Source organism: Streptomyces sp. NPDC057253 (genome assembly GCF_042669125.1).
GTDB lineage: Bacteria > Actinomycetota > Actinomycetes > Streptomycetales > Streptomycetaceae > Streptomyces.
Map to the genome: position 1 here is coordinate 1 of NZ_JBHUXV010000042.1, position 53,343 is coordinate 53,343.

Annotated in this window: 55 protein-coding genes; 18 read left to right on the forward strand and 37 right to left on the reverse strand. The window is 70.8% G+C overall.

Annotated elements, in window-relative coordinates; translation table 11 throughout:
- A partial coding sequence (locus ACFULQ_RS22950; RefSeq protein ID WP_383546704.1) for a serine/threonine-protein kinase occupies positions 1–1,117 on the reverse strand: 1,117 nt, incomplete at its 3' end.
- 31 nt (positions 1,118–1,148) lie between these two features.
- Positions 1,149–1,997, reverse strand: a complete 849-nt coding sequence (locus ACFULQ_RS22955) for a menaquinone biosynthetic enzyme MqnA/MqnD family protein (protein WP_383546706.1) — start codon at positions 1,995–1,997, stop codon at positions 1,149–1,151.
- Positions 1,998–2,283: 286 nt separating this feature from the next.
- Between ACFULQ_RS22955 and ACFULQ_RS22960 the strand changes: the two genes are divergently transcribed.
- Positions 2,284–2,487 carry a cold-shock protein gene (locus ACFULQ_RS22960; RefSeq protein ID WP_003992177.1) on the forward strand — a complete coding sequence of 68 codons (204 nt, stop codon included), beginning with the start codon at positions 2,284–2,286 and terminating at the stop codon, positions 2,485–2,487.
- A 135-nt stretch (positions 2,488–2,622) separates the two neighbouring features.
- Here ACFULQ_RS22960 and ACFULQ_RS22965 read toward each other — a convergent pair whose 3' ends face one another.
- Positions 2,623–3,189, reverse strand: coding sequence for a helix-turn-helix domain-containing protein (locus ACFULQ_RS22965; protein WP_383546708.1), 567 nt, complete (start codon positions 3,187–3,189; stop codon positions 2,623–2,625).
- 68 nt (positions 3,190–3,257) lie between these two features.
- Between ACFULQ_RS22965 and ACFULQ_RS22970 the strand changes: the two genes are divergently transcribed.
- From ACFULQ_RS22970 to ACFULQ_RS22980, 3 genes are read left to right on the forward strand one after another with little or no spacing between them, the layout of a single operon-like run.
- Positions 3,258–3,926, forward strand: a complete 669-nt coding sequence (locus ACFULQ_RS22970; protein ID WP_383546709.1) for an AzlC family ABC transporter permease — start codon at positions 3,258–3,260, stop codon at positions 3,924–3,926.
- Positions 3,923–4,237, forward strand: coding sequence for an AzlD domain-containing protein (locus ACFULQ_RS22975; protein ID WP_383546711.1), 315 nt, complete (start codon positions 3,923–3,925; stop codon positions 4,235–4,237). Before ACFULQ_RS22970 ends, ACFULQ_RS22975 begins: the two co-directional genes overlap by 4 nt.
- A 31-nt stretch (positions 4,238–4,268) precedes the next feature.
- Positions 4,269–4,907, forward strand: coding sequence for a class I SAM-dependent methyltransferase (locus ACFULQ_RS22980; RefSeq protein WP_383546713.1), 639 nt, complete (start codon positions 4,269–4,271; stop codon positions 4,905–4,907).
- Here ACFULQ_RS22980 and kstD read toward each other — a convergent pair.
- Complete coding sequence (kstD, locus tag ACFULQ_RS22985) at positions 4,904–6,631, reverse strand: 3-oxosteroid 1-dehydrogenase (RefSeq protein ID WP_383546714.1); 1,728 nt, start codon at positions 6,629–6,631, stop codon at positions 4,904–4,906. The genes ACFULQ_RS22980 and kstD overlap by 4 nt on opposite strands.
- Positions 6,632–6,778: 147 nt before the next feature.
- Here kstD and ACFULQ_RS22990 point away from each other — a divergent pair, with 147 nt between their 5' ends.
- Positions 6,779–7,402, forward strand: coding sequence for a LysE family translocator (locus ACFULQ_RS22990; protein WP_383546715.1), 624 nt, complete (start codon positions 6,779–6,781; stop codon positions 7,400–7,402).
- Positions 7,403–7,491: 89 nt separating this feature from the next.
- Here the strand turns inward: ACFULQ_RS22990 and ACFULQ_RS22995 are convergent, their stop codons facing one another.
- The 3 genes from ACFULQ_RS22995 to ACFULQ_RS23005 all read right to left on the reverse strand — a co-directional run bounded on the left by ACFULQ_RS22995 (position 7,492) and on the right by ACFULQ_RS23005 (position 13,347).
- A complete protein-coding gene (locus tag ACFULQ_RS22995) occupies positions 7,492–9,810 on the reverse strand; it encodes an MFS transporter (protein WP_383546716.1) in 2,319 nt (772 codons plus the stop codon).
- Positions 9,811–9,943: 133 nt separating this feature from the next.
- A complete protein-coding gene (locus ACFULQ_RS23000) occupies positions 9,944–11,860 on the reverse strand; it encodes an AMP-dependent synthetase/ligase (RefSeq protein ID WP_383546717.1) in 1,917 nt (638 codons plus the stop codon).
- A gap of 218 nt (positions 11,861–12,078) precedes the next feature.
- Positions 12,079–13,347: an acetyl-CoA C-acetyltransferase gene (locus ACFULQ_RS23005; RefSeq protein WP_383546719.1), complete on the reverse strand. Its 1,269-nt coding sequence runs from the start codon at positions 13,345–13,347 to the stop codon at positions 12,079–12,081.
- Positions 13,348–13,435: 88 nt separating this feature from the next.
- On the opposite strand from ACFULQ_RS23005, the gene ACFULQ_RS23010 reads away from it, so the two are divergent.
- Positions 13,436–14,734, forward strand: a complete 1,299-nt coding sequence (locus tag ACFULQ_RS23010; protein WP_383546720.1) for a 3-oxoacyl-ACP reductase — start codon at positions 13,436–13,438, stop codon at positions 14,732–14,734.
- Positions 14,734–15,642 carry a MaoC family dehydratase gene (locus ACFULQ_RS23015; RefSeq protein WP_383546722.1) on the forward strand — a complete coding sequence of 303 codons (909 nt, stop codon included), beginning with the start codon at positions 14,734–14,736 and terminating at the stop codon, positions 15,640–15,642. Before ACFULQ_RS23010 ends, ACFULQ_RS23015 begins: the two co-directional genes overlap by 1 nt.
- Here ACFULQ_RS23015 and ACFULQ_RS23020 read toward each other — a convergent pair.
- From ACFULQ_RS23020 to ACFULQ_RS23050, 7 genes are all read right to left on the reverse strand, one after another.
- Positions 15,627–16,304, reverse strand: a complete 678-nt coding sequence (locus tag ACFULQ_RS23020) for a TetR/AcrR family transcriptional regulator (protein WP_383546724.1) — start codon at positions 16,302–16,304, stop codon at positions 15,627–15,629. The two genes, ACFULQ_RS23015 and ACFULQ_RS23020, sit on opposite strands and share 16 nt — an antisense overlap.
- A gap of 46 nt (positions 16,305–16,350) precedes the next feature.
- Entirely contained in the window at positions 16,351–16,662 is a 312-nt protein-coding gene (locus tag ACFULQ_RS23025; protein WP_383546726.1) for a DUF4229 domain-containing protein, read from the reverse strand.
- Positions 16,663–16,737: 75 nt separating this feature from the next.
- On the reverse strand, positions 16,738–17,262 hold the full coding sequence (locus tag ACFULQ_RS23030; protein ID WP_383546728.1) for a GNAT family N-acetyltransferase: 525 nt from the start codon (positions 17,260–17,262) through the stop codon (positions 16,738–16,740).
- Positions 17,263–17,278: 16 nt separating this feature from the next.
- Positions 17,279–17,926 carry a UdgX family uracil-DNA binding protein gene (locus ACFULQ_RS23035; protein WP_383546730.1) on the reverse strand — a complete coding sequence of 216 codons (648 nt, stop codon included), beginning with the start codon at positions 17,924–17,926 and terminating at the stop codon, positions 17,279–17,281.
- Positions 17,927–18,020: 94 nt separating this feature from the next.
- The gene (mqnE, locus tag ACFULQ_RS23040) at positions 18,021–19,184 is read right to left on the reverse strand and encodes an aminofutalosine synthase MqnE (RefSeq protein ID WP_383546732.1); all 1,164 of its coding nucleotides are present in this window, start codon (positions 19,182–19,184) and stop codon (positions 18,021–18,023) included.
- Positions 19,185–19,222: 38 nt separating this feature from the next.
- Positions 19,223–19,678 carry an Lrp/AsnC family transcriptional regulator gene (locus ACFULQ_RS23045; protein WP_330265127.1) on the reverse strand — a complete coding sequence of 152 codons (456 nt, stop codon included), beginning with the start codon at positions 19,676–19,678 and terminating at the stop codon, positions 19,223–19,225.
- A gap of 79 nt (positions 19,679–19,757) precedes the next feature.
- On the reverse strand, positions 19,758–20,438 hold the full coding sequence (locus tag ACFULQ_RS23050; protein ID WP_383546734.1) for a UbiX family flavin prenyltransferase: 681 nt from the start codon (positions 20,436–20,438) through the stop codon (positions 19,758–19,760).
- Positions 20,439–20,517: 79 nt separating this feature from the next.
- On the opposite strand from ACFULQ_RS23050, the gene ACFULQ_RS23055 reads away from it, so the two are divergent.
- On the forward strand, positions 20,518–21,120 hold the full coding sequence (locus ACFULQ_RS23055; protein WP_383546736.1) for a rhomboid family intramembrane serine protease: 603 nt from the start codon (positions 20,518–20,520) through the stop codon (positions 21,118–21,120).
- Here ACFULQ_RS23055 and ACFULQ_RS23060 read toward each other — a convergent pair.
- The 3 genes from ACFULQ_RS23060 to ACFULQ_RS23070 all read right to left on the reverse strand — a co-directional run bounded on the left by ACFULQ_RS23060 (position 21,111) and on the right by ACFULQ_RS23070 (position 22,875).
- Positions 21,111–21,683: a Uma2 family endonuclease gene (locus tag ACFULQ_RS23060; protein ID WP_383546737.1), complete on the reverse strand. Its 573-nt coding sequence runs from the start codon at positions 21,681–21,683 to the stop codon at positions 21,111–21,113. The two genes, ACFULQ_RS23055 and ACFULQ_RS23060, sit on opposite strands and share 10 nt — an antisense overlap.
- Before the next feature lie 46 nt (positions 21,684–21,729).
- The gene (mqnP, locus tag ACFULQ_RS23065) at positions 21,730–22,632 is read right to left on the reverse strand and encodes a menaquinone biosynthesis prenyltransferase MqnP (protein ID WP_383546738.1); all 903 of its coding nucleotides are present in this window, start codon (positions 22,630–22,632) and stop codon (positions 21,730–21,732) included.
- An 84-nt stretch (positions 22,633–22,716) separates the two neighbouring features.
- Positions 22,717–22,875 carry a toxin-antitoxin system HicB family antitoxin gene (locus ACFULQ_RS23070; RefSeq protein ID WP_383546740.1) on the reverse strand — a complete coding sequence of 53 codons (159 nt, stop codon included), beginning with the start codon at positions 22,873–22,875 and terminating at the stop codon, positions 22,717–22,719.
- 29 nt (positions 22,876–22,904) lie between these two features.
- Here ACFULQ_RS23070 and ACFULQ_RS23075 point away from each other — a divergent pair, with 29 nt between their 5' ends.
- Positions 22,905–24,107 carry an RNA-guided endonuclease InsQ/TnpB family protein gene (locus tag ACFULQ_RS23075; protein WP_383546741.1) on the forward strand — a complete coding sequence of 401 codons (1,203 nt, stop codon included), beginning with the start codon at positions 22,905–22,907 and terminating at the stop codon, positions 24,105–24,107.
- A 35-nt stretch (positions 24,108–24,142) separates the two neighbouring features.
- On the opposite strand, the gene ACFULQ_RS23080 is transcribed toward ACFULQ_RS23075, so the two are convergent.
- A complete protein-coding gene (locus ACFULQ_RS23080; protein WP_383546743.1) occupies positions 24,143–25,594 on the reverse strand; it encodes a menaquinone biosynthesis decarboxylase in 1,452 nt (483 codons plus the stop codon).
- Positions 25,595–25,682: 88 nt separating this feature from the next.
- Between ACFULQ_RS23080 and ACFULQ_RS23085 the strand changes: the two genes are divergently transcribed.
- Positions 25,683–26,072 carry a PLD nuclease N-terminal domain-containing protein gene (locus tag ACFULQ_RS23085; protein ID WP_383546745.1) on the forward strand — a complete coding sequence of 130 codons (390 nt, stop codon included), beginning with the start codon at positions 25,683–25,685 and terminating at the stop codon, positions 26,070–26,072.
- Between the two features lie 102 nt (positions 26,073–26,174).
- Complete coding sequence (locus ACFULQ_RS23090; RefSeq protein WP_383546747.1) at positions 26,175–27,578, forward strand: purine-cytosine permease family protein; 1,404 nt, start codon at positions 26,175–26,177, stop codon at positions 27,576–27,578.
- Between the two features lie 294 nt (positions 27,579–27,872).
- On the opposite strand, the gene ACFULQ_RS23095 is transcribed toward ACFULQ_RS23090, so the two are convergent.
- Positions 27,873–28,850 carry an isopenicillin N synthase family dioxygenase gene (locus ACFULQ_RS23095; protein WP_383546749.1) on the reverse strand — a complete coding sequence of 326 codons (978 nt, stop codon included), beginning with the start codon at positions 28,848–28,850 and terminating at the stop codon, positions 27,873–27,875.
- Positions 28,831–29,280 (reverse strand): nucleoside deaminase, encoded by a 450-nt coding sequence (locus ACFULQ_RS23100; RefSeq protein WP_383546751.1) that lies wholly within the window; start codon positions 29,278–29,280, stop codon positions 28,831–28,833. Before ACFULQ_RS23100 ends, ACFULQ_RS23095 begins: the two co-directional genes overlap by 20 nt.
- A gap of 92 nt (positions 29,281–29,372) precedes the next feature.
- On the opposite strand from ACFULQ_RS23100, the gene ACFULQ_RS23105 reads away from it, so the two are divergent.
- A complete protein-coding gene (locus ACFULQ_RS23105; RefSeq protein ID WP_383546753.1) occupies positions 29,373–30,662 on the forward strand; it encodes a PucR family transcriptional regulator in 1,290 nt (429 codons plus the stop codon).
- On the opposite strand, the gene ACFULQ_RS23110 is transcribed toward ACFULQ_RS23105, so the two are convergent.
- The 9 genes from ACFULQ_RS23110 to hemL form a co-directional block, all read right to left on the reverse strand.
- On the reverse strand, positions 30,644–31,582 hold the full coding sequence (locus ACFULQ_RS23110) for a transglutaminase-like domain-containing protein (protein ID WP_383546755.1): 939 nt from the start codon (positions 31,580–31,582) through the stop codon (positions 30,644–30,646). The genes ACFULQ_RS23105 and ACFULQ_RS23110 overlap by 19 nt on opposite strands.
- Before the next feature lie 79 nt (positions 31,583–31,661).
- Entirely contained in the window at positions 31,662–32,060 is a 399-nt protein-coding gene (locus ACFULQ_RS23115; protein ID WP_383546757.1) for a hypothetical protein, read from the reverse strand.
- A gap of 25 nt (positions 32,061–32,085) precedes the next feature.
- Entirely contained in the window at positions 32,086–33,192 is a 1,107-nt protein-coding gene (gene ccsB, locus ACFULQ_RS23120; RefSeq protein WP_383546758.1) for a c-type cytochrome biogenesis protein CcsB, read from the reverse strand.
- Positions 33,189–34,943: a cytochrome c biogenesis protein ResB gene (locus ACFULQ_RS23125; protein WP_383546760.1), complete on the reverse strand. Its 1,755-nt coding sequence runs from the start codon at positions 34,941–34,943 to the stop codon at positions 33,189–33,191. The genes ccsB and ACFULQ_RS23125 overlap by 4 nt, the downstream gene beginning before the upstream one ends.
- Positions 34,944–34,946: 3 nt before the next feature.
- On the reverse strand, positions 34,947–35,720 hold the full coding sequence (locus tag ACFULQ_RS23130) for a cytochrome c biogenesis CcdA family protein (RefSeq protein WP_383546761.1): 774 nt from the start codon (positions 35,718–35,720) through the stop codon (positions 34,947–34,949).
- A 1-nt stretch (position 35,721) separates the two neighbouring features.
- On the reverse strand, positions 35,722–36,330 hold the full coding sequence (locus ACFULQ_RS23135) for a TlpA family protein disulfide reductase (RefSeq protein ID WP_383546763.1): 609 nt from the start codon (positions 36,328–36,330) through the stop codon (positions 35,722–35,724).
- Positions 36,331–36,396: 66 nt separating this feature from the next.
- A complete protein-coding gene (locus ACFULQ_RS23140) occupies positions 36,397–37,680 on the reverse strand; it encodes a hypothetical protein (protein ID WP_383546765.1) in 1,284 nt (427 codons plus the stop codon).
- Between the two features lie 189 nt (positions 37,681–37,869).
- Positions 37,870–38,559: a histidine phosphatase family protein gene (locus ACFULQ_RS23145; protein ID WP_383546767.1), complete on the reverse strand. Its 690-nt coding sequence runs from the start codon at positions 38,557–38,559 to the stop codon at positions 37,870–37,872.
- Positions 38,556–39,875: a glutamate-1-semialdehyde 2,1-aminomutase gene (gene hemL / locus ACFULQ_RS23150; RefSeq protein ID WP_383546769.1), complete on the reverse strand. Its 1,320-nt coding sequence runs from the start codon at positions 39,873–39,875 to the stop codon at positions 38,556–38,558. The genes ACFULQ_RS23145 and hemL overlap by 4 nt, the downstream gene beginning before the upstream one ends.
- Before the next feature lie 303 nt (positions 39,876–40,178).
- Here hemL and ACFULQ_RS23155 point away from each other — a divergent pair, with 303 nt between their 5' ends.
- Together ACFULQ_RS23155 and ACFULQ_RS23160 are read left to right on the forward strand one after the other, a co-directional pair.
- Positions 40,179–40,823, forward strand: coding sequence for a hypothetical protein (locus tag ACFULQ_RS23155; RefSeq protein WP_383546771.1), 645 nt, complete (start codon positions 40,179–40,181; stop codon positions 40,821–40,823).
- A gap of 129 nt (positions 40,824–40,952) precedes the next feature.
- Positions 40,953–41,309 carry a DUF6221 family protein gene (locus ACFULQ_RS23160; protein ID WP_383546773.1) on the forward strand — a complete coding sequence of 119 codons (357 nt, stop codon included), beginning with the start codon at positions 40,953–40,955 and terminating at the stop codon, positions 41,307–41,309.
- 40 nt (positions 41,310–41,349) lie between these two features.
- Here the strand turns inward: ACFULQ_RS23160 and ACFULQ_RS23165 are convergent, their stop codons facing one another.
- From ACFULQ_RS23165 to ACFULQ_RS23175, 3 genes are all read right to left on the reverse strand, one after another.
- Positions 41,350–41,847: a hypothetical protein gene (locus tag ACFULQ_RS23165; RefSeq protein ID WP_383546775.1), complete on the reverse strand. Its 498-nt coding sequence runs from the start codon at positions 41,845–41,847 to the stop codon at positions 41,350–41,352.
- A 125-nt stretch (positions 41,848–41,972) separates the two neighbouring features.
- Positions 41,973–43,028: a CU044_5270 family protein gene (locus ACFULQ_RS23170; RefSeq protein ID WP_383546776.1), complete on the reverse strand. Its 1,056-nt coding sequence runs from the start codon at positions 43,026–43,028 to the stop codon at positions 41,973–41,975.
- Positions 43,025–43,660, reverse strand: a complete 636-nt coding sequence (locus ACFULQ_RS23175; protein ID WP_383546778.1) for an RNA polymerase sigma factor — start codon at positions 43,658–43,660, stop codon at positions 43,025–43,027. Before ACFULQ_RS23175 ends, ACFULQ_RS23170 begins: the two co-directional genes overlap by 4 nt.
- Positions 43,661–43,823: 163 nt before the next feature.
- Here ACFULQ_RS23175 and ACFULQ_RS23180 point away from each other — a divergent pair, with 163 nt between their 5' ends.
- Genes ACFULQ_RS23180 through ACFULQ_RS23190 form a run of 3 tightly spaced genes read left to right on the forward strand, consistent with a single transcriptional unit; the run spans position 43,824 to position 47,507 of the window.
- Positions 43,824–45,164: an MFS transporter gene (locus tag ACFULQ_RS23180; RefSeq protein WP_383546779.1), complete on the forward strand. Its 1,341-nt coding sequence runs from the start codon at positions 43,824–43,826 to the stop codon at positions 45,162–45,164.
- Positions 45,161–46,603 carry an alpha/beta fold hydrolase gene (locus ACFULQ_RS23185; protein WP_383546781.1) on the forward strand — a complete coding sequence of 481 codons (1,443 nt, stop codon included), beginning with the start codon at positions 45,161–45,163 and terminating at the stop codon, positions 46,601–46,603. The genes ACFULQ_RS23180 and ACFULQ_RS23185 overlap by 4 nt, the downstream gene beginning before the upstream one ends.
- A 52-nt stretch (positions 46,604–46,655) precedes the next feature.
- Positions 46,656–47,507 (forward strand): PaaX family transcriptional regulator C-terminal domain-containing protein, encoded by an 852-nt coding sequence (locus ACFULQ_RS23190; protein WP_383546783.1) that lies wholly within the window; start codon positions 46,656–46,658, stop codon positions 47,505–47,507.
- A 168-nt stretch (positions 47,508–47,675) separates the two neighbouring features.
- Here ACFULQ_RS23190 and ACFULQ_RS23195 read toward each other — a convergent pair whose 3' ends face one another.
- The 5 genes from ACFULQ_RS23195 to ACFULQ_RS23215 all read right to left on the reverse strand — a co-directional run bounded on the left by ACFULQ_RS23195 (position 47,676) and on the right by ACFULQ_RS23215 (position 52,704).
- Positions 47,676–49,100 carry an ATP-binding protein gene (locus tag ACFULQ_RS23195; protein WP_383546785.1) on the reverse strand — a complete coding sequence of 475 codons (1,425 nt, stop codon included), beginning with the start codon at positions 49,098–49,100 and terminating at the stop codon, positions 47,676–47,678.
- Positions 49,101–49,829 carry a response regulator transcription factor gene (locus tag ACFULQ_RS23200; RefSeq protein ID WP_383546787.1) on the reverse strand — a complete coding sequence of 243 codons (729 nt, stop codon included), beginning with the start codon at positions 49,827–49,829 and terminating at the stop codon, positions 49,101–49,103.
- 74 nt (positions 49,830–49,903) lie between these two features.
- Positions 49,904–50,515 (reverse strand): FMN reductase, encoded by a 612-nt coding sequence (locus ACFULQ_RS23205; RefSeq protein WP_383546789.1) that lies wholly within the window; start codon positions 50,513–50,515, stop codon positions 49,904–49,906.
- Complete coding sequence (locus ACFULQ_RS23210) at positions 50,512–51,627, reverse strand: LLM class flavin-dependent oxidoreductase (protein WP_383546791.1); 1,116 nt, start codon at positions 51,625–51,627, stop codon at positions 50,512–50,514. Before ACFULQ_RS23210 ends, ACFULQ_RS23205 begins: the two co-directional genes overlap by 4 nt.
- A 189-nt stretch (positions 51,628–51,816) precedes the next feature.
- Entirely contained in the window at positions 51,817–52,704 is an 888-nt protein-coding gene (locus ACFULQ_RS23215; RefSeq protein WP_383546793.1) for an NADP-dependent oxidoreductase, read from the reverse strand.
- 126 nt (positions 52,705–52,830) lie between these two features.
- On the opposite strand from ACFULQ_RS23215, the gene ACFULQ_RS23220 reads away from it, so the two are divergent.
- On the forward strand, positions 52,831–53,232 hold the full coding sequence (locus tag ACFULQ_RS23220; protein ID WP_383546795.1) for a winged helix-turn-helix transcriptional regulator: 402 nt from the start codon (positions 52,831–52,833) through the stop codon (positions 53,230–53,232).
- Positions 53,233–53,343: the final 111 nt, after the last annotated feature.

The window sequence follows — 53,343 nt, forward strand, 5'->3', positions numbered from 1 at the left end:
CCACCGTCTCGTCCGGCGTCGCGTCCCGGGGCTCCGGAACAACCGGCCCGGTGGGCGTGGAGAGAGGGGGCGGCGGCGTGATGGGGAACGCCGGGGGCCCGGCCGCGGCGGCCGGAGGCGCCCCCGCGGACACGACCGGCGTCACCGGCATCACCGGCGGCGGCCCGAACGCGCCGACCGACGGAGTGCTGAACCCCACAAGGCCGGACGGCTGCTCCCCCGCCCCCTCCAGATTCAGCAGCTGTACGGCACTTCGCCCCACCTGCTCGACCAGCGCCCCCGGCAGCCACCCCGCCGTCACCAGCCGGGCCGCCCCCTCGGGAGCCAGCCGCCGGGCCAGCTCGCCCGGAGCCGGCCGTTCCTGCGGCGACTTGGCGAGGCAGGTCTCCACGACGTCCCGCAACTCACCGCTCAGCGAGCCGAGTTCGGGCTGCTCGTGGACGACCTTGTAGAGGAGCGAGGCCGAGGAGTCCCCGGGGAAGGGCGGCGCCCCCGTGGCCGCGTACGCGAGCACCGCGCCCAGGGAGAAGACGTCCGCCGCGCCCGAGATGCCCTTGCTGAGGATCTGCTCGGGCGCCATGTAGCCGGGGGACCCGATCGAGACCCCCGTGGAGGTCAGGGACGCGGTGCCGTCCGTGGCCCGGGCGATGCCGAAGTCGATGAGGAGCGGGCCGTCGACGGTGAGCAGGACGTTGGAGGGCTTCACGTCCCGGTGGACGAGCCCCAGGTCGTGCACGGCCGCCAGCGCCTCGGCGAGGCCGGCCCCCAGCACCCGTACGGAGTGCTCGGGCAGCGGGCCGCCGTCGGTGACCGCCGAGGCCAGCGACGGACCCGCCGCGTACCCCGTGGCCACCCATGGCACCGCGGCCTCCGGGTCGGCGTCCAGGACCGGCGCGGTCCACGCCCCGCCGACCCTGCGCGCCGCGTCCACCTCGCGCCGGAAGCGGGCCCGGAACTCCTCGTCGAGCGCGAAGTGCGGGTGCACGATCTTCACCGCGACGGTGCGGCCCCCGGCGCTGCGGCCGAGGTAGACCCGGCCCATGCCGCCGGACCCGAGCCGGCCGAGCAGCCGGTAGGGACCCACGGCGGTGGGCTCGTCGACTCCCAGCGGCTGCATACCGGCCTCCCCCATAAGGTTCAGATGCAGGTTAGGGCTGAAGCAGTTCCACCTTCACGTCCCCGGGGAAACCCGTCGTGGGCCCCACCCGGCGGGCGAACTCCGTGACGGCCGCGAGCTGGGGGCCGCCGAAGCGGAAGTCCAGGGTCGTGAAGTACTTCTCCAGGACCTCCTCGTCGAAGGCCTCCCAGCGGGCCGCCTGTTCGGCGACCTTGCCGACCTCCTCCAGGGAGAGGTTGCGGGAGGCGAGGAACGCCTCGTGGACCTTGCGGGTGATGACAGGCTCGCGCTCCAGGTAGTCCCGGCGGGCGGCCCAGACGGCGAAGACGAACGGCAGCCCGGTCCACTCCTTCCAGAGCGCGCCGAGGTCGTGCACCTGGAGGCCGAACTTCGGCCCGTCGAGGAGGTTCGCCCGCAGCGCCGCGTCTCCGATGAGTACGGCCGCCTCCGCCTCCTGCATCATCAGACTGAGGTCGGGCGGGCAGGTGTAGTAGTCGGGCCGGACGCCGTAGCGCTCGGCGAGGAGGAGCTGGGCGAGGCGGACCGAGGTGCGCGAGGTCGACCCGAGGGCCACCCTGGCGCCGTCCAGCTCGTCCAGCGGGACCTGCGAGACGATGACGCAGGACATGACCGGGCCGTCGCAGCCGACGGCGATGTCGGGGAAGGCGACCAGGTCGTCCGCGTTCTTGAGGAACTCGACGAGGGTGATGGGGCCGATGTCGAGGTCTCCCTGCACCAGCTTCTCGCTGAGCTTCTCCGGGGTGTCCTTCGTGAGCTCGAAGTCGAGGAGCGTGCCCGTCCTCGCGAGCCCCCAGTACAGGGGCAGGCAGTTCAGGAACTGGATGTGGCCGACGCGCGGCCGGGTGCGAGAATTGTCCACATCGCGACAGTAGACCCCTTGGGGTACGCTTCGAACTTCGGCCCCCGAGGTCAACCTCTCCGCGATCTTCAAACATCCGGGTGACGTGATCTTGGCCTCTATTGCTTTCGGCTGCCCGCGTGCTAGGCTCGCCGCAAGTTGCAGTTTGGTTTCCCTTGCAGTACAGAGCCTGCGGAGCATGTAACCGCGGGCTCTAGTCGTTTTCAGACGTATGCAGTTGTGCGGCACTGTTTTCACACTTGCAGGTTCTGGAGCAGGGCAACCCTTTTGGGCCCAAGGAGGGCTTATGGCTACCGGAACCGTGAAGTGGTTCAACGCCGAAAAGGGCTTTGGCTTCATCGCCCAGGAGGGCGGCGGCCCCGACGTCTTCGTCCACTACTCCGCGATCAACGCGAGCGGCTTCCGTTCGCTGGAGGAGAACCAGCAGGTCTCCTTCGACGTGACGCAGGGCCCGAAGGGCCCGCAGGCGGAGAACGTCACCCCCGTCTGAGCGATCCCGTCTCCGAGGCTCTCCAGCCTCTGATCCGGACCTGAAAGCAGTACCCAAGGAGCCCCGCGCCGCACGGCAGCGGGGCTCCTGCCTTTGGGCTCCTGCCTTTGGGCTCCTGCCTTTGCGCGCACGGATTCACACGTGCTGCATGACGAGCACGAAGGTCGTCCCGGGGGCGAGCGCCTCGTACGAGTGGGCCACGTCCCCGCGGTAGGTCATGTAGTCGCCGGGATCCAGCTCGGCCTCCTCCCCCGCCGGTCCCGCCTTCACCCGCCCACTGCTCACGATCAGGTGCTCCACGGTCCCCGGAATGTGCGGCTCCGACTCCCGTACGGCCCCCGGCTCGGCCCGCAGGTGGTAGATGTCCCGGCGCGCCCCGGGCGGGCTCGCGGAGAGCAGCGTGGCCGCGTACTCGGCCTTCTCGGAGGCCACGGTCGGCCCCTGCCCCGCCCTGATCACCCGGACGGACGCCGTCGGCGGCTCCACCAGCGCACTGAAGGGCACCCCGAGTGCCACGCCCAGCGCCCACAGGGTCTCCACGCTCGGGTTCCCGCTCGCCGCCTCCAGCTGGGACAGCGTGGACTTGGCGATCCCGGCGCGCTTGGCCAGCTCGGAGAGGGAGAGCCCGGCGCGGGCGCGTTCCCGCTTGAGCGAGGCGGCGATCCAGTCCAGGGGGAGCCGGGGCGGGGCGCTGTCGGACATGTCGTTCGCTCCATCGGTACGATCGTTCGCCTTGACGAACAGAATGCCTACCGTCCACTGTAGTGAACATGCGTACGGCAGAGCGAACGGCCTTGGTCCGTGACAGTGCGCTCGTGTGGCTCGCGAGCGGGGTCGTGGGCGTGTCCTTCGGCGCGATCGCCGTGACCGGGGGCCTTCCGGTGTGGGTGCCGGTGGTGATGTCCCTGGTGGTGTACGCGGGCTCGGCCCAGTTCAGCGCGGTGGGCGTGCTGCTGGCCGGGGGCGGCCCGTTCGCCGCGGCGGTCACCGGGCTGCTCCTGAACACCCGTACGGCGGCCTACGGCCTGGCCGTCGCCGGCGTCCTGGGCCCGGGCCGGGTGTCCCGCCTCCTCGGCGCCCACCTCGTCACCGACGAGACGGTGGCCTTCGCCCTCGCCCAGCCCGACCCGGCCCGCCGCCGCGCCGCCTTCTGGATCTCGGGGCTCGGCCTGTTCGCCGTCTGGAACACCGGTGTGCTGCTGGGCGCGCTGGCGGGCGGCGCCCTGGGCGACACCGGCACATACGGCCTGGACGCCGCGTTCCCGGCCGTCCTCGTCGCCCTGGTCCTGCCGACCTTGCGCACGGATGCGGCCGTACGACGGTCCGCGCTGCTCGGCGCCGCCCTGGCCCTGGCGGTCACCCCGGCGGTCCCGGCCGGGGTGCCGGTGCTGGTGGCACTGGCCGGGCTGGTCCTGCACGGCGGCAGGAGGCCGGCATGAGCCCCACGGTCGCCATGATCCTGACGCTTGCGGTGGGCACGTACGCCTTCCGGCTGGTCGGCCCGGTACTGCACGGGCGGGTCGCCGTCCCGCCGCGGGTCCAGGAACTGCTGTCGGCGGGCGCGATCGTCCTGCTAGTGGCCCTGCTGGCGACCGGTTCCCTGACGGAGGGGGACGGGTTCGCGGGGTGGGCGCGACCGGCGGGGGTGCTGGTGGGGGCGGTGCTGGCGTGGCGCCGGGCTCCGTTCGTGGTGGTGGTGCTGGGGGCGGCGGCCGCGGCCGCGGTGCTGCGGGCTGCCGGGGTCGGGTGAGTGTCAGTGGGGGCCGCTAGGGTCCCCGGCCATGACCGACACCGACTTCGTGACCGCGACCCGGACGTTCTACGACTCCGTCGCCGAGGACTACGCCGAGCAGTTCAAGGGGGTGCTCACCGTCAGTCCCCTGGACCGGGTCCTGCTGGCCGGGTTCGCCGAGCTGGTGGGGGACGGCGGACAGGTCGCCGACCTGGGGTGCGGGCCCGGGCGGATCACCGCGCATCTCGCCTCGCTCGGGCTGTCCGTCTTCGGGCTCGACCTGTCGGAGTCGATGCTCGCCATCGCTCGCAGGGAGAACCCGGGGCTGCGGTTCGAGCAGGGGTCGATGCTGGCACTGGACCTGCCGGACGGGGCGCTCACCGGTGCCGTCTCCTGGTACTCGTCCATCCACACCCCTGTGGACGAACTCCCGCGCCTGTTCGCCGAGTTCCACCGGGTGCTCGCACCGGGCGGACATCTCCTCGTCGCCTTCCAGGCCGGCGACAAGGACCGGCACCACGACCGCCCCTGGGGACGCCCCGTCTCCCTGACCTTCCTGAGGCGGCAGCCGGAGCGAATCGCCGCACTGCTCCGGGCGGCCGGCTTCGCGCTCGTCTCGCAGACGGTGCGCGAACCCGGCCCCGAGGAGGTGTCCCAGCAGGCGTTCCTGATCGCCCGCCGCCCCTAGAGCCCCGCGATGTCCCGGGCCGCGATGTACCCGAACGTCATCGCCGGGCCGATCGTCGAGCCCGCGCCCGCGTAGCTGTGGCCCATGACCGCCGCGCTCGCGTTTCCGGCCGCGTACAGGCCCGGGATCGCCGAGCCGTCCGGGCGCAGGACGCGGGCGCGGGCGTCGGTGCGCAGACCGCCCTTGGTGCCGAGGTCGCCCGGGACGATCCGGAAGGCGTAGTACGGGGGCAGCCACAGGGGCGCGAGGCAGGAGTTGGGGAGGACCGCGGGGTCCGTGTAGTAGTGGTCGTAGGCGCTGTCGCCGCGTCCGAAGTCCGTGTCGTCGCCCTTGAGCGCCAGGGAGTTGAAGCGGTCCACGGTGGCGCGCAGGGCGGCCCCGGGGACGCCGATGGAGCCGGCCAGGGCGTCGACCGTCCACGCCTTGTGCGCGGCGCCCGAGCTGTACCAGTCGGCGGGCAGGACGAAGGTCGGCGCGATGTCCCTGAAGAGGTACCGGTTGCGGTAGTTCTGGTCGACGATCAGCCAGGACGGGATGTCCGGGTCGGTCGGATTGCGCTCGTACATGGTGTGGACGACATCGCTGTAGGGGGCGGCCTCGTTGACGTACCGCCGCCCGGCCGCGTTGACGATGAGGCCGCCGGGGAGGGTGCGTTCGGCGAGGCAGAAGTACGGCTCGTCGGGGAGCGGGATCGCCGGTCCCCACCAGGCGTCGTCCATGAGGGCGACATCGGCGCCGAGCCGCTGTCCGGCCCGGATGCCGTCCCCGGTGTTCTCCTTCGCGCCGACCGTCCATGACGTGCCGATGGGCTGCTGTTGGTACTGGTTCCGCATGGCCGCGTTGTGCTCGAAGCCGCCGGAGCCGACGATCACGCCCCGCCGGGCCCGGTAGAGGCCGCCCGGGGTGACCGCTCCGGTGACCGTGCCGTTCTCGACGTACAGCTCGGTGAGGGGCGTGTTGAGGCGGACGGGCACGCCCGCGTCCAGGAGGCCCTTCCTGAGGCCGGCCGCCAGGGACTGGCCCATGGTGAGCGGGGTCTGCCCGAGCAGGGCCGCCTTCGTGCCGCGCGCCAGGCACTCGGCGGCCACGGCGGCGCCCTTGACGCTGACGGCGGACAGGGCGAGCCACTTGTAGTCGGCGCTGAACACCACCAGCCCGGCGGGGACGTCGAGGTACGGCGGGTTCAGGCGGGCGAGCTCGGCGCCGAGGATCTTGCCGTCGAGCTGGTCCGGCTCGATGGAGCGGCCGTTCGGGAGACCGCCCGGGAGCTCGGGGTAGTAGTCGCTGTACCCCTCCATCCAGCGGAAGCGCAGCGGGCTGTTGGCCATGACGAAGGAGATCATGGCGGGGCCGTTGGCGAGGAAGGCCTGCTGCCGGGCGGCGGGGACGTCCGGGCCCACGACGGCGGCGAGGTAGGTGGCCGCCTTGGCCGGGGTGTCGGGGACACCGGCGGCCAGGATGACGGGGTTGTTGGGGATCCAGATCCCGGCACCGGAACGGGCGGCGGACCCGCCGAAGGTGGGCGCCTTCTCCAGCACCACGGTGCTCAGTCCCTGCTTGGCTGCGGTGAGCGCGGCCGTCATCCCGGCGGCCCCGGACCCGATGACGACGACGTCGTAGGTCCCGGCCGTCGGCAGGTCGGCGGCGCTGGCGCCCTGCTGCACCCCGGCGGCGACGGCCAGACCCGCACCGGAGGCCAGCAGATGTCTTCGGGTCACGCTCATGGTCGGGTCCCCCTGCGGTCGGTATGGACGAAGAGGTCCGGAACGTCGCGCGAGGGTCTTGAGAAGTCAAGGGGTGTGCGGTCCCGGCTCGTGGGAACCGTGGGAAGGGCCTGCCTGCCCGCATCATCCGCCCGGAGGTCGCTGACGATGGTGGATCCGACGGTGCTGCCGGGCTACATGGCCGTGATCCTGCTCTTCCTCGGCCCTCCTGGTCCGGACATGGCCTACATGCTCGCGGTGGGCCTCGAAGGCGGTCGCCGGTCCGCGGTGAAGGCCATCCTCGGCATCGGGACCGGCATGAGCGTCTACGCCGCCGCCGTCGTCGCGGGCATGGGGGAGATCGCCCGGTCGCACCCGTCGGTCCTGGACACGGTCCGGATTCTGGGCGCGGTGTATCTGCTGTGGCTGGCCTTCGTGACGCTGCGTCATGCGCGGCGGGCGATCAGCGGGCACGGCGAGGTGCGGGCGGGTCGCTGGTATCTGCGCGGCGTTCTGGTCAGCATCACCAACCCGAAGATCATTCTCTTCTACCTCGCGGTGCTCCCGCAGTTCATCGGAAGGGCGGAGAACCCGGCCTTGCAGATGGCGGTCCTGGGAGCGATCAACATCCTGATGGAGATGCTGCTCTACGGCTGCGTCGGAGTCATGGCCGGGTTCTTCCAGGCCCGCCTGGCCGGCTCGACCGGAGCCACGGCGGTGCTGAACTACATCGCGTGCGGCGTCTACGTGGTGCTGGCCGGGGTCATCACCGGCGAGATGCTGCTGGCTTGACACCGCACCGCCCGGCAGGAAGAAGACGCTTCAGGGCGGGCAAGGGTCGTAAGGGGCTGCTGAGGTAGATCCCGGCAGCCCCGTACGCCCTACGCCTCCTTGTGCCCCAGCAGTACGTCGACCCCCTCTGCGCTGCCGTTCACCGTCACCGGCGTGGCCACCGGCGGGTAGCCGCTGGCGATCACCGTGTACTGGTCGCTCGCGAGGTCGGTGAAGGCGTAGCCGCCGTCCACGCTGGTCGTGCGGGTGCCGACGACATTGCCGGCCGCGTCGATCAGGGTGACCCGCGCGTCGTCCAGGGCACGGCCGTCCGGGGCGCGGACGGTACCGCGCAGGGTCGCCGCGACGGTGAGCGCGATGTCGCAGCGGGCGGTGTCGGCGGTGACGGTGGCGGGCAGCGCCGTGGGGCGGTGGCCGGGGGCGCTGACGCTGAGCGTGTACTCGCCGGGCGGCAGGTCGGCGATGAGGTATCCGCCGTCCGTCCCCGAGGTGATGGAGGCCGTCACGTCACCGTGCTGGTCGGTGGCCACCACCAGCGCGCCGGGCAGGGCCTCGCCGTCGCCGCCGCGCACGGTCCCGGCCAGGCCGCCGGGGCTCGGCAGGATCACCAGGTCGTGGGAGACGGGTGCGCCGTGCACGCTCAGTGTGACGACCTGCGGCTGTTGGCCGGGCGCCGAGCCGATGAGGACCAGGCTGCCGCGCTCGGCGGTGTCCAGCGCGTAGCTGCCGTCCTCGCGCGAGGTGGCGCGGGCCAGTTGGCGGCCCGAGGTGTCCAGCAGGGTGAGCGCGGTGCGGGGCACGGGGGCGCCGGTGCCGTCGCGCACCTGGCCGCGGATGAGGGCCGCGGTGGTGTCCACGGCGGGCTGGGCGACCGTGGGGGCGGCGGGCGCCCCAGCCGCCACCTCGGGCGTGGCCTCCGTCTCCGGTGCGGTCGCCGTCTTCGGTACGGCCTTCTTCTTCGCCCGGAACAGCAGCACCGTGATGAGCACGCCGACCGCGAAGAAGGCCGCCGACCACCAGTAGGCGACCTCGTAGCTGTGCAGCGCCGCGTTCGCCTTGACCAGCGGGTCGGACAGATGGTCCTCGGCGTAGTGCGTGGCGGCGGTGGCGGCCAGGGTGTTCAGCAGCGCGGTGCTGATCGAACCGCCCACCTGCTGCGTGGTGTTGAGGGCGGCCGAGGCCACGCCCTGGTCGTGCGCCTCCACCCCGAGGGTGGCGTAGCTCATCGCCGCGGGCATCGACATGCCGAGCCCCGCGCCCAGCAGCAGGAGCGGCGGCAGGACATGGGCCGCGTAGCCGCTGTCGAGGCCGAGGCGGGTCAGCCAGACCATGCCGCCCGCGGCCACCAGCATGCCGACGGGTACGACGATCTTGGGGCCGATCCTCGGCACCAGCACGTTGGTGGACAGCTGCGCCATCACCATCAGCGCGCCCACCATCGGCAGGAAGGCCACGCCGTTCTTGACCGGCGAGTAGCCCAGCGTCGACTGGAGGTAGTAGGTCAGGAAGAGGAAGACGCCGAACATCCCGGCGGAGGAGATGAGGATGGTCGACAGGGCGGCGGCGCGGTCCCGGCCGGCGAGCACCCGCAGCGGCAGCACCGGGTGCTTCGCGCGGGCCTGCCAGAGGAAGAACGCCACCAGCAGGACCCCGCCCGCGGCAAGGAAGCCCCAGGTCATCCAGTTGTCCCAGTCGTGCGTCTCCGCGTTGGCGAAGCCGTAGACGACACCGAACAGGCCGCCGGAGACCAGGATCACGCCCGGGATGTCGAGCCGGGGCCGCTCGGCCGGCACCGAGCGGCCGATGAAGGCGACCGCGCCGACCAGTGCGAGGACGGCGATGACGTCGTTGACGTACAGCGTCCAGCGCCAGTCCAGGTACTCGGTGAGCAGCCCGCCGAGGACCAGGCCGACGGCGGCACCGGAGCCCGCGATGGCACCGAAGATGCCGAACGCCCTGGCGCGTTCCCTGGGTTCGGTGAAGGTCGTCGTCAGCAGGGACAGGGCCGCCGGGGCGAGCAGGGCGCCGAACAGGCCCTGGACCGCGCGGGCGACGACCAGCATGGTGAAGCCGTTCGCGGCACCGCCGACCGCGGAGGCCGCGGCGAAGCCCACGATGCCGATGATGAAGGTGGTCTTGCGGCCGAAGAGGTCGGCGAGCCGCCCGCCGAGCAGCAGCAGGCTGCCGAAGGCCAGGGAGTAGGCGGTGACGATCCACTGCCTGCCGTTGTTGTCGAAGCCCAGGTCCTGCTGGGCGGACGGCAGCGCGATGTTCACGATCGTCGCGTCGAGCACGACCATGAGCTGGGCGAGGCCGATCACGGCCAGCGCCCACCACCGGTGTTTCGACGGGGCGGAGGTGGCGCCGGAGGGCACGGCCTGGGCGGTGGCTGCCGGAATGGCTTCCACGATGGTGCTCCCCTCATGGGGCTCGGATTGCTCGGACCACCCGATACCGGTCCGAAACCGTTTCGTACACCAAACCTAGGTCACCGTCGCGGCGCGCCGCAAACGTCTCCATGAGGTCTACACCTACCGGCGCTCAGCGCTCGTACAGCCCTTCGATCTCCGCCGCGAAGTCCCGCATGACCGCCTCCCGGCGCAGCTTCATCGACGGCGTCAGATGGCCCGCCGCCTCCGTGAAGTCCGTGGCCAGGACGGTGAAGCGGCGGATCGACTCCGGGCGCGAGACGAGCTTGTTCGCCTCGTCCACGGCTCGTTGCAGGACGACACGCAACTCCTCGTCGTCGACGAGGAGTTCGGCCGGGACGGGGTGCTTGCCGTTCATCTGGCGCCAGTGGTTGACGCCGTCCATGTCGAGGCTGATCAACGCCGAGATGTAGGGGCGGCGGTCGCCGAGGACCATGCACTGGGAGATCAGCGGATGGGAGCGCAGCCAGTTCTCCAGCGGGGCCGGAGCGACGTTCTTGCCGCCCGCCGTGATCAGGATCTCCTTCTTGCGGCCGGTGATCGTCAGATAGCCCTCGTCGTCCAGCTGTCCGATGTCGCCGGTCGGGAACCAGCCGTCGGCGGAGGCGGGGGCCACCCCCTCGCCGTAGGGGTCCCAGTAGCCGCGGAACACCTGGCCGCCGTACAGCAGGATCTCGCCGTCGGCCGCGATCCGGATCCGGGTGCCCGGGATGGGCCAGCCGACCGTGCCGAGGCGGGGCTTGAGGGGCGGGGTGCAGGTCGCGGCCCCGGTCGACTCGGTCAGGCCGTAGCCCTCGTAGATCTCCATGCCCGCGCCCGCGTAGAACGCGGCGAGGCGGCGGCCGAGCGGGGAGCCGCCGGAGATGATGTGCCGGATCCGGCCGCCCATGGCGTTGCGGATACGGCGGTACACCAGCGGGTCGTAGAAGGTGCGGGCCGCCTTCAGGGCCGCGCCGGGTCCTGAGCCGGTGCCCGCGTGGCGGGACTCCATCGCCTCGCCGTAGCGGACGGCGACATTGGTCGCGCGGTCGAAGACGGTGACCCGGCCGCCGCTCTCCGCCTTGGCGCGGGCGTTGTTGAAGACCTTCTCCAGCATGTAGGGGATCACGAGGAGGAAGGTCGGCTTGAAGCTGCCCAGGTCGGCCAGCAGGTCCTCGGCCTGGAGGCTGGGCGCGTGGCCGAGGCGGACGCGGGCGCGGACGCAGGCGACGGCGACCATCCGGCCGAAGACGTGCGAGATGGGCAGGAAGAGCAGGGTCGCGAGATCCGCCTCGTCCGACTTCGACTTGAAGACCGGGTAGAGGAGTTCGATCGCGTTGTCGACCTCGGCGAGGAAGTTGCCGTGGCTGAGCACACAGCCCTTGGGGCGGCCGGTGGTGCCCGAGGTGTAGACGACGGTGGCGACGGTGGCCGGGCCCAGCATGCCGCGCCGTACGCCGATCTCCTGGTCCGGGACGGCCTGGCCCAGCTCGGCGAGGCGCTCCACATGCCCCTTCTCGATGATCCACATGTGCCGCAGGTCCGGGAGCCGGCTGAGCTCCGGACCGAGGGCGGCGGCCTGCGCGGCGGTCTCGGTCACCAGGGCGACCGCGCCGGAGTCCTGGAGGATGAACCGGGTCTGGAAGACCGAGGAGGTCGGATAGACGGGGACCGTCACCAGGCCCGCGGCCCAGGCGGCGAAGTCGAGGAGCGTCCACTCGTAGGTCGTACGGGCCATGATGGCGACCCGGTCACCCGGCATCAGGCCCTCGGAGATCAGGCCCTTGGCCAGGGCCAGCACCTGCTGGGCGAACTCCGCCGCCGTCAGGTCGACCCAGCTGCCGTCGTCGGTACGGCGGCTCATCACCCGCTGCTCCGGTGCCGTCTCGGCGTTGTCGAAGGGCAGGTCGGCCAGCGAGCCGTGGGTCAGCGGCGGGACCAGCGGCGGCACCGACACCTCGCGGACCTCACCGTCCAGCCGCACGATCTCGGGTTCCACGAGCACGGGGGCGCCGTCGTAGTCGTGTCCGGACACGTACGAGAGGGACATGGTCAGCTCCTGGGACGTGCAGCTCGGTACCGCTCCTGCATGAGGTACGCAGGGGACGTACCGGGGCGTTCACCCGCGAGTGCGCCGGGAAGGGTTACCGGGGGTAGAACGGTGATCCTAAGTGTCTCAAGTGGCGAGTCTGTGCGGGTTCGTTGATGGTCCGGAGCCGGGACTGTGCAACCTCGACCGCAAAGTGAGGCTTTGTCAGCTGTCGGCCCCTACGGCCGCTCCAGAATCGCCGTCACTCCCTGACCGCCCGCCGCGCAGACCGAGATCAGCCCGCGGCCCGGCCCCTCCCGCTCGGCCAGCAGCCTGGCGAGCGTGGCCACGATCCGGGCGCCGGTCGCGGCGAAGGGGTGACCGGTGGCCAGGGAGGATCCGGCGACGTTGAGACGGGCGCGGTCCACGGGGCCCAGCCCCTCCTTCTCCCAGGCCGCGAGGGTCGCGAGGACCTGGGAGGCGAAGGCCTCGTGGATCTCGATCAGGTCGAAGTCGTCGAGGCCGAGACCCGCCCGCTCCAGCATCCGCGGGACGGCGTGAGCGGGGGCCATCAGCAGCCCGTCCTCGCCGTCGACGAAGTCCACGGCCGCCGTCTCGTACGCCGTGAGGTAGGCCTGCACCTGAAGGCCGCGTGCCTGCGCCCACTCCTCCGACGCCAGCAGGACGACCGCGGCACCGTCCGTGAGCGGGGTCGAATTCCCGGCGGTCATGGTGGGGTTGGGGTCCTTGAGGCCGAACACGGGCTTGAGCGCGGCGAGTTTCTCGGGCGTGGAGTCGGGGCGCAGATTCTGGTCGCGGGCCAGGCCGCGGAAGGGGACCACCAACTCCCGGAAGAAGTCCCGCTCGTAGGCCGCGGCCAGCCGCTGGTGACTCGTCGCCGCCAGCTCGTCCTGCGCCTCCCGGGGCACTCCCCAGGCGGCGGCGGTGACGGCGGCGTGCTCCCCCATCGACAGTCCGGTGCGGGGCTCGGCGTTGCGCGGGATGTCGGGGACGAGATGGCCGGGCCGGATGCGCGCGAGCGCCTTCAGCCGGGCACCGGCCGACTTCGCCCGCCGGGCCTCCAGCAGGATGCGGCGCAGCTCGTCGTTGACGCCGAGCGGTGCGTCGCTCGCGGTGTCGGCGCCGCCCGCGATCGCGGACTCGGTCTGCCCCAGCGCGATCTTGTTGGCGGCGGCGATGACGGCCTGGAGCCCGGTGCCGCAGGCCTGCTGGATGTCGTACGCCGGGGTGCGCGGGTCCAGCTGTGAGCCGAGGACGGTCTCGCGGGCGAGGTTGAAGTCCCGGCTGTGCTTGAGGACGGCGCCGGCGACGAACTCGCCCACGGCCCCCGGCTCCTGGAGCCCGTGCCGCTCGACGAGGGCGTCGAGGGCGGCGGTGAGCATCTCCTGGTTGGAGGCGGTGGCGTACGGGCCGTCGGAGCGGGCGAAGGGGACACGTGTCCCGGCGACGACCGCCACCCGGCGGACCTCCGGATTCAGGAGGCTCATCTCCACCAGCTCCTCACCTCTCACGACGGCTTACCTACGGTAACCTTACTCCAGAGTAAGGAATCTGCGACCGACCCGGGAGATGGACATGGCCGACCGCTATCTGAGCTTCACCGGTACCGCGCCGGGCCGGTTCCTCACCCGCAGACTCGGCCTTCCGCAACCGGTGGAGCTGCGGCGGTGGGCGAAGGGTGCCGAGGGGTTCGAGGGCGGGGTGCTGGTCCTCACGGCGGGGAAGTCACAGCTGTCGGGACTGGAGTTGGGCTCACTGGACTTCGGCTCTCCCGAGGGCGCGCCCGCCGGAGTCCTCCTGGACGCCACCGGGGTGCGGGACGTCGAGGACCTGGCGGAGGTCCACGCGGCCCTGCACCCGGTCGTGCGGTCGGTCGCCGCGAGCGGGCGGGTCGTCGTCCTGGGGGCACCGCTCTCGTCGGCCGACCATCACCAGGCCGCGGCCCAGCAGGCGTTGGAGGGCTTCACACGCTCGCTCGGCAAGGAGATCGGGCGGGGCAGAACGGTCAACCTGGTCCGGCTGACGGACGTGTCCGCGGCCGAGTCGACGCTGCGGTTCCTGCTCTCCCCCAAGTCCGCCTACGTCAGCGGTCAGGTGATCGAGGTCGGCGAGGCGGCCGAGGACACCGAGGTCGACTGGTCGTTGCCGCTCGGTGGGCGGACGGCCCTGGTGACCGGCGGTGCGCGCGGCATCGGCGCGGCGGTCGCCGAGACGCTGGCGAGGGACGGGGCGCGGGTGGTCGTACTCGATGTGCCGGGGGCTTCGGCGGACGCGGAGCGGTTGGCCGCGCGGCTCGGGGGTCGGGCGCTCACGCTGGACATCACGGCCGCCGACGCGGGCGAGCGGATCGCCGAGGCGGTGCCCGAGGGGCTGGACGTGCTGGTCCACAACGCGGGGATCACCCGGGACCGGCGGCTGGTCAACATGCCCGCCGAGCGCTGGAGTTCGGTGCTCGACGTCAACCTGGCGAGTGTGCTGCGCACGACGGACGCGCTGCTGGCGGCGGGTGCGCTGCGGCGGGGCGGGCGGATCGTCGCCACCGCCTCCATCGCGGGGCTCGCCGGGAACGCCGGGCAGACGAACTACGGCGCGAGCAAGGCGGGCGTGGTCGGGCTGGTGCGCTCCCTGGCACCCCGGGCGCTGGCGGAGCACGGCGTCACGGTGAACGCGGTGGCCCCCGGATTCATCGAGACCAGGATGACGGCGGCGGTCCCACTGTTCATCCGGGAGGCGGGCCGCCGGATGAACTCCCTGGCCCAGGGCGGGCTCCCGATCGACGTGGCCGAGACGACGGCCTGGCTGGCCCACCCCGCCTCCGGCGCGGTGAACGGCCAGGTCGTACGCGTGTGCGGCCAGAGCCTGCTGGGGGCGTGATGGAGACACGACCGGAGGACGGACGGGCCGACGGCTCGGGTGGGGGTTCGTCCCGCGAGGGTCCGCGGGTCGTTCTCGATCGGGCTCCCTCGCTCGCCCCGCTCCTCCTCATGGGTGCCCTGCGGTCTCCCTTCAAGCGGCCCTCCGCCTCCGCGGAGTTCCCCCGGGAGCGGCTCGTGTTGGGTGGGGTGCGGGTTGATCTCGGGCGGCTGGTCGCGTACGAGCGGGTGTGCGGGTTTCCGACCGGGGAGGACTCGCTGCCGGTGACGTATCCGCATGTGCTGGGGTTTCCGCCGGCGATGAGCCTGATGAGCCGGCCGGACTTCCCGCTGCCGCTGCTCGGGCTGGTGCACACGTCGATCGAGATCACCCGGTACCGCGAGCTGCCGGCGACCGGGACGTACGAACTCTCCGTGCGCGTCGACGGGTTGGCGCCGCACCGACGCGGTACGCAGGCCGCCGTGGTCACCGAGCTGCGGGTGGGCGAGGACGTCGTATGGGAGTCGGTGAGCACGTATCTCGCGCGGCACCGCGGCCCGGAGGCCGCCGGCCGGGAACGGGCGCCCGAGCGGGAGACGCACGAGCCGCTGCCCGGCGTCGACGAGTGGCGGCTGGCCGGGGACATCGGACGGCGTTACGCCGCCGCGTCCGGCGACCGCAACCCGATCCACCTGTACCCGCTCACGGCCCGCCTCTTCGGCTTCAAGAGGGCCATCGCGCACGGCATGTGGACCGCGGCCCGCTGCCTCGCGGCCCACGGCACCCCCCAGGCGGTGCGGGTCCGGGCGGAGTTCAGGGCCCCGGTGCTGCTGCCGGGCACGGTGACGTACGCGGCGAACGGCGAGCGGTTCGAGCTGTGCGGCGACGACCGCGTCCATGTGAGCGGAGGCGTCTACCCGCTGACCTGAAGCGGCGGGCCCTCGGCGGGGACGGCCGCGGGGACCCAGGGCCGGCCCTCCATGAGGTTTCCGAGACCGGCCCAGGCGAAGTTCATCAGCGTGGCCGCCGACTGCCGTGCCGTGACCCCCGGCGTCGCGTTGGCCCACGCGGCGAGGGACTCGGCGGCGCCCACGAGGGCCTCGGCCAGCCCGGCGACCTCCCGCTCGGGCAGATCGGGGTCGCGGTGCGCCTCCCGGGCCGCGACCACGATCAGCTGGGTCACGAACGCGACGATCTCCTCGCGCATCGCGGTGACCTCGGCGACGAACGCCTCACCGTGGATCCGGGCCTGGAGATGCAGCACGGACCAGCCGTGCGGGTGCTGCGAGGTGTGCGTGAAGAAGGCCAGCAGGCCGTCCCACAGCTGCCGGTCGACGGGCAGCTCGGTCCGCACCCCCGTCCGCACGGCCTCGGTGAGCGCGGCCGCCTCCCGGCGGATGCACGCGGTGAAGAGGTCTTCCTTGGAGTTCAGGTACAGATAGACCAACGGCTTGGACACCCCGGCGAGTTCGGCGATCTCGTCCATCGAGGCGGCCATGTACCCACGCTGCCCGAAGATCTCCACAGCGGCGTCCAGCATCTGCTGCTCCCGCACCGCGCGCGGCATCCGCTTGCTCTTCACGACACCCATGCCCAAAGCGTACGGTCATGTGGGCGCGGCAGCGCGGGCGTTGAGCTCAGGAGGTCTGCGGGGTCTGGCCCTGGGTGCGACCGGCCTCGTCGACCGTCTCGTCCTCCTGGCTGCGGTTGGCGTCCAGGTTGGCCTTCATGCGGTCGACCCGCTGGGCGACCTGGACGGAGGCGCGGTCGCGCTCCTTGCGCAGGACGACGAAGCTGATGGGGGCCGAGATCAGCAGGGAGAGCAGGACGACCCACATGCCGTTGGAGGCGCCGAGGCCGCGCGGGGCGAGGCCGGCGTAGACGAGGCCCCAGACGACCACGAGGCAGCCCACGAAGATCCCGAGGCGCATCAGCGTGTAGCGGAGCATGTCATTCCAGTCTTCCGGTTCAAAAACGGGCCACCGTCCAGTGAAGCACGCCGGGCACCCGATCTTCGACGGGGGTCAGCCCAGCGGCAGCAGCATGATCACGTCGTCGCGGTCGTCCCCGGGGGCGACGCGGATCGCGCCGGGTATGCGGCCGACCTCCTTGTAGCCGCAGGAGCCGTAGAAACGCTCCAGGCCGAGGCCACCGCGACAGGTGAGCCGTATCGCCTCGATGCCGTCGATCCCGCGGGCCGCCTCCGCGGCGGCGCCGAGCAGGTCCCGGCCGTAGCCCCTGCCCTGGTGGCGCGGGTGCACCATCACGGTGTAGAGCCACAGCCAGTGGGTCATCAGCCGGTGGGTGTTGAAGGAGAGGAACACGGCAGCGGCCACCCGGCCCTCCGCGTCCACTCCGACGAGCAGCCGCGTCCGCCCCTCCGCCATCGCCACGAAGTGCTTCACCAGCTCGGGCCGTATCGCCTCCCGCTCCACGGGCGCGACGAACCCGACGGCACCGCCCGCGTTGCTGACGTCCGTCCACAGGTCGAGGATGCCGTCGCGGAGGGCGGGAGTGACGGCCGGGTCGAGAGTAAACGTAAGGGACACGGCAGCATCGTAAGCCTTACGACAATGCGCGCGCCGCCACCTCCAGATCCGCGACCAGCCCCCGGTACGCGCCCTCCCTGTCCTCGGCGCGCAGCACGGCCGACGGATGCACGGTCGGCACCAGCCGCTCCCGCCGACCGTGGATCTCCTCCTCCAGCACGGTCCCCCGCACCTGCGTGACCCGGAACGACGACCCGAGCAGCGCCTTCCCGGCGGTGGCCCCGAGCACGACGATCAGCTCCGGCTCGACAAGCTCCAGCTCCCTGGCGAGCCAGGGCCCGCAGGCCGCCATCTCCCGCAGACTCGGCGCCTTGTGGATCCGCCGTTTACGGGGCTCGGCCTGCGTGAACTTGAAGTGCTTCACGGCATTGGTGACATAGGCGTCCGCCGGTTCGATCCCGGCTTCCGCGAGCGCCCGGTCCAGCAGCTTCCCGGCGGGCCCCACGAACGGCTTCCCCTGCCGGTCCTCCTGATCCCCGGGCTGCTCCCCCACGAGCATCACGCGCGCGTGGGGGTCTCCGACCCCGAAGACGGTCTGAGTGGCGTCGCGATGGAGGGGACACCCGCGACAGCCGGCTGCGGCCTGGCGAAGAGCGGAAAGACCACCGCGCTCCGGGAGAAACGGTTCAGCGGTATAGGCATACTCGGGTGCCTGCGCAATCATGCGCCCCGAGTACCCACCTGAGGGGCGCGGGACCCTGACATTTGCGGCTCCGCCGCGTGGGCGCGACCAGCCCCCACGCACCCGCAGCCGAAAATCAGACCCGCATCGGCTGAGGAGCCTCCCGACGCCCCGCGTCAGGCCCGTCGTACTCGCGAATGATCTCGTACCGAGTGTTCCGCTCCACCGGCCGGAACCCCGCGTCCCGGATCAGGTCCAGCAGATCCTCACGCGTCAGCTTGTTCGGCGTGCCGTAGTTGTCCGCGTCGTGGGTGATCTTGTACTCGACCACCGACCCGTCCATGTCGTCCGCGCCGTGCTGCAACGCCAGCTGCGCGGTCTGGACGCCGTGCATGACCCAGAAGACCTTGACGTGCGGGACGTTGTCGAACAGCAGCCGGGAGACCGCGAAGGTCTTCAGCGCCTCCGCGCCGGTCGCCATCTGGGTACGGGCCTGCAACCTGTTGCGGACCTTGCCGTCCTTCACGTCCACGAAGTCGTGCTGGTAGCGCAGCGGGATGAAGACCTGGAAGCCGCCGGTCTCGTCCTGGAGCTCACGCAGACGCAGGACGTGGTCCACCCGGTGCCGCGGCTCCTCGATGTGGCCGTACAGCATGGTGCTCGGGGTCTTCAGCCCCTTCTCGTGCGCCAGGCGGTGGATCCGGGACCAGTCCTCCCAGTGGGTGCGGTGGTCCACGATGTGCTGGCGGACCTCCCAGTCGAAGATCTCCGCGCCACCGCCGGTCAGCGACTCCAGACCGGCGTCGATCAGCTCGTCGAGGATCTCGGAGGCGGACAGCCCGGAGATCGTCTCGAAGTGGTGGATCTCCGTCGCCGTGAAGGCCTTCAGGGAGACGTCCGGGAGAGCGGCCTTGAGCTCGCGCAGCGACCGCGGGTAGTAGCGCCACGGCAGGTTCGGGTGCAGGCCGTTGACGATGTGCAGCTCGGTGAGGTTCTCGCCCTCCATCGCCTTGGCGAGCTTCACCGCCTCCTCGATGCGCATCGTGTACGCGTCCTTCTCCCCCGGCTTGCGCTGGAAGGAGCAGTAGGCGCAGGACGCCGTGCACACGTTGGTCATGTTGAGGTGGCGGTTGACGTTGAAGTGGACGACGTCGCCGTTCTTCCGCGTCCGCACCTCGTGCGCGAGTCCGCCCAGCCACGCCAGGTCGTCCGACTCGTACAGCGCGATGCCGTCCTCACGGGTCAGGCGCTCACCGGCCCTGACCTTCTCCTCCAGCTCGCGCTTGAGCCCGACGTCCATGCGACACCCTTTCTACGACGACCTGTCCCACCGTACGTCTACGCCTCTTCGGGCAGCTCTCCGACCCGGTTCTCCCACTTCGTGGAGAGCACGATCGTGGTACGCGTCCGGGAGACGCCCTTGGTCCCGGACAGCCGCCGGATGGTCTTCTCCAGGCCGTCCACGTCGGATGCCCGCACCTTCAGCATGTACGAGTCGTCGCCCGCGATGAACCAGCAGTCCTCGATCTCGGTGAGGTCCCGCAGCCGCCGCGCCACGTCCTCGTGGTCGGCCGCGTCGGACAGCGAGATGCCGATCAGGGCGATCACGCCGAGGCCGAGCGAGGCGGCGTCGACCGTGGCGCGGTAACCGGTGATGACCCCGGCCGCCTCCAGCCGGTTGATGCGGTCGGTGACGCTGGGTCCCGACAGACCGACGAGGCGCCCCAGCTCCGCGTACGAGGCCCGGCCGTTCTCCCTCAGGGCCTGGATGAGCTGCCTGTCCACCGCGTCCATGCGATCGATGCCTTCCGCTGAAAAAGTTCCTGAAAGTGCTGAGAGGTACTGCGACTTGCCCTGTGGCCCGGTGCCCCCGTCAGTCGGCGCTGCCGCCGCCCAGCTCGCCCCGCCAGCGCCGGTACAGCCCATGCTCGACGCCCGCCGCGTCCAGCACCCGCCCGGCGACGAAGTCCACCAGGTCCTGGATGTGGGTGGCGCCCGCGTAGAACCCCGGCGAGGCCGGGACCACGCTCGCGCCGGCGTCGTCCAGCGAGACGAGGTGGCGGAGGGTCTGCCCGTTCAGGGGTGTCTCCCGTACCGCCACGACCAGCGGTCGACGCTCCTTCAGTGTGACGCTCGCCGCGCGCTGGAGCAGATCCTTCGACAGGCCGAGGGCGACGCCCGCGACGCAGGCCGTGGAGGCCGGCACGATGAGCATCCCCTTCGAGGGGTACGACCCCGAGGACGGCCCGGCGGCCAGGTCCCCGGCGTTCCAGTACCGGACCGCGTCGAGGTCGACGTCGAAGGCGGCCGGCTTGCCGTCGGCGCCGGCGGCCAGCCATTCCCGCAGGTCCTCGCGCCAGTGGGCGTCCCGGAAGGAGATGCCGGTCTCGTCGAGCAGCGTGAGCCGCGAGGCCCGGGAGACCACGAGGTCGACGCTCTCCCCGGCGGCGAGGAGCGCGCGCAGCACGGACGCGGCATACGGGGTGCCGGAGGCGCCGGACACCCCTACGATCCAAGGCGTACGCCGTGTCTCTCCTGGCTTGACTGGGTTCACACCCCCGAGCCTATCCGGCGGCGCAGGGTGGGAACCGGTCAAGGGGGCCGGGCGTTCTTCTCAGGGGGAAGGGGTGGCCATGACGGGCAGGGAACTGGAGTGGTCGCGCGGCGATCGGGCGAAGGCCGCGGCCAAGCTCATGCTGGGCTGGGTCGCGCTGCTGTGGCTGCTGGAAGTGGTGGACGTGGCGAGCGGCCACGCGCTGGACAGCCTCGGCATCACCCCGCGCACCCCGTCGGAGCTGATCGACGTCGTGCCGGCCGCGTTCATCCACTTCGGCTTCGCTCATGTGGCCGCGAACAGCGTCCCGCTGCTGGTGATGGGGTTCCTGGCGGCCCTCGGCGGCATCCGGCGCTTCGCGATGGTCTGCGCGGCGATCATCGTGGCCGACGGCCTCGGCGTCTGGCTCATAGCCCCGGCCCACACCAACACGGCGGGCGCGTCCGGCCTGATCTTCGGCCTCTTCGGCTACCTGGTGGTGACGGGCTTCGTGGAGCGCCGCCCGCTGGGCGTCCTGGCCGGCCTGCTGGTGGCGGCGGTCTGGGGCACCTCGATCCTGATGGGCCTGGCCCCCACCCAGTCGGGCGTCAGCTGGCAGGCCCACCTGCTGGGCCTCGCGGCGGGCGTGGGAGCGGCGTTCGTGTTCCGACGCCGGGCGGGCCGAGAGGTGGCTCAGGCCTGAGGCCGGGCTTTCGGGTCGACGGGGAGCCGAGAGGTGGGGACCGTCAGCTTGCCGAGGGGGGAGTCGAGGGTCAGATCGGGACCGTAGGGGATGGTGTCGCGGCCTCGGTATCCCTCGGGTCCGGGATTCCACATGGCGACGGCGTGGCCCCGCAGCGGGTCGAGGATCACATAGTTGGCGATGCCTTGGGAGGCATACCGGCGTGGCTTGATCTCGTAGTCACGACGCACGCTCTCCGGCGACACCACTTCAGCTACGAACTCGATCAGATCAGCGGGGTAGAAGCTTCGGTTCTCGGCTTCCGCCTCGGCGGGGATGACGGCGATGTCCGGGCAGAACTCGTTCGCGTCGTCAAAGGGGAACGCCACGTCACTCACCAGCGCCCACTCCGCTGACAGCTGGCTCTCAAGACTGGCTGACACCCTGAGGATCGTCTTCCCGTGGAACGGCCTGACCGGGTTCATCACGATGCTGCCCTCGACAATCTCCGTCAGATAGCCGGGGAACATGTCCTCCAGCTTGCTGAGCTGCGAGTGCAGGCGGTCGATGCCCGAGACGGTCACGCTGGCCTCCCTGGGGTCCTGCACTCGATGGTAGGCGGCACCGTGGTCACACGGTCAGGCCCCGAACCAAGAGATCAAGCAGCGCGCACCCGAACAGGGCGATTCCGATGAATCCGTTGACGCTGAAGAACGCCCTGTTCAGCCGGGACAGGTCATGCGGGCGCACGATCGAGTGCTCGTACACGAACGCGCCCGCGACGATCATCAGCCCCACCCAGAAGAACCCACCCGCGTCCGTGGCGACGGCGTACCAGACGAGCAGGGACATCGTGAGGACGTGACAGACCCGCGCCCCCCAGATCGCCGCCGGGATGCCGAACCGCGCCGGCACCGACATGACACCGATCTCCCGGTCCGTCTCCACGTCCTGGCAGGCGTAGATCAGATCGAACCCACCGATCCAGATGCCGACGGCGAGACCGAGGATCACCGCGTCCCAGGACCAGGACCCGGTGACGGCGAGCCAGCCGCCGACCGGCCCCATCGCCTGGGCGAGCCCGAGGATGGCCTGCGGGAAGTTCGTGAACCGCTTGCCGTACGGATAGACCACCATCGGGATCACCGCGACGGGAGCGAGCGCCAGGCACAGCGGGTTGAGCAGGGCCGCCGAGCCGAGGAACACCACCACCGCGACCAGCGCCCCGGTCCAGGCGTGCTTGACCGACATCGCCCCGGTGACCAGCTCCCGCTGCGCCGTGCGCGGATTGCGGGCGTCGATCTCCCGGTCGATGATCCGGTTGACGGCCATCGCGAAGGTCCGCAGACCGACCATGCAGATCGTCACCAGAAGCAGCCGCCCCCAGTGGATGTTCTTGTCCCACTCGAACATCGCGGTCAGCGCGGCGATGTACGCGAAGGGCAGCGCGAAGACCGAGTGCTCGATCATCACGAGCCGGAGGAAGGCTTTCGTGCGTCCCGGTTGCGGGATCGCGGCGGATGCGGAACTCACTGAGAACCTCCGAAGCTGCCCCGGCCTTCAGACCGGGGAGGGAACAAACTCCTGCGACGCAGGCCGGGGAAAGGCGAATCTCCGTCATGGTGACCCGCCCTCCGGCGCGGTGGCTGAGCGCTCGCCGTCCAAGCGGTACACGATCTCGGAATTGAGGGACCGGCGGGCGGATTTGGCCTGGGCAACCAGCCAGGCGTGTAGGTCGGCAGGGAGCCTGAGCGTGATTCGCACTTCATCAGTCACGCTCCGTATGCTAGTGGTAGCGTGGTGTCATGACGACACCACGCGCGAGGGACGGTGCAGGGCACGCCCGGTACGCCTACCGGCTGCGCGTGTCGTCGACCGCCCACTCGGCACTGCTGACCGAATGGGACCGCTGCCGGTGGATCTGGAACGAGTGCGTCGCCCGCTCCAAAAAGGCCCACCGCATCGAGGAGAAATGCGGCCCCGCCCAGCTGGACAAGATGCTGACCCAGGCCCGCGCCGTCACTCCGTGGCTGGCCGAAGGCAGCTCGGTACCGCAGCAGCAGCTCATCCGCGACTTCGGCAAGTCCCGAGCGAAGGCGCTGAAGGACATCAAGGACCGCCGACCGCAACGGCAGCGGGCCGGTATGCCGAAGTGCAAGAAAAAGCGCGAGGCCGCCCCCACCCTCAACTACACGCGGCGCGGCTTCCGGTTGAAGGACGGACGCCTGCACCTCGCGGGCGGCATCGTCCTGACCGTGGTGTGGTCGCGGGATCTTCCCGCCGATCCGTCCAGTGTGCGTGTGTACCGGGACAGTCTCGGGCACTGGTACGCCTCGTTCGTCGTCCCCGCGGAAGTCCAGTCCCTCCCCTCCGCCGGAGGGGTGATCGGCGTGGACTGGGGCGTGCGCGAGACCGCGACCACCACCAGTGAGGCCCACGACCTCCCCCATGCCGAACATGGCAGGAAGGCCAAGGCCAAGCTGACCCGGTACGACCGGATGATGGCCCGCCGTAAACCCGCCAAAGGGCAGTCGGCCTCGAAGGGCTATCGCACGGCGAAGAAGCTGCGGGCGAAGACGTACGCGAAGATCGCCCGTCAACGGCAGGACGCCGCCCGCAAGTGGGCCAAGCGCGTCGTGACCGACCACGACATCATCGCCGTGGAGGACTTCCGTCCGAAGTTCCTCGCCAAGACGCACATGGCGCGCAAAGCCGCCGACGCGACAATCGGCGCCACCAAGAAGGCTTTGCTGGACATGGGCCGCAAGCACGGGCGGGACGTCCGTCTGGTGCACCCCGCGCACACCACCATGGATTGCGCATCGTGCGGAGCGAGAACCAAGCACGCACTTCCTCTTTCGGAACGTACCTACACCTGCACCGCCTGCGGAGCCGTATCCCCCAGGGACAAGAACTCCGCCCGCGTCATGCTGGTCCGGGCTGGTCTGAACCCGGCTGGTGTCGAGGGCCCAAGACCTCCGGGAGCGTCGCTCCCGGAGGCAGCCTGAGCCAGGAATCCTCTCCCGACGAGAGAGGGGAGCAGTCAAAGTCCGTACTCCTTCCACCGGCGGTCGACCTTCGCCGCCGTCTCCGGGTCGGACAGGACCATCTCGGGCCAGCCGCCGTCCCGTGTGTAGCCCTCCTCGGGCCACTTCCGCGTCGCGTCGATGCCCGCCTTGCCGCCCCAGAACTGCTGGTAGGAGGCGTGGTCGAGGTGATCGACCGGTCCTTCGACGACCGAGAGGTCACGCGCGTAGTCGGTGTTGCCCAGCGCCCGCCAGGCGACCTCGTGCAGGTCGTGCACGTCGCAGTCCGCGTCGACGACCACGATCAGCTTGGTCAGGGACATCATGTGTGCCCCCCAGACCGCGTGCATCACCTTCTGCGCGTGCTTCGGGTACTTCTTGTCGATCGAGACGATCGCGCAGTTGTGGAAGCCGCCGGCCTCGGGCAGGTGGTAGTCCACGATGTCCGGCACGATGATCTTCAGCAACGGCAGGAAGAAACGCTCCGTCGCGCGGCCCAGCGGCCCGTCCTCCGTCGGCGGACGGCCCACGACGATCGACTGGAGCAGCGGCCGACGGCGCATGGTGACGCAGTCGATCCTCAGGGCCGGGAAGGGCTCCTGCGGGGTGTAGAACCCGGTGTGGTCCCCGAAGGGCCCCTCCGGCAGCATCTCCCCCGGCTCCAGCCAGCCCTCGATGACCACTTCGGCCTGCGCCGGCACCTGGAGCGGGACCGTCTTGCAGTCCACCATCTCGATCCGCTTGCCCGCGATGAACCCGGCGAAGAGGTACTCGTCGATGTCGCCGGGGAGCGGGGCCGTGGAGGCGTACGTCACCGCGGGCGGGCAGCCGAAGGCGATGGCGACCGGCAGCCGCTCACCGCGCCGGGCGGCCACCTGGTAGTGGTTGCGGCTGTCCTTGTGGATCTGCCAGTGCATGCCGATGGTGCGCTTGTCGTGGCGCTGGAGGCGGTACAGACCGAGGTTGCGGATCCCGGACTCCGGGTCCTTGGTGTGGGTCAGGCCCAGGTTGAAGAAGGACCCGCCGTCCTGCGGCCAGGTGAACAGGGCGGGCAGCTGGTCGAGGTCGACGTCGTCGCCGGTGAGGACGACCTCCTGGACCGGCGCCTCCTTGACCTTCTTCGGCGGCACATGGGTCATCGCGCCGAGCTTCCCGAAGGCCTCCCGCACCCCCACGAACCCCTGCGGCAGCTCGGGCCGCAGCAGCCCGCCGATCTTGTCGGAGATGTCGCCGTACGACTTCAGGCCCAGGGACTTCAGCAGCCGCCGGTCGGTCCCGAAGACGTTCATGGCGAGGGGCATGGCGGAGCCGCAGACGTTCTCGAAGAGGAGAGCCGGCCCGCCGGACTTCTGTACGCGGTCGACGATCTCCCCGACCTCCAGGTACGGGTCGACCTCGGCCTTGATCCGCTTGAGGTCTCCCTCGCGTTCCAGTGCCCTGAGCAGGGAGCGAAGATCGTCGTAAGCCATGGGGACAAGTATCCCCGAGCCGCTACCCTGACCCCGTCAGGGGCCTGTCACAGGCTCCACACAACGTTCCCTGGGGGGCCAAGAGCACATGTTCCGGCTGCTGATGTACCTGATCCCGCTGGCGCTGACGATCTACGCGTTCATCGACTGCCTCAACACCCCCGAGGACGAGGCCAAGCACCTGCCCAAGATCGCCTGGGTCTTCATCATCCTGCTGTTCTGGATCGTCGGCCCGATCGCGTGGCTGGCGGCGGGCAAGCTGCGCACACCGCCCGCGGGCGGCCGTACGCCCTCGGAGTGGCACCGCAACCACCGCATGGAGTACGTCGCCCCCGACGACAACCCCGAGTTCCTGAACTCCCTCAAGGCCGAGAACAAAAAGGACGAGGCCCTGCTGAAGGACTGGGAGGCGGACCTGCGCCGCCGCGAGGAGGAGCTGAAGCGCCGGGAGGCCGGCGAGGAGCCGAAGGGCGACTGACCGGGGCGGCCCCGCGGCGGACAAGCTGTACGTCGGCGAGGCTCCGGATGCGGACAATGCGCCTCTGTGCCCGAAGGCACCGGAACCGGACACTTGGCTCGCATGACGACTGCACCCGCCGACTCCTCCGGCACCCTCGCCCCCGCCTACGGTGACAAGGTCATCGCCGTCGAGACGGCGGGCTCGGAACCGATCCCCGAAGCGGAACGCCACGGCACCCCGCTCCAGCTGCTGTGGACCTGGGCGTCCCCGAACATCGAGTTCGCGACGGTGTTCATCGGCGTGATCTCGGTCCTGTTCTTCGGCCTGAGCTTCTGGCAGGCCACCGCCGCCATCCTCCTCGGCACCGCCGTCGGCGGCATCACCCAGGGCGTGCTGTCCCTGGACGGGCCGCGCTTCGGGGTCCCGCAGATGGTGATCGGCCGCTTCTCCTTCGGCTACTTCGGCAACATCCTGCCGTCCGCGGCCAACGGTCTGATCGCGGGCGTGGGCTGGTTCGCGGTGAACAGCGTGAGCGCGGCCTTCGCGCTCAACACCCTCACCGGTCTACGGCCGCTGCCGTCGCTGCTGCTCGTGGTCGCGGCCGAGATCGTGATCGGCTTCATCGGCCACAACTTCGTCCACACCTTCGAGAAGTACGCCTTCCCGGCCCTCGCGGTGATCTTCCTGCTGGCCGGTGTGTGGACCTTCAAGGACGCGCACCTGAGCGGCGGCGGCACGGGCGGCGGCATCGGCGGCTTCTTCCTCGCCTTCAGCGCGGCCTGGGGCTACGCGGCCGGCTGGAACCCGTACGCGACGGACTACTCCCGCTATCTGCCGCGCACCGCGAACAAGCTGCGGACGGTCGTCTACCCGGCCGTCGGCCTCTTCGTGTCCGTCGCCGTGGTCGCGATCATCGGCGCGGCCTCGGCGACCATCGTGGCCCCGAAGGACGCCACCCCGACGGCCGCCTTCACCGGCCATCTCCCGGGCTGGCTGGGCGACCTGGTGCTCCTCGCCATCATCCTCGGCGCGATCTCGGCGAACGCCCTCAACATCTACTCGGGCGCGATCTCCATCACCTCCTTCGGCCTGAACCTCCCGACCTGGCTGAGCCGCAGCGTGCTCGTGGTGGTGTCCGGAGTGGCCGGTACGGCGGCGGCGTGGGCCTCGCTCGACGACGCGGGGTCGGCGTACGAGGCGTTCCTGCTGGTGATCGCGTACTGGGTGGCGCCCTGGCTCGGTGTGGTCCTGGTCGAGCGGTGGCTCCAGCGCCGCACGGCGACCGACGAGGAACTCTCCGCCCGCCTGTCCGACCGCACCTTCACCAACTGGCCGGGCCTCGCGGCCCTGCTGCTCGGCGTAGCGGTCTCGGTCCCCCTCTTCTCCAACCAGGAGGACTACGTCGGCTACGTCCCCGACCACTGGCCGTCCTTCGGCGACATCACCCCGGTGGTGGGCTTCGCGGTGAGCGCGGCGCTGTACGCGGCGTTCCGCACCCGCAGGGTCTCAAGCGGCCGGGACTAGGGGGGAGCGCCGGGCGCTGCTGCACCACCCCGAAGCGGGCGCCCGGCAGACCCGGCCCGCCCGGCAGACCCGGCCCGCCCGGCAGCTCTCACTCGCCTCACCACCGAACTGGACGCCCACCGCGAGCTGTTGGGCGACCGCGCGGATGAAGGCCGACGAGGCCTTCGCCCGGCCCGCGGCCGACGCCGCTCGGGCCCGCAACCGCCGCAGCGGCCTGGAGACCCTCATCAGGACGGCCGTCCCGACCGGGGGCGACCTCACCCCGGGTACGGGACGACCTGTCCGACGTGGTCTTCACTCCACGGTGATCGAGTTCAGCTTCTCCCTCAGGTACGCGTGCGAGTCGACCGCCTCGTACGCCACCCGTCCCACCGGCGCCGGTACGGACTCCACCCGCGTGCCCGGGGTGCACTCGCCGAAGTAGACGAGGGACATCAGTTCCTCGGCGGGGGCGTCCGCCGGCGGCGGCAGTACCCGGTGGCGGCCCGAGCGCCAGCGGTCGCCGGTCCAACGGGCCATCAGGTCGCCGATGTTGATGGTGAAGGCGTCGGGGTCGAAGGGGGCGTCCTCCCAGCCGCCCTCGTCCGTGTAGACCTGGAGTCCGCCCTTGCCGGCCTGCCGGTCGAGGATCGTGACGGTCCCGAAGTCGGTGTGCGGGCCGATCCGGAACTGCCCCGGCTCCGGCTCCCCGACGACCTCGGTGCCCGGGTACCAGTTGATGTTGAAGCCGTAGGTCGGATGGTCCATGTGCCGGGAGAAGAAGTCGGGTTCGAGCCCGAGGGCCTCCCCGAGCAGCGACAGCAGCTGCTTCTCCAGCTCCTCCATCCGGTCGAGGTACTCCTCGCAGAGGATCCGCAGCTCGGGCACCTCCTCGGGCCAGACGTTCGGCGCGTACCACTCCGCGTTGACCACCGGGTCCTCGAAGGGCCGGTGCGTCGCGAAGGTCAGCGACTCCTTCAGGTCCGGCGGGGTCTGCGTACCCTCCGAGTAGCCGTTCGCCTCGGCACCGGGCCCGAGCCAGCCCCGCCCGCCGACCTTCGCGGTGTACGGCTGCTTCACGTCCACGGGCATCCGGAAGAATCCACGCGCGGCCTCCCGGATCGCCGATCGCAGCTCAGGCGCCACCCCGTGCCCGGTGACCAGGAAGAACCCGGCGGTCTGGAGCGCCTCGTCGAGCGTGCGGGCGATGGCCGCGCGGGCGTTGTCGTCGCCGTCGGTCCAGGGCCGCAGATCGATGGTGGGAATACGTGGTTTACTCACCGATGTCCTCATTCCACAGAGCGGGGTGCTTCTCGATGAAGTCGGTCATCAGGCCGACGCACTCGGGATCGTCGAGCAGGACGATCTCCACGCCGTGCTCGGCCAGCCAGTCGTGGCCGCCGTGGAACGTGGTCGCCTCGCCGATCACCACCCGGGAGATCCCGAACTGCCGGACCAGCCCGGAGCAGTACCAGCAGGGCGAGAGGGTGGTCACCATCGTCGTACCGCGGTACGACCGCTGCCGCCCCGCGTTGCGGAACGCGTCCGTCTCCCCGTGCACGGACGGGTCGCCGTCCTGGACGCGCCGGTTGTGGCCACGGCCGAGAAGGGTGCCGTCCGCGCCGTAGAGCGCGGCCCCGATGGGGATACCGCCCTCGGCGAGCCCGGCCCGCGCCTCCGCGACGGCGGTGGCGAGCCACGTACGTGCCTGTGCCTGATCCATACCTTCACTCTCCAGTGACGGAAACACGAGGGCAACGTGCGGAAAGTACTCTCCCGGCAGCTCATCACCGGACGAACTGTAGGGAGGCGCGCATGCCCGCACTCACGCTCCGTGAGGTCCTGGACCTCGACCCGGTCCGCGCCGCCGAGCCCGAGCTGCTCGCCGGACACACCGCCCTGGACCGCCCGGTCCGCTGGGTGCACTCCAGCGAGGTCTACGAGGGCGCGAACTTCCTGGACGGCGGCGAACTGCTGCTCACCAACGGCTTCGGACTGACCGACGCAGCCGACGAGGTCCGCCGCCGTTACGTCCGCGAGCTGGCCGCCCGGGGCGTCACCGGACTGGCGGTGGAGGTCGGCCGTTCACTGCCGGCGATGCCGGCCGAGGTGATCGACGAGGCCCGCAGCCGCGAGCTGCCCCTTGTGGCCCTGCACCGGGTCGTGCCCTTCGTACGGATCGCGGAGGCCGCCAACCGGGCGATCGTGGCCCGCGGACTGTCGGCCCGTGCGGTCGTACGGCCGTGGGGCGACGACCACACGGCGGCCCTGCTGGCCGACCTCGCCGACCGGGCGGCACTGAACCAGCCGGAGGTGGAGGCCCGCGCCGCCCTCGCCGGCTTCCACCCGGGCCCCGGCGCCCGTCTGGTCGGGGTCTCGGTCCACGGCGCCCTGGACACCGGCGCGGTGGACCGGGCGGTACGGCTGCTCAGTGGGGCGGCGGTGCTGCGGGCGGCGTTCCCGGGGGACGTGCTGGGGCTGGTCGCCGTACCGGACAGGTACAAGGGCGACCCGGTGAAGGCGGTCCAGGAGGCCTTCGGCACCTCGGCGGACCCCGGCCTCACGGTGGCCGTGGGCCACGCCGTCGCAGGGGAGGGCGGCTGGCTGCGCTGGAGCGACACGCTGCGAGCGGCCCGTACGACCCTGGAACTCGCTCTGACCGTCCCCGCCGCGGAACCCCGGGGGCCCGACGGCCCCCTGGTGACCTCGTCCAGGGCACTGGCCCTGGAACGCGAACTGACCAGAGGCGGCCTGGACGCCAACCGCGAACGCCTCACGGCCCTGGTCCAGCACGTCCTGGGCCCCCTGCTGTCCTGGGAGACGGCGCACCCGAGCAACCTGGTCCGCACGCTGGAGACGTACCTGAGAAACGGCTGCTCCCCTACGCGCACGGCAGCCCTGCTCCACATAGGCCGCCAGTCCCTCTACCAACGCCTGGACAGAATCGAGTCCTTGCTGGGCCTGGAGATAGACGCCCCGGACCTGCTGGGAGAGCTGTTGGCAGCAACATGCGCACACCGGCTGGTGCAGCCCGCTTCAGGGGCGCGGGGAACTGCGCGACCAGCCACAACGGCGCCGCACCCGCCCTACCGCCGAATCGCCTGACGCAACTCGACCAGACTCTTCCCGAGGAAGGGCGCATAGGACGTCACCGTCCGAGGCGTCCGAAGACCTTCCTCCGCCGCGAACACCCGCCGTACCGCCTCCATGGACACCTCCCCGCTCACCACGGGCGCCACCCGGTCACAGATCTCCCGAACCCCGTCCGACAACGGAGTGCCCGGCTCCCCGTCGTCGGCCCCCCACACGTCCCACAGCAGCGTCTCCACCTTGTTCAGCGCCGCGAGATCGAGCCGGATGTTCCCCGCCACGAACCGCTCCCCGAAGAACGGCCCCTCCTCGGGCGCATGCAACCCGAACCGCTTCTCGTCCGCCCCGCCCTCCCGGATCGCCCGCCACGCCTCACCCGCGACGAGAAAACGATCGCGGGGTACGTCCATGAAGTCGAAGTCCACGGGCCAGTTCGCGGTGATCTCGGGATCGGCGAGCTGCGCGTCCGCCAGCAGCCAGCCCCGCGCCTCGTCCCAGTACTCGGTGACGACGTGATCACCGTGGAACCCGCTCGGCGAGAAGTAGTCGGCGAACCCGGACCGTATCCGCGCCGGCACACCCACGTGCCGCAGCAACGAGACGTGCAGCAGCGCGAAGTCACGGCAGATCCCGACGAACCGGTCGCCCGGATCGCGCCGCACGGTCAGCGGCGCGGGGTTCCTGTCGACGACGATGCGCAGGATGTCGTCGATGTACCGGGACTCCGCGTCGCCGTGCAGCCGGTCGGTGGGATGGACGTGCCCGAAGAGCTCGCCCTCGAGCCGATGGATCATCACATCCCTGACGATCCGCGCGAGTCGGGCGGGGTCGGGTGGCGCATCGTCGTACAGCGAGGCCATTTCCCCGGGGGCGGAGAACACGCTCTGCGTGGCGTGGAAGGAGAGGGACACGACGGGCCTCCCGAAGGGCGTCATCGGCCACGTGTTCGAATACGGGCCGGGCGCACCCCACCGTGTCAAAATTCGCCGCCGGCTGTCCAGGAAAGGCGCGCTTCTAGGCGTCCAGGGTCTCCAGCAACCGCTCGAACCGGGCCCGCCAGGCCGGCTCGGTCTCCCCCGACCCCTCGTACTCGTGCGTGAAGCGCAGGACCGACCCCCGGTCCCCGTCCCGCTCCAGGTGGAACCTGATCCGGTCGCCCCGCTCCAGGGTGTACTCGGCGACCCGGTCCACGTCCCACGCGGTGACCTGTCCCGCCCCCAGTCCCGGCAGCACCACGGCACCCCCGAGCCGCGGCTCCAGCACCTCCACGCCGGTCCACCAGCGCGCCAGCCCCTCCGCACTGCCCACCGCGGACCAGGCCCCTTCCATGGGGACCGGCAGCCGCACCAGGAAGTGCAGGACGCGGCTGCTTCCGTGAGTCCGGCTGGTGCCCTGCTCGACGGATCCGGTCATGACACCAGTGTCGCCGAGCGGGGACTCAGACGCCCGCGTACGAGTGCTTGCCGGAGACGAAGATGTTGACGCCGTAGTAGTTGAACAGCCAGCAGCCGAAGGCGATCATCGCCAGGTAGGCGGCCTTGCGGCCCTTCCAGCCGGCGGTGGCGCGGGCGTGCAGGTAGCAGGCGTAGGCGACCCAGGTGATGAAGGACCAGGTCTCCTTCGGGTCCCAGCCCCAGTAGCGGCCCCACGCGTCACCCGCCCAGATCGCGCCCGCGATGATCGTGAACGTCCACAGCGGGAAGACGGCCGCGTTGACGCGGTAGGCGAACTTGTCGAGGCTCGCGGAGGCCGGCAGCCGGTCGAGGACGGAGTTCGCGAACCGGCCGGGCGTGCCGCCGTTCGCGATCTTGTTCTCGTAGCTGTCCTTGAAGAGGTACAGGATCGTGGCGACCGCGCCGACGTAGAAGACCGCGCCGCAGAAGATCGCGGTGGAGACGTGGATGTACAGCCAGTAGGAGTGAAGGGCGGGAACCAACTGGTCGCTGGCGGTGTACAAGACAGTGACGGCGAGGCCGAGATCGAGGAGGACCGTGGTGACCAGGAACAGCCCGAGCCAGCGCACGTTCTTCTTCAGGGCCAGCAGCCCCAGGTACACGGCGACGGCCACCGTGGAGAAGGTGATGTTGAACTCGTACATGTTGCCCCAGGGCGCCCGCTCCACCGAGGCCGCGCGGGCCACCACCCCGGCGAGCTCGACGAGAAAGGCGAGCACCGTGAGGGAGATGGCGATACGCCCGTAGAGGTCGCCCTGCTCGTCCCCGCCGTGCGCCCCGGGCCCGTCGGGCACGTCCCGCGAACCGGTGGCCGACCGCACCACGACCTGCGGCCGCTCCAGTACGGCGGTGCTGCCGCCCTGGTTCACGGTGACGGCCGGCGCCTTCTTGGCCTGGGTCTTCTTGGCGTCGGCGGTGAGCGCGGCGGCGGTGCGGCCGACCTTGCTGCGGCTGCCGAAGAGCCACTCCGCGATGTACGCGAAGAAGGCCAGGGTGTAGACGGCCATGGAGGAGTAGATCAGCGTGTTGCTGATGTTGGCGAGGTGTTCGTTGGTGGCGGTGGCCAACTCGGTTGCGGCGGCGAGAGTCACTTCTCAGCCCCTTCGGAGGGTGCTTCTTGGGGTTCGGGGGTGGATTGCTCGGGTTGCGGCTGCGGGTCTGTGGGAGCCGGGGACTGGTCGTACAGGGTTCCCGCCAGCTCGCCCAGCTCCTCCGGTACCTTCGCCGACTCGCTGCGGCCCAGTCCGGCCATCTCCACGACCGTCACACCGTCGTCGCCGCGCACCGCCCGCACCCACACCCGGCGGCGCTGGATGAACAGGGACGCGGCGAGGCCGAAGATCGCGGTGAGGGCGCCGGCGAGGGCCCAGCCGCTGGCGGGCTGCTGGACGACCTGGAAGTTCGCCCACTGCTTGGTGCCGTCGTAGGTGATCGAACCGGCGCCGTTCGGGAGCTGCATGGTCTCGCCGGGCCTCAGGTTCTCCCTGAGCTCCTGGCCCTTGGCGTCCTTGAAGTCCTTCACGTGCGACTTGTCGAGCTGGTACACGCTCTGCGGGATGCCCGAGTTGACGCCGAGGTCACCGTGGTACGGCGTGAGGTTGAGCACCGGGTTGGTCAGGGCCGGGAAGGTGGAGGCCGTCTCGCTGCCCTTGGTGTAGGTCGGGATGAAGAAGGCCGAGATGCCCAGCTGCTCGGAGACGCCCTTGGCGTTGCGGTAGCCGTCGAGGACCTTGATCACTCCGGTGGAGGTGACGTTGGAGTCGAGCGGCAGCATCGCGACCGCGTCGTGGAAGACGACGTTGCCCTTCCCGTCCCGGACCGTGATGAGGGGGGCGTAGCCGTGGGCGGTGAGATAGACCTTCGCGTCGTCGATCTCCAGCGGCTCGTTGACCTTGACGAGGGTCTTCTGGTCCTTGCCGTAGGCGCCCTTGCTGTAGGTGATGGCCGCCTGGTAGAGGCGCGGGGTGCCCTTGTTGGGGCCGCTGGTCTCGTAGGTGCCGGTGAACTTGTTCAGGGTGAAGCTGAACGGCACCAGGTCGCCGGTGTCGAAGAGGTTGCCGGACTTGAAGTCGTCGTAGGAGATGAGGGTGTTGGAGAAGCCGTCGCCCTCGACGACCAGCTTGTTGCCCTCGGACTTGAAGAGCTGGCCCCAGGCGAAGGCGGTGAGCAGCACGATGAGCGCGATGTGGAAGGCGAGGTTGCCGACCTCACGGAGGTAGCCCTTCTCCCCGGCGACGTTGTCACCGACGAGGTGGGCGCGGAACCGCTTCTTCTTCAGCAGGGCGAGTGCGGCCTCGCGGACCTGCTCGGGCTCGGCCTCGGTGCGCCAGGTGGTGTAGGCGGGCAGCCGGGTCAGCCGCTTCGGGGCACCCGGCGGCCGGCTGCGCAGCTGCCCGACGAACTGCCAGGTGCGGGGCACGATGCAGCCGATGAGGGAGACGAACAGCAGGATGTAGATCGCGGAGAACCACACCGAGCTGTAGACGTGGAAGAGGCCGAGCTTGTCGTAGACGTCCCCGAGGGTGGGGTTGTTCTTGACGAAGTCGGCGACCTTGGTCGCGTCGGTGCCGGTCTGCGGGATGAGCGAGCCGGGGATCGCGCCGAGCGCCACCAGCAGGAGCAGCAGCAGCGCGACCCGCATCGAGGTCAGCTGGCGCCAGAACCAGCGGGCCCAGCCGATGACGCCCAGGGAGGGCAGGTTCGGCGGGCCCTCGACGGGCGCGGTGGACAGCTGGGAGCCGGCCGCGCCGAGGTCCTGGTCGCCGGCGGAGGCGTCCGGGCCGCGGGAGGTGTCGTCCGGGGCACCGGAGGTGTCGGAGGCGGCGGGTGTGGTCTTGCTCATGGATCAGATCCCCACAGAGAAGCCGGCGGACCAGGACTGGAGGTCCTGCACGAGGCGGTCCCACACGCCGGTCAGCAGCAGCAGTCCGGTCACGATCATCATGGTGCCGCCGATGCGCATGACCCAGACGTAGTGGCGCTTGACCCAGCCGAAGGCGCCGAGCGCCTTGCGGAAGGCGACCGCGGCGAGCACGAAGGGCACTCCGAGGCCGAGGCAGTAGGCGACGGTCAGTATGGCACCGCGGCCCGCGCTGCCCTGCTGGGCGGAGAGGGTCAGCACGGAGGCGAGGGTCGGGCCGATGCAGGGGGTCCAGCCGATGCCGAACAGCGCGCCCAGCAGCGGGGCGCCGACCAGGCCCATGGCGGGCTTGTTGTGGAAGCGGAACTCCCGCTGGGTCATCCAGGGCATCAGGCCCATGAAGAAGACACCCATGAGGATCATGAGCACGCCCAGCACCTTGGACAGCACGCTCTGGTTCTCCTGGAGCGTCTGGCCGAAGTAGCCGAACAGCGCCCCGCTGGAGACGAACACCACGGTGAAGCCGAGCACGAACAGGGAGGCGCCCGCGACGATACGGCCGCGCCGGGCCTCGGCCAGGTCGGTGCCGGTGACGCCGGTGACGTACGACAGATAGCCGGGGACCAGCGGCAGGACGCACGGCGAGAAGAAGGAGACGAGGCCGCCGAGCACCGCGATGGGCAGGGCGAGGAGCAACGCCCCGTTGAGGACGGTGCCGTTGTAGCCGGTCTCGGCGGCGAGCGTGACGACTGCGCTCACGTCACTTCTCCGCGAGGACCGGGTCGATCATCTTGCGCAGCTTGCTCTCGCTGAGCGCGGCCAGTGAGCGGGCGGCGATCTTGCCGTCCCGGTCGATGACGAGCGTGGAGGGCACGGCCTGCGGGTTGAGGGTGCCCTTCTGGAAGCGGAGCATCAGCTTGCCGGTCGGGTCGTACAGGCTGGGGAAGGTGATGCCCATGTCCGTCTCGAAGGCGCGGGCGTTCTTGATGCTGGTGTCGCGGGTGTTGATGCCGACGAACTGCACGTCCTTGCCCTTGAGCTCCTTGGAGACGGTCTCCAGGTTGGGCGCCTCGGCCCGGCAGGGAGCGCACCAGGAGCCCCAGATGTTCAGGACGACGATCTTGCCCTTGAAGTCGGCGACGTCGAGCTGCTTGCCGTCGACGGTCTTGCCGGACAGGTCGGGGGCGGTGCCCCGGTCGCCCTGCTTGGCGGTCGAGATGCCGTCGGCGCCCATGATGAAGTTGGTGTCGCCGCCTCCGCCCGAGGTGCCGCCCGAGCTGCACGCGGACAGGATCAGCGCCGCGGCCGCGGCACCCGCGGTGAGCAGGCTGGCACGGACTCGGGAGCGGCTACGGCTGGCGGCACTCATGTGAAAAGTTTCGCATGCCCGTTCCGGGGATCTCGGGCACCCCCCTTGCGGGCGGAAACCCGCATTTCAGGCAGCGTTTGCGGAGGATGTCGAGGACGGGTTTCCGGAGGGCGTCGAGGTGCCCTTCAGGAAGGTGTTCCAGCCGCCGGCCGGCCGCTGCCCGACGTCGAGCGTCCGCAGCCGCGCGAGCACCTCCGGCTTCTGGACGTCCATCCAGTCGACGAATTGCCGGAAGGAGACCATGCGGATGTCGGCGCCCCTCTCCTTCTCCCGCGCGATGTGCGTGAGGGCCTGTTCCACGGCGTCCATGTAGATGCCGCCGTTCCAGTGCTCGAAGTGGTTGCCGACGAAGAAGGGGGCGCGGTTGGTCTCGTAGGCGCGCTGGAAGCCGGCGATGTAGGCGCCCGCGGCCTGCTCGCGCCAGGCCGGGTAGTTGTAGGCGGGCGCGTTGGTCGAGTTGATCGACTGGTTGGCGAGCATGTTGTAGTCCATGGACAGGACCTCGAAGCTGCGGCCGGGGAACGGTATCGCCTGGAGGGGCAGGTCCCATATCCCGTTCGTCTTCACGGGCCAGACCTGGCGGCCGCCGGGCGAGGAGGCGTCGTAGCGCCAGCCGAGCGCACGGGCGGTGGGCAGCAGGTTGTCCTGGCCGAGGAGGCAGGGGGTGCGGCCGCCGACGAGTTCCTTGTCGTAGTCGAAGGGCAGGGCGGGCAGATCGGTCCAGCCGGTGTTGGTCCGCCACTGCTTGACGAAAGCTTTCGCCTGCTGGATCTCCGAGCGCCACTGCGCCGGCGTCCAGTGGGCGACGGTGCCGTAGCCGCCGCAGAAGTGGCCGTTGAAGTGGGTGCCGATCTCGTGCCCCTCCAGCCACGCACGCCGGACGTTGGCCAGGGTCGCCCTGACGTGCTCGTCGGTGAGGTAGCCGATGTCGGAGGCGCCGCGGGGGTTGTTCGGGGGGTCGTAGAGCCGCTTCTTCGACTCGGGCAGCAGATACAGCCCGGAGAGGAAGAAGGTCATGTGCGCGTCGTGCTTCCTGGCGAGGTCGAGGAAGCGCGGGAAGAGCCCGTTGCCGACCTCGCCGGCGCCGTCCCAGGAGAAGATCACGAACTGCGGCGGGGTCTGCCCGGGCTCCAACGGCACGGGCTTGCCGGGCTGGTGGGGCTGCCTGCCGGTGAAGGAGGTGGAGCCGTCACCGATGGGGCGGACGGTGACGGGCTTCTTGCTCGGCTTGGCCCCGGCGGCGTGGGTCGCCCCCTGCGAGGGGGTGAGGTTTCCACACCCCGAGAGTCCTACGGCGGCCGCGGCCCCCGCCCCGAGCCCGAGCGCACCCCTTCGACTGAGAGTGGCCATGTTTCCCCGATTCGTCACGTTCTCTGGTGGTCACCCAGTCAGAGGAGACGAGGAGGGGGGAAGGTTCCGGCACTATTTGCGGATTGGGTAACAGAAGCGCGCCCCACAGGGGCGCGGGGCTGTTTCGACATGCGGCTCCGCCGCGTGGGCGCGACCAGCCACAACAGCCCCGCAGTCCCCCACGAACCGCTAGGCCCCGAACGCCTTGGACTTGCCCTTCACCGGCTTGGCGCCCGCCCGAAGATGAACCGGCACCAGATCGATCGCGGGCTCGCTGTACCCCACGGACACGATCCGGTCGCCCTGATACGTGAAGGACGTCAAAGAGGCCAGCGTGCACTGCCGCCGCCGCGGATCGTGCCACAGCCGCCGCTTCTCGACCCACGACCGCACGATCCAGATCGGCAGCTGGTGACTGACGAGCACGGCCTCATGCCCCCGCGCCCGGTCCCGCGCCGCGTCCAGCGCCCCCTTCATCCGGACGACCTGGTCGACGTACGGCTCCCCCCACGACGGCTTGAAGGGGTTGACGAGGTGCTTCCAGTTCTCGGGGTTCTTCAGCGCGCCGTCCCCGACCCCGAAGGTCTTGCCCTGGAAGACGTTCTCGGCCTCGATGAGCCGCTCGTCGGTGGCGATGTCGAGCCCGTGCGACTTGGCGATCGGCGTGGCGGTCTCCTGCGCCCGCTCCAGCGGGGACGCGCAGACGTAGGTGATGTCCCGGGGGGCGAGGTGCTCGGCGACCCGGTCGGCCATCTGCCGTCCGAGTTCGGAGAGGTGGTAGCCCGTGAGACGGCCGTAGAGGACCCCGTCGGGGTTGGCGACCTCGCCGTGCCGCATCAGGTGGACGACGGTGATGTCGCTGTCGGTCGAGTTGCTCATGCTGCCGTGGCCTCCGCCGCCGCTCGGGCCGCCGCCGGAAGGGCGTCGGCGATCCGCTGAACCGCCTGTTCGTCGTGGGCCGTGGAGACGAACCAGGACTCGAAGGAGGACGGCGGCAGGTAGACGCCGTTCTCCAGAAGGGAGTGGAAGAACGCGGTGAACCGGAAGGACTCCTGCGCCCTCGCGTCCTCGTAGTCGCGCACCGGCCGGTCGGTGAAGAACACCGAGAACATGTTGGAGGCGTTCTGGAGGGTGTGGGCGACCCCCTCCTTGCCGAGCGCCTCGGTGACCAGGGACTGGATCTGCCGGGACACGGCGTCGACCTTGTCGTAGGCCGCGTCGTCGAGGAGCCGCAGCTGGGCGAGGCCGGCGGCGGTGGCGACGGGGTTCCCGGAGAGGGTGCCGGCCTGGTAGACGGGCCCGGCGGGCGCGAGGTGCGCCATGACGTCGGCGCGGCCACCGAAGGCGGCGGCCGGGAAGCCACCGCCCATGACCTTCCCGAAGGTCATGAGGTCGGGCCGGACGCCGTCGATGCCGTACCACCCGCTCCGGCTGGTCCGGAACCCGGTCATGACCTCGTCGGAGATGTAGAGGGCGCCGTTCTGGGCGCAGGCGTCCTTGAGGCCCTGGTTGAAGCCGGGCAGCGGCGGCACGACGCCCATGTTGCCGGGCGAGGCCTCGGTGATCACACAGGCGATCTCACCGGGGTGCCGGTGGAAGGCCTCGTGGACGGCTTCGAGGTCGTTGTACGGCAGCACGATCGTGTCGCCGGCCTGGGCACCGGTGACGCCGGGGGTGTCGGGGAGCGCGAAGGTGGCGACACCGCTGCCCGCGGCGGCGAGGAGGGAGTCGACGTGGCCGTGGTAGCAGCCGGCGAACTTGATGACCTTGGTGCGCCGGGTGAAGCCGCGGGCGAGGCGGATCGCGGACATGGTGGCCTCGGTCCCGCTGGAGACGAGCCGCACCTGGTCGACGGGCTCGACGCGGGCCACGATCTCCTCGGCGAGCGCGACCTCGCCCTCACCGGGGGTGCCGAAGGAGGTGCCCTTGGACACCGCCTCCTGGACGGCGGCGATCACCTCGGGGTGGGAGTGCCCGAGGATCATGGGGCCCCAGGAGCAGACGAGGTCGACGTACTCGCGCCCGTCGGCGTCCGTCAGGTACGGGCCGGTGCCGGACACCATGAAGCGGGGGGTGCCGCCCACGGCGCGGAAGGCGCGGACCGGGGAGTTCACGCCGCCGGGTGTGACGGCCGACGCGCGGTCGAACAGGGCCTGCGAGACAGGCGCGTCGTACGAATAGGGCAATTCACTCATAACTTGCGGCTACTCCGACCTTCTCCGGTTTGTTCGGCTTTCTCGGACTCCGTTGCCGGTGACCACCTCAGGGTAGGCCAGCCCTCGCAAGCGCCCGGTCCCCGACGATCTGCGAAACTGGATGCAGATACACACAGCTCACGGGGACGATGGCGCGCAGCCGGTTGTTCAGGGGCTGCGAAGATCCTGCGGACAGGTGTTTCAACGCACGTTTCGGCGGGCGGCCGTGGGGGAGGTCACTGACACGATGATCGGGTTGCGCGGCGGGGCCTGCGCGTCCTAGAAAAGCAGTCGGGTGGAGATATGCATCGCGGTGGCGGACTGGGCGAGGGGACTGACGACCTGGGTCCTCGACGTGCCCGGCGGGGGAAGCACCGACGCGAGGCGGAGGAAGCCGGCGAGACGCGTCCGGGACATGGCGCCGTGGCGCCGGGTGAGTCGGATCGCGACGAGCGACGTATCGAACGTCGTATCGATCCGTTGACGGCGGGAAGCAGGAATGGTGGTCGGGTGGGGGTGACGTACAAGTACTTCGGCGCGCCCGACGGCGCGACCGCGGCCCGTGTCCCGATCTCGATGCGCCCCGAGGAACTCGGCGGCGACGAGCTGGGCATGAACGGCATGTTCACCAAGATCAAGCCGGAGACCATGGCGGCGATGGTCCTCACCGGCATAGAAGGCGTCCCCCTCCACAAGGTCCCCCCGCTCGAACTGGTCGTCCTGCACCCCGACTACGCGGTGGTCAAACTCCCCATGACGGTCGTGGACCCGCTGCGCGGCATAGGCGAGGAAGCGGTGGGCGCGGCGGCCTTCATCTGGTCCACGGTCCCGGACCGGGGAGGCCCCCGGGACGCGTTCAACGTCTACCAACTGCTGCACGAGTGGCAGGACTTCAGCCACCGCTTGCACGAGGCGGGGCACCAGCCTTATTGCCTGGTGTGGCCCTGAGCCGGAGTTTCTTCCAGGGCCACCCCTATACCACCTCGACTTGCATCACTTGGTGGTCACGTTGAAAAAGCTCAAGGACTGACCGGTCCGCTGGATGATGTCTCTCAACGCCGACCAGGGGGAACAGCAATGAGAGACGACGAATTCGCGGCCATGAGGGACTTCCTCCGGGCACGTCTTGACGAGGAAGTGACCGCGGCTCGCGCACTGAAGCCCGGCAAGAACCAGAACGTGGCGATGTTGCAGGCCCGGGTCCTCGCCGACGTGGAGGCGAAGCGGCGGCTCGTCGACTGGGTGGAGGAGATGCCGCGGATGGTGGAGGACACTGAGGTGCGTGTCCTCTGGAAGAGGGTGGTCGGGCAGGTGTGGGCCGGACTCTCGCGGGACTCCCGTAGCCCGGTGATCCGCGAACTCGTCGCGGCGTACGACGGCCACCGCGACTTCCATCCCGCGTGGCGACTGGTCGAGGCCGCCCAGGACAAGTAGGGGCCGCGGGGGGGCATTCCCAGCCCCCCCCGTCGACCGCCTACCTGGAACCGCTGGCCGGCCCCATTCCGGAGTGGCTGACGATGTCTCCGCCGGTCTGTTCGCGGAACTTCTTCAGGGCGTCGATCTTCGCGCTGATGATCCAGCGCGAGCCGACGAGGAAGTCCGCCCGGTACGCGGAGGCGGACTCCAGCCAGGCCTCCTTGAACCGCTCCTCGGGGAAGGTGGTGATGAGGTAGTCGACGTCCTTGGTGTGGCAGACACCCTGGCGCAGTTCGTCCGCCTCGATGCGGATCCTGGGCTTGCAGCCCGTCAGCCCCGCGATGACCTCGACCTTCGCGGGCGCCACGACTCCCGCCCGCACGGCGGAGATCGCGGGGCTCTTCGACGCCTTGCGCTCACCGGCCGACTCGTCCGCCCCGCCGCAGGCCACGGTCAGCGGCATCAGGGCGAGCCCGGCCCCGACGGCCGCGCCTCGGGCCAGTCGGGCGGCGGCGGGGGTACGGCCGGTGCGTGACGGCGGCTGGATGAGGGGCACGTCGCTTTCTCCGTATCCGGGCACTGGCTGCCCGATCGGGGACAGACGGTCACCCCGGGGTACGGGTGAACACGGACGCGCGTTCACCCGCTGTCCCGTCGCAACCCCCGCCGCACCCCCACCCGTCAACCAACCTCCCCCGGCACCTCCTTCATCTCATCCACCACCGCCCGCCGAGTGATCGCGACCGTGAACGTCACCGTCCCCTTCTTGAACGTGTCGCTCGGCTCGACCTGGACATTGCGCTCCCCCAGGAACGCGTACGTCTTCCTGTCGAAGATCCACTCCGTGCGCTGCCCGCTCTGCTCGTCGAGCCGCGCGATGGCGACCCCGTGGCGGCCGACCGCGTCGACCGCGTCGTCCACCGCGACGACCCCGGGGATCTCGGCGGCGGCCTTGTAGAGCGCGGCGGTCAGCTTCGGGGGCGGGTAGCTCTCGGTCAGCAGGTCCCCGATGGCGACGAACGCGGCCTGGTCACGAGGGACTTCGGGGTCCCGGACGGCGTCCGACTCCTGGTAGATCTTCCGCAGCAGGGCCGCCGGGTCGGTGGGCAGCGTCACCAGCCGGTCGTAGGCCGAGCTGAGCGGGTTCGGGCCGGCCAGGGTGATGCCGTCCTTGCCCGTGTTCCCGGGCTCGATCAGCCAGCCGTCGCGGCCGTCGGGGGACTGCCAGACCTGACGGGAGTGCAGCTTCTCGCTGACCACCGTGGTCTTGTCGTCGACGGTCTTGGGATACGTGCTGGCGACCTTGGACGCGATGTAGAGGAACTGGTCGTCCCGCACGCCGGGTTCGGAGGTGTCGGCGGCGGCCAGGGAGATGTGGTCGAGCAGCGGCTCGGCCCCCCGGGCGTCGACGGCGCCGATCCGGGTCGTCAGCGCGGGCCCGGTGGCCAGGCCGGCGCCGGAGTCCCCGCTGCCGCTCAGGGCGAGGCCGCCCACCACCGCGCCGGCCAGCGCGCAGGCCAGCGCGGGCAGCAGGACCGCGCGGCGCAGGAACGGGTTGCGGCGCACAGGTACGGCAGGGGCGGCAGGGGCCGTACGGAGTTCTTCGCGGATCCGGGCCATCATCTGCTCCTTGTGGAACTGGTGGCGGCCCGCCGGCAGATCCCGCTCCACGGCGGACACGAGACCCCGGGTCTCCGTCCACTCGGCCGGGTGCGGCTGGGAGGGGCTGGCGTTCATCGGTTTCCTTCCTGTGCGGACCGGATCACGTACTCGCGATCACCCTTTGCCTGCCGGTTCGTCCGGGTGAGTTCCCGTTTTTCTCGGGCGAGTTGGGCCAGTTCCGCCTCGGCCAGCTTCCGCAGCCGACCGCGGGCCCGCGAGAGCCGGGAGCGGACCGTGCCGACCGGGATGCCGAGGGCGCGGGCGGCGTCGGCGTACTCCAGGCCCTCCCACAGGCACAGCACGAGGACCTCGCGTTCGGGGCGTCTGAGTGCGGCGAGCGCGGTCACGGTGGCGGCGATCCGGCGCCGGTCGTCCACCCGCCCCGCGGTCTCCTCCGCGTGGTCGGCGACCTCCGCGACACCCGCCGCGGCCACCGCTCCGGCCGCCGCGCGGTAGCGCCGGTTGCCGCGGCAGTGGGAGCGGGCCACGTTGGTGGCGATGCCGAGCAGCCACGGCCGCAGCGAGCCCCCGTCGGCGTCGACGGAGGTCCGGCGCCGCCAGGCCTCCATGAAGGTGGCCGACATGACGTCCTCGGCCACGGACCAGTCGGCGGTCAGCCGGAAGGCGTGGTTGTACACCGAGCGGGCGCACTGGTCGTAGAGCTCCGCGAAGGCGTCCGGATCCCCGGCCCGTATCCGGGTTCGCATATCTGTGGTCACGTCCTCAACTGCGCGTCCGGATCGCCGAGTTCCCGTGACACCCGTCACACACGCCTCTCCATCCCAACCAATGTTGTGCACTTTATTGACGGCAGTCACCAGACAGCCTAATTTCGCGGTGTCCTCCTTCCCCCGCTCAGAGGAGACCGCGATGCCCCCGTCCCCCACCGCATCCGCCCGGACCCGCCAACTCCGCCGAGTCGCCCTCTCCGGCCTGCTCGGCACCGCCGTCGAGTTCTACGACTTCCTCGTCTACGGCACCGTCGCCGCCCTCGTCTTCGGCGAACTGTTCTTCCCCGGCGCCGACCCCGCCGTGGGCACCATCGCCGCGTTCGGCACCTTCGCCGCCGGATACGTGGCCCGCCCCATCGGCGGCATCGTCTTCGGGCACTTCGGCGACCGCCTCGGCCGCAAGAGGATGCTGCTGCTCACCATGGGCCTGATGGGCGGCGCCAGCTTCCTCATCGGCCTGCTGCCCACGTACGACACCATCGGCGTCTGGGCGCCCGTCCTGCTGATCACCCTGCGGGTGCTCCAGGGCATCGCCATCGGCGGCGAGTGGGGCGGCGCGACCCTGATGGTCGTGGAGCACGCGGGCGAGCGGCGCCGCGGTCTGTGGTCCAGCTTCACGCAGATGGGAGCCCCGCTCGGCTCCCTGATCTCCGCCGCCGTCGTCGCCCTGGTCTCCACCCTCCCCAAGGACCAGTTCGCGGCGTGGGGCTGGCGGGTGCCGTTCCTGCTGAGCGTGCTGCTGCTCGGCGTCGGCCTGTTCGTCCGCCTCCAGGTGGTCGAGAGCCCGCTGTTCGCCGAGGTGAAGAAGGAGCGCGCCGAGTCCCGGCTGCCGATCCTCGACGTCCTCAAGCGCCCCCGTCCCGTCCTGCTGGCCTGCGGTGTCGGCATCGGCGCCTTCACCGCCCAGTCCCTGCTGACCAGTTACCTGATCTCGTACGCCACCGGCATCGGCTACCCCCGCCCGCAGGTGCTCACCGCGCTCACCGTCTCCGCCGCGGTCGCCCTGGTCGTGCTGCCCTGCGCGTCCGCGCTCTCCGACCGGATCGGCCGCCGCCCGGTCGTCCTCGTCGGCGCGATCCTGTCCGCGGCGACCGCCTTCCCGGTCCTCGCGCTGGTCGACTCCAGGTCGTCGGGCTCCCTGATCCTGGCCGTCGTCATCGGCCACGGCATCTCCCAGTCGCTGATGTACGGCCCGCTCGGCGCCCTGTTCAGCGAGATGTTCGGCACCAGGGTCCGCTACACCGGCGCCTCCCTCGGCTACCAGGGCGCCACCCTGGTCGGCGCCGGCTTCTCCCCGCTGATCGCCGGGAGCCTGGTCGCGGGCAGCGGCAACGGCACCCCCGTGGCCCTGCTGCTGTGCGGCGGCTCGCTGATCACCGCGCTGACGGTGTTCCTGGTCCGCGAGACGAGCCGCGGCTCCCTCGCCGACCCCGCCTCCGAACTCCCCACCACCCCCCACACCGAGGAGATCACCGCATGAGGCACGGCACCCGCGTCGCCTGCTCGGCAGCCCTCCTGCTCACCCTCACCACCGCACCCACCGCCATGGCGACGGCCACCGCGACACTCCCCGGCACGGCGACGGCCACCCCCGCCACCACCCCACTCCCCGCCACGGCGACGGCCACCCCGCCCACCACGCGCGTGGAGGGCACGCTCCCCTCCGGCGCCACCTACCTCATGGACGTCCCCACCACCTGGAACGGCACCGTCCTCCTCTTCAGCCACGGCTACACCTCCGGCCCCGCCAACCCCGCCCAGGACGCCCCCGACGACGCCACCAAGACCCTGCTCCTGCAAGGCGGTTACGCCCTCGTCGGCTCCTCGTACGCCACCACCGGCTGGGCCGTCACCGACGCGGTCCCCGACCAGCTCGCCACCCTCAAGGCCTTCACCGCCCGCTTCGGCCAGGCCTCCCGCACCCTCGCCTGGGGACGGTCGTACGGCGGCCTGGTCACCACGGCGATCGCCGAACGCCACCCGGACGCGATCGACGGCTCTCTCTCCCTGTGCGGCCTGGTCCAGGGCGGGATCGCCAACTGGAACAACACCCTCGACCCCGCCTTCGCCCTCAGGACGCTCCTCGGCTCCGACGTCCCCCTCGTCGACCTGCCGACCCAGGCGGCTGCCACCGACGCGGCGAACACCCTCGCCGCCGCGGTCGACTCCGCCCAGTCGACGGCCGAGGGCCGGGCCCGGATCGCCCTCGCCGCCGCCCTCCACAACATCCCGGTCTGGAACGCGCCCACCCAGACCCGCCCGGCCGCCGACGACTGGGACGCCCAGCAGGCCAACCAGTACGACGCGGTGAAGGGCCTGCTGCGGATCGCCGCCTTCAACCGGCGCCAGGAGGCCGAGGTCCGCGCGGGCGGCAACATGTCCTGGAACACCGGCGTCGACTACGCCCGCCTGCTCGCCCGGTCCTCCGTCCGCAAGGAGGTCACCGCGCTCTACAAGAAGGCCGGCCTCTCCCTGGGCAAGGATCTCGCGGCGCTGAACCGCGCCCCGCGCATCGCCGCCGACTCCAAGGCCGTCGCCTGGATGAGCGCCACCAGCAGTTTCACCGGCGTTCTGACCAAGCCCCAGCTCTCGGTCCACACCATCGGCGACCCCCTGGTCCCGGTCCAGACGGAGAGCGCGCTGAAGCGGGCGGTCACGGCGGCCGGTTCCGGCCCCCTGCTGCGCCAGGCCTACGTCGACAACGCCGGCCACTGCACCTTCAGCCCCGCCGAACAACTCGCCGCCCTCCACACCCTGGAGGACCGCCTGACCACCGGCACCTGGCGGGGCACCGACCCGGCGTCCCTCAACGCCCGCGCCACCGCCGCCGACCCCACCACCCCCACCCGCTACGTCCGGTACCACCCCACCCCCTACCTGCGCCCGTACGACCTTGCCCACCCCGCCGACCGCCGATGACCTCGTACGACCGCCTGCCGCACCCTCGGCGGGCGGTCGTACTCTTGCCCCCGTGGAGGACGACGACATCCTGGACACCGCGGACGGGCCGCAGCCGCGCCCGCAGTCGCTCATGCTCGCCTTCTTCGGCAACCACGTCCTGGAGGAGGGGGACCTGGGCGTCTACTCGGGCAGCATCATCGACGTCCTGGGCCGGGTCGGCGTGGGCGAACAGGCCGTGCGCTCCACCCTGACCCGCATGGTCAACCGGGGTCTGCTCCAGCGTCAGCGCGAGGGACGCAAGATGTTCTTCGGCCTCACCCCGCAGGCCACCCGCGTGCTGATCGACGGCCGTACCCGCATCTGGGAGCAGGGCGCGGTCAACGACGACTGGGACGGCTCCTGGACCCTGCTCGGCTTCTCCCTGCCCGACTCCTGGAAGCGCCAGCGCCACGACCTGCGCTCCCGGCTGACCTGGTCCGGGTTCGGCGCCCTGTACAGCGGGCTGTGGATCGCCCCCGGCGAGGTGGACGTCTCCGCGGTGGTCGCCGAGCTCGGCCTCACCGCGCACGTCAAGATCTTCCACGCGCGGGCCGCCGAGGTGACCGACATCGAGCAGATGATCCGCGACACCTGGGACCTGGAGTCCATCGCGGCCCGCTATGTCACCTTCGACAAGCGCTGGAGCGACCGCCTGGGCCACACCCCCGACGCCGACCCGATCGCCACCCGGCTCCTCCTGGTCAGCGAGTGGCTCTGGACCATCCGCACCGACCCAAGACTCCCGTCCCGCCACCTCCCCCCGGCCTGGCCGGCCCGCACAGCCCAGGAAACCTTCAACGCGGTCGCCAACCAGACCCACCCGGCCCTGAAGGCGGCCCGAACATCCCTGGAGACGACACCTCTACTCCGGGAGCCCGCCTAGGCTCGCCGTGCTCGGGGGTGCCGGGTTCGGTTGTTCGGCGGGCGCGGGTGCGTAGGGGCTGGTCGCGCAGTTCCCCGCGCCCCTGGGGAGTCGCACTCACGCCCGCCACGCTCTCAGGGGCGCGGGGAACTGCGCAACGCCCGCCCCCACGCACCCGCAGACACCCAGCTACCCGTCACCCGTCACCCCACCCACGGTGAACCCGATCACCGTCCCGCCCCCGTCCCGCGAGAACGCGAACGGCGCCCCACCGTGCGACAGAGCCACTTCCCGCACGATCGACAACCCCAGCCCCGACCCCGGCAGGGACCGCGCGTCCGCGGCCCGGTAGAAGCGGTCGAAGACCCGTACGAGGTCGGCGTCGGCGATCCCCGGCCCCCGGTCCAGCACCTCCACCCGCACCGGCCCCGCCGGCGTGAACCCGGACACCGAGATCTCGATCGGAGCGCTGCCGTCCCGGTCGAACTTGGCCGCGTTCTCGACCAGGTTCGACACCGCCCGCTGTAGCATCCCCGCCCGCCCGTCCGTCACCGTCGACCCGCCCGCGTGCACCACGATCTCCCGCCCGGTCCGCCGCCGGGCCAGCCCCGCGACCTCCTCGGCGACATCCGCGAGATCCACCCGCTGCGGCGGCTCGTTGTCCGACTGCCCCGCGGCCAGGTCGACCAGCTCGTTGACCAGGTCGGTCAGCTCCCGCGCCTCCTGCGTGAGATCGGCGACCAGCTCCTCACGCGTCGCCGGCGGCAACTCGTCGATCCGCCGCAGCAGCGAGATGTTCGTGCGCAGCGACGTCAGCGGCGTCCGCAGCTCGTGCCCCGCGTCCTGCACCAGCCGCCGCTGGTCCTCCTCGGACTGCGCGAGCCGCCCGAGCATCCGGTCGAAGGCCCGCCCCAGCCGCCCCACCTCGTCGTACCCGGTGACCGGCACCTCGATCTCCAGCCGCCGGGTCCGGGCCACGTCCTCCGCGGCGGAGGTGAGGATCACCAGCCGCCGCGTGATCCGCCGGGCCAGCCACCAGCCGAACAGCCCGGCCCCGATCACCACCGCGGCCATGAGCAGGAACGTCCGCTGCTGCAACGCCCGCAGCAGATCCTCGGTGTCGCTGAACTCCTGGGCGACCTGCACGGCCCCCCGCCCCCCGCCCAGGGAGACGGTGGCGATCCGGTACACGTCGCTGCCGACCGAGACCTCCTTGTGCAGCACCATCCGCCCGGCGACGCCCTCGCCCGCGATCCGCCGGTCCCCGGAGGTCACCGGCAGCCCCGGCCGCCCGGGGTCGGCGACCGCCCCGGTGGGCCCGAGCACCTGCACGTCCGTACGGGCCGGCCGCACCAGGTCGTGCCCGGGCGCCGAGGAGGAGAAGTCCTCCGGGGTCATCCGGTGCTGGCTCACCTCGTCCCGCAGATCCTGCACGACCTGGTCGAACACGGACTCCTGGTCGACCCGCACCAGACGGGCGGCGGCGCTGTAGGACAGCACGCCGACGAGGACGGTCACCGCGGCCGTCACCGCGGCGAAGGACACCACGAACGTGGTCCGCAGGGACAGCAACCGGGGCCGCGGCCGGGCCCACAGCCGAGCCAGCCGGCCCACTCAGTCCTCCCGGAGCACGTAACCCACGCCGCGCACCGTGTGGATCAGCTGCGGCGCGCCGGGTTCGTCGAGCTTGCGGCGCAGGTAGCCGACGTAGACGGCGAGGTTCTTGGAGCCCGGCCCGAAGTCGTAGCCCCAGATCCGGTCGTAGATCGTCGAGTGGTCGAGCACGATGCCCGCGTTGCGCACGAGCAGTTCCAGCAGCTCGAACTCGGTGCGGGTCAGCTCCAGCTCGCGCGGGCCGCGCCAGGCCCGGCGCGCCTGGATGTCCATGCGCAGTCCGGCCGCCTCGATCCGCCCCTGGGGCAGTTCGGGCGCCGGCGCCTTCGTCACCGCGCCGGGCGCCGGGGCCATCCCGTCGGGGCTGGTCCGCCGCAGCAGGGCCCGCAGCCGGGCGAAGACCTCCTCGACGTCGAAGGGCTTGACCACATAGTCGTCGGCGCCCGCGTCCAGGCCGGCGATCCGGTCCTGGGTCTCCACGAGCGCCGTCAGCATGAGGATGGGGGTGCGGTCGCCCTCGGCGCGCAGCACCCGGCAGACCTGGAGCCCGTCGATCCCGGGCATCATCACGTCGAGGACGAGCACGTCCGGCGGCGTCCGGTGGGCCTGTGCCAGCGCCTCCACTCCGTCGGCGACCGCGGTGACCTGGTAGCCCTCCAGGATCAGGGCGCGCTCCAGGGCATGACGGATGGCGCGGTCGTCTTCGGCGAGCAGCACGTTTTGGGGCACCCCCTCAGTGTGCCGTGCCCGCCGAGTCGTACGACGTGATGAGCAGCTCACCCGGCGCCCTTCTTACTGGCCTCTCACCCCGTCGGACGCAACGCGGCGAGCCGCTCCTCGAAGGGCACGACGTCCTCGAAGCCGTCGGTCGAGGAGCGCGGGGCGGCGACCCCGCGGACCGCCGAGAGCCCGCTCATCAGACCGGCCAGTTCCCCGGCCGCCCGCTCGATGCGGCCGTCCAGCCCTTCCGCGCCCCAGTCCTCCGAGGCGGCGTACACCCCGGTCGGCACGACGACGGCCTTCAGGTAGGAGAAGAGCGGTCGCAGCGCGTGGTCCAGGACCAGCGAGTGCCGGGCGGTGCCACCGGTCGCGGCGATCAGCACCGGCTTCCCGGCCAGCGCGTCCGGCTCGATCACGTCGAAGAAGGACTTGAAGAGTCCGCTGTACGACGCCGAGAACACCGGCGTGACGACGATCAGCCCGTCCGCCCCGGTCACCGCGTCGACAGCGGCGCTCAGCGCGCGGCCCGCGAAGCCGTTGGTGAAGTTGTGCGCGATGTCGACGGCGAGTTCCCGCAGCTCCACGACCTGGACGTCCACCTCGGCGGTACGTCCCACGGCCGCCGCGAGCCGGTCCGCCAGCAGGCGGGTGGACGACGGGACGCTCAGCCCCGCGGACACGACGACGAGCTTCATGCGACGACCTCCTTGTTCTGTGCGGCGTTCTGCGCGGCCTTCTCTGCCTCGGCCAGCAGGGACGCGTGGGTGGGCGCGTCCGGCACGTTCGCCGGGCGGTTCTTGGCGAACTCCTCGCGCAGCACGGGTACGACCTCCTCGCCCAGCATGTCGAGCTGTTCCAGCACGGTCTTGAGCGGCAGCCCGGCATGGTCCACGAGGAACAGCTGACGCTGGTAGTCGCCGGCGTACTCGCGGAACTTCAGCGTCTTCTCGATGACCTGCTCCGGGGAGCCGACGGTCAGCGGGGTCTGGTCGGTGAAGTCCTCCAGGGAGGGGCCGTGGCCGTAGACCGGCGCGACGTCGAAGTAGGGGCGGAACTCACGGACCGCGTCCTGGGAGTTCTTCCGCATGAACACCTGTCCGCCCAGCCCCACGATCGCCTGCTCCGCCGTGCCGTGCCCGTAGTGGGCGTACCGGCTGCGGTACAGCTCGATCATCCGCTTGGTGTGGTCGGCGGGCCAGAAGATGTTGTTGTGGAAGAACCCGTCGCCGTAGTAGGCGGCCTGCTCGGCGATCTCGGGAGACCGGATGGAGCCGTGCCAGACGAACGGCGCGATGCCGTCGAGCGGCCGCGGCGTCGAGGTGAACCCCTGCAACGGGGTCCGGAACTTCCCCTCCCAGTTCACGACGTCCTCGCGCCACAGGCGGCGCAGCAGGGCGTAGTTCTCGATGGCGAGGTTGATGCCCTCCCGGATGTCCTGTCCGAACCAGGGGTAGACCGGCCCGGTGTTGCCGCGGCCCATCATCAGGTCCACTCGCCCGTCGGCCAGGTGCTGGAGCATCGCGAAGTCCTCGGCGATCTTCACCGGGTCGTTCGTGGTGATCAGGGTGGTGGACGTGGAGAGGATGAGCCTCTCGGTCTGCGCCGCGATGTACCCGAGCATGGTCGTCGGCGACGACGGCACGAACGGCGGGTTGTGGTGCTCCCCGGTCGCGAAGACGTCGAGCCCGACCTCCTCGGCCTTCAGCGCGATCGCCACCATGGCCTTGATCCGCTCGCGTTCGGTCGGCGTACGGCCGGTGGTCGGGTCCGGCGTGACATCACCGACGCTGAAGATCCCGAACTGCATGCTCGCTCACCCTCCAAGTAGTTGACGGTTCAACTATAACCGCGTACCTGGAGAACGAGGACCCGGGTCCCCTTATTCCGACGGCTCAACTCGACTCCGCTCCACCGCACCCACCTAGGGGCGCGGGGAACTGCGCGACCAGCCCCCACGCACCCGCAGCCGAACAACGCCCCCCCATCGCCGCTCATCTCACGGAACCAGCACAATCCGCCCCCGCACCCCACCCTTCTCCAACCGGTCATGCGCCTCGGCCACCGCGTCCAGCGCATACGTCTCCGCCACCCGCAGCGTCAGCACCCCCTCATCCACCAACCCCACCAGCTCAGCAAGCCGCGCCCCGTCCGCCGTCACCGACACGGACCCCGTCCGCACCCCCCGCACCGACCCCGGATGCGCCCCCGGCCGTACCCCGACATACGCACCACCGTCCCGCACCCACTCCAGCGCCGCCTCCCCGAGCACCGCCGTGTCCAGTACGGCGTCGTAGGCCCCGGCACCGGGCGCGGTCGTGAACTCCGCGGCCCCCAGCGACCGTACGAACTCCTCGTCCCCCGCCCGAGCCAGCCCGGTCACCGAAACCCCCTGACGCGCGGCGAGTTGCACGGCGAACCCACCGACCGCCCCCGCCGCCCCCGCGACGAGCAGGGACTGCCCAGGCGCCAACTCCAGCAGATCCAGGGCCTGTACGGCGGTCAGCGCGTTCAGCGGCAGCGTCGCCGCGTGTATCGCGTCGACCGAGACCGGCGCCTCGGCGACCGCATCCGCGTCGACGACGACGTACTCGGCATGCGTACCCAGGTCCTTCGTCAGCCCGTGATACAGCGCCACCACCCGCTCCCCCACGCTCCAGGAGCCACCCGCCCCCACCGCGTCCACGGTCCCCGCCACGTCCCAGCCGAGCCCGAGCTCCTTGCCCTCCCCGCCGAAGAACCCGCCCCGGACCCCCAGGTCGACGGGGTTGAGCGTGGCGCCGGCCACCTTGATCCGCACCTGCCCCGCCCCCGGCTCGGGAACCTCCCGCTCCACGACCTCCACGGCCTCGGGCCCGCCGAACGTCCTCACCACAGCAGCACGCATGACTGAGTTCTCCTCATTGGTCACTGTTGGCGCCGGAACCTCCGCCGCCGACGGCAACCCTAGGAAGAGCTACTATCTGCTGGTAAGTAGTTACCTGGAAGTGCGTATGTCCCCCGGAGGTGAGCCATGCCGACCACGACAGCGGCCCAGCGGCGCGAACAGGCACGCGTGGAGTACGACGCGTTCATCAAGGGCTGCCCCACCAACCAGCTCCTGGACCGCCTCAGCGACAAGTGGGTCAGCCTCGTCGTCGCGGCCCTCTCCACCGGCTCCATGCGCTACAGCGACCTCACCCGCAAGATCGCCGGCGTCAGCCCCAAGATGCTCACCCAGACCCTGCGCACCCTGGAACGAGACGGCATCCTCACCCGCAAGGTCACCCCATCGGTCCCGGTACGCGTCGACTACACCCTCACCCCCCTCGGCACCAGCCTGGCGAGCCTCCTGACAGCGGTGAAGACCTGGGCGGAAACCCACATCGAAGAGGTCCACGAGGCAAGAGAGCGCTACGACACCGAGACCGACTGAGTCCTTCCTGCGAGGTGCCGCTGGGGCTCTGTTGATCTCCGGTCCAGTCACCCCGCTCAGGGGCGCGGGGAACTGCGCGACAAGCCCCCACGCACCCGCAGCCAAAACACA

What these genes read in the sequence shown, in the direction of transcription:
- ACFULQ_RS23215 (WP_383546793.1), bottom strand. Translation starts at nt 52,704, where the DNA reads ATGCGTGCTGCTGTGGTGAGGACGTTCGGCGGGCCCGAGGCCGTGGAG.
- ACFULQ_RS23125 (WP_383546760.1), bottom strand. Translation starts at nt 34,943, where the DNA reads ATGAGCAAGACCACACCCGCCGCCTCCGACACCTCCGGTGCCCCGGAC.
- ACFULQ_RS22970 (WP_383546709.1), top strand. Translation starts at nt 3,258, where the DNA reads ATGCGTACGGCAGAGCGAACGGCCTTGGTCCGTGACAGTGCGCTCGTG.
- ACFULQ_RS23080 (WP_383546743.1), bottom strand. Translation starts at nt 25,594, where the DNA reads ATGGCTTACGACGATCTTCGCTCCCTGCTCAGGGCACTGGAACGCGAG.
- ACFULQ_RS23145 (WP_383546767.1), bottom strand. Translation starts at nt 38,559, where the DNA reads ATGAGCAACTCGACCGACAGCGACATCACCGTCGTCCACCTGATGCGG.
- ACFULQ_RS22980 (WP_383546713.1), top strand. Translation starts at nt 4,269, where the DNA reads ATGACCGACACCGACTTCGTGACCGCGACCCGGACGTTCTACGACTCC.
- ACFULQ_RS23220 (WP_383546795.1), top strand. Translation starts at nt 52,831, where the DNA reads ATGCCGACCACGACAGCGGCCCAGCGGCGCGAACAGGCACGCGTGGAG.
- ACFULQ_RS23170 (WP_383546776.1), bottom strand. Translation starts at nt 43,028, where the DNA reads ATGAACGCCAGCCCCTCCCAGCCGCACCCGGCCGAGTGGACGGAGACC.
- ACFULQ_RS23010 (WP_383546720.1), top strand. Translation starts at nt 13,436, where the DNA reads ATGGCCGACCGCTATCTGAGCTTCACCGGTACCGCGCCGGGCCGGTTC.
- ACFULQ_RS23035 (WP_383546730.1), bottom strand. Translation starts at nt 17,926, where the DNA reads ATGATTGCGCAGGCACCCGAGTATGCCTATACCGCTGAACCGTTTCTC.
- ACFULQ_RS23185 (WP_383546781.1), top strand. Translation starts at nt 45,161, where the DNA reads ATGAGGCACGGCACCCGCGTCGCCTGCTCGGCAGCCCTCCTGCTCACC.
- ACFULQ_RS23155 (WP_383546771.1), top strand. Translation starts at nt 40,179, where the DNA reads ATGCATCGCGGTGGCGGACTGGGCGAGGGGACTGACGACCTGGGTCCT.
- ACFULQ_RS23135 (WP_383546763.1), bottom strand. Translation starts at nt 36,330, where the DNA reads ATGAGTGCCGCCAGCCGTAGCCGCTCCCGAGTCCGTGCCAGCCTGCTC.
- kstD (WP_383546714.1), bottom strand. Translation starts at nt 6,631, where the DNA reads ATGAGCGTGACCCGAAGACATCTGCTGGCCTCCGGTGCGGGTCTGGCC.
- ACFULQ_RS23105 (WP_383546753.1), top strand. Translation starts at nt 29,373, where the DNA reads ATGCCCGCACTCACGCTCCGTGAGGTCCTGGACCTCGACCCGGTCCGC.
- ACFULQ_RS23025 (WP_383546726.1), bottom strand. Translation starts at nt 16,662, where the DNA reads ATGCTCCGCTACACGCTGATGCGCCTCGGGATCTTCGTGGGCTGCCTC.
- ACFULQ_RS23045 (WP_330265127.1), bottom strand. Translation starts at nt 19,678, where the DNA reads ATGGACGCGGTGGACAGGCAGCTCATCCAGGCCCTGAGGGAGAACGGC.
- ACFULQ_RS23005 (WP_383546719.1), bottom strand. Translation starts at nt 13,347, where the DNA reads ATGAGCCTCCTGAATCCGGAGGTCCGCCGGGTGGCGGTCGTCGCCGGG.
- hemL (WP_383546769.1), bottom strand. Translation starts at nt 39,875, where the DNA reads ATGAGTGAATTGCCCTATTCGTACGACGCGCCTGTCTCGCAGGCCCTG.
- ACFULQ_RS23085 (WP_383546745.1), top strand. Translation starts at nt 25,683, where the DNA reads ATGTTCCGGCTGCTGATGTACCTGATCCCGCTGGCGCTGACGATCTAC.
- ACFULQ_RS22990 (WP_383546715.1), top strand. Translation starts at nt 6,779, where the DNA reads ATGGTGGATCCGACGGTGCTGCCGGGCTACATGGCCGTGATCCTGCTC.
- ACFULQ_RS23205 (WP_383546789.1), bottom strand. Translation starts at nt 50,515, where the DNA reads ATGAAGCTCGTCGTCGTGTCCGCGGGGCTGAGCGTCCCGTCGTCCACC.
- ACFULQ_RS23115 (WP_383546757.1), bottom strand. Translation starts at nt 32,060, where the DNA reads ATGACCGGATCCGTCGAGCAGGGCACCAGCCGGACTCACGGAAGCAGC.
- ACFULQ_RS23100 (WP_383546751.1), bottom strand. Translation starts at nt 29,280, where the DNA reads ATGGATCAGGCACAGGCACGTACGTGGCTCGCCACCGCCGTCGCGGAG.
- ACFULQ_RS23160 (WP_383546773.1), top strand. Translation starts at nt 40,953, where the DNA reads ATGAGAGACGACGAATTCGCGGCCATGAGGGACTTCCTCCGGGCACGT.
- ACFULQ_RS23075 (WP_383546741.1), top strand. Translation starts at nt 22,905, where the DNA reads ATGACGACACCACGCGCGAGGGACGGTGCAGGGCACGCCCGGTACGCC.
- ACFULQ_RS22975 (WP_383546711.1), top strand. Translation starts at nt 3,923, where the DNA reads ATGAGCCCCACGGTCGCCATGATCCTGACGCTTGCGGTGGGCACGTAC.
- ACFULQ_RS23210 (WP_383546791.1), bottom strand. Translation starts at nt 51,627, where the DNA reads ATGCAGTTCGGGATCTTCAGCGTCGGTGATGTCACGCCGGACCCGACC.
- ACFULQ_RS23090 (WP_383546747.1), top strand. Translation starts at nt 26,175, where the DNA reads ATGACGACTGCACCCGCCGACTCCTCCGGCACCCTCGCCCCCGCCTAC.
- ACFULQ_RS22965 (WP_383546708.1), bottom strand. Translation starts at nt 3,189, where the DNA reads ATGTCCGACAGCGCCCCGCCCCGGCTCCCCCTGGACTGGATCGCCGCC.
- ACFULQ_RS23055 (WP_383546736.1), top strand. Translation starts at nt 20,518, where the DNA reads ATGACGGGCAGGGAACTGGAGTGGTCGCGCGGCGATCGGGCGAAGGCC.
- ACFULQ_RS23110 (WP_383546755.1), bottom strand. Translation starts at nt 31,582, where the DNA reads ATGACGCCCTTCGGGAGGCCCGTCGTGTCCCTCTCCTTCCACGCCACG.
- ACFULQ_RS23095 (WP_383546749.1), bottom strand. Translation starts at nt 28,850, where the DNA reads ATGAGGACATCGGTGAGTAAACCACGTATTCCCACCATCGATCTGCGG.
- ACFULQ_RS23015 (WP_383546722.1), top strand. Translation starts at nt 14,734, where the DNA reads ATGGAGACACGACCGGAGGACGGACGGGCCGACGGCTCGGGTGGGGGT.
- ACFULQ_RS23180 (WP_383546779.1), top strand. Translation starts at nt 43,824, where the DNA reads ATGCCCCCGTCCCCCACCGCATCCGCCCGGACCCGCCAACTCCGCCGA.
- ACFULQ_RS23000 (WP_383546717.1), bottom strand. Translation starts at nt 11,860, where the DNA reads ATGTCCCTCTCGTACGTGTCCGGACACGACTACGACGGCGCCCCCGTG.
- mqnE (WP_383546732.1), bottom strand. Translation starts at nt 19,184, where the DNA reads ATGGACGTCGGGCTCAAGCGCGAGCTGGAGGAGAAGGTCAGGGCCGGT.
- ACFULQ_RS22960 (WP_003992177.1), top strand. Translation starts at nt 2,284, where the DNA reads ATGGCTACCGGAACCGTGAAGTGGTTCAACGCCGAAAAGGGCTTTGGC.
- ACFULQ_RS23020 (WP_383546724.1), bottom strand. Translation starts at nt 16,304, where the DNA reads ATGGGTGTCGTGAAGAGCAAGCGGATGCCGCGCGCGGTGCGGGAGCAG.
- ACFULQ_RS23140 (WP_383546765.1), bottom strand. Translation starts at nt 37,680, where the DNA reads ATGGCCACTCTCAGTCGAAGGGGTGCGCTCGGGCTCGGGGCGGGGGCC.
- ACFULQ_RS23175 (WP_383546778.1), bottom strand. Translation starts at nt 43,660, where the DNA reads ATGCGAACCCGGATACGGGCCGGGGATCCGGACGCCTTCGCGGAGCTC.